This window comes from Deltaproteobacteria bacterium (genome assembly GCA_016210005.1).
Taxonomy (GTDB): Bacteria; Desulfobacterota; Binatia; order HRBIN30; family JACQVA1; genus JACQVA1.
The window spans coordinates 1-57,671 of sequence record JACQVA010000193.1 but is presented as its reverse complement, the minus strand read 5'-3'; the positions used below and the strand labels follow the sequence as shown (position 1 = coordinate 57,671).

42 protein-coding genes (1 of these 42 running past the window's edge) are annotated in these 57,671 nt (G+C 66.2%); 17 read left to right on the top strand and 25 right to left on the bottom strand.

The features are described from left to right. Positions 1 to 163: the 3' portion of a TonB-dependent receptor gene (locus tag HY699_18840; GenBank protein ID MBI4517869.1), read on the top strand. The gene continues 1,796 nt to the left of window position 1, outside the view; only the last 163 of its 1,959 coding nucleotides appear in the window; its start codon lies beyond the left edge, outside the window; its stop codon occupies positions 161 to 163. A gap of 27 nt (positions 164 to 190) precedes the next feature. Here HY699_18840 and HY699_18835 read toward each other — a convergent pair whose 3' ends face one another. From HY699_18835 to HY699_18825, 3 genes are all read right to left on the bottom strand, one after another. Next, entirely contained in the window at positions 191 to 2,560 is a 2,370-nt protein-coding gene (locus HY699_18835) for a hypothetical protein (GenBank protein MBI4517868.1), read from the bottom strand. 93 nt (positions 2,561 to 2,653) lie between these two features. Then, positions 2,654 to 6,103 (bottom strand): hypothetical protein, encoded by a 3,450-nt coding sequence (locus tag HY699_18830; protein MBI4517867.1) that lies wholly within the window; start codon positions 6,101 to 6,103, stop codon positions 2,654 to 2,656. 269 nt (positions 6,104 to 6,372) lie between these two features. Beyond that, a complete protein-coding gene (locus HY699_18825) occupies positions 6,373 to 7,137 on the bottom strand; it encodes a methyltransferase domain-containing protein (GenBank protein MBI4517866.1) in 765 nt (254 codons plus the stop codon). Here HY699_18825 and HY699_18820 point away from each other — a divergent pair. Then, the gene (locus HY699_18820) at positions 7,136 to 8,578 is read left to right on the top strand and encodes a transglycosylase SLT domain-containing protein (protein ID MBI4517865.1); all 1,443 of its coding nucleotides are present in this window, start codon (positions 7,136 to 7,138) and stop codon (positions 8,576 to 8,578) included. The two genes, HY699_18825 and HY699_18820, sit on opposite strands and share 2 nt — an antisense overlap. On the opposite strand, the gene HY699_18815 is transcribed toward HY699_18820, so the two are convergent. From HY699_18815 to HY699_18745, 15 genes are all read right to left on the bottom strand, one after another. Continuing rightward, positions 8,527 to 9,270, bottom strand: coding sequence for a class I SAM-dependent methyltransferase (locus tag HY699_18815; GenBank protein ID MBI4517864.1), 744 nt, complete (start codon positions 9,268 to 9,270; stop codon positions 8,527 to 8,529). The genes HY699_18820 and HY699_18815 overlap by 52 nt on opposite strands. A gap of 68 nt (positions 9,271 to 9,338) precedes the next feature. Continuing rightward, positions 9,339 to 11,012 carry a HAMP domain-containing protein gene (locus tag HY699_18810; protein ID MBI4517863.1) on the bottom strand — a complete coding sequence of 558 codons (1,674 nt, stop codon included), beginning with the start codon at positions 11,010 to 11,012 and terminating at the stop codon, positions 9,339 to 9,341. Beyond that, the gene (locus tag HY699_18805) at positions 11,009 to 11,983 is read right to left on the bottom strand and encodes a hypothetical protein (protein MBI4517862.1); all 975 of its coding nucleotides are present in this window, start codon (positions 11,981 to 11,983) and stop codon (positions 11,009 to 11,011) included. The genes HY699_18810 and HY699_18805 overlap by 4 nt, the downstream gene beginning before the upstream one ends. Next, on the bottom strand, positions 11,973 to 13,940 hold the full coding sequence (locus HY699_18800) for a TonB-dependent receptor (protein ID MBI4517861.1): 1,968 nt from the start codon (positions 13,938 to 13,940) through the stop codon (positions 11,973 to 11,975). Before HY699_18800 ends, HY699_18805 begins: the two co-directional genes overlap by 11 nt. Positions 13,941 to 14,158: 218 nt before the next feature. Continuing rightward, positions 14,159 to 15,031: an amidohydrolase gene (locus tag HY699_18795; protein ID MBI4517860.1), complete on the bottom strand. Its 873-nt coding sequence runs from the start codon at positions 15,029 to 15,031 to the stop codon at positions 14,159 to 14,161. A 558-nt stretch (positions 15,032 to 15,589) separates the two neighbouring features. Further along, on the bottom strand, positions 15,590 to 15,970 hold the full coding sequence (locus tag HY699_18790; protein ID MBI4517859.1) for a hypothetical protein: 381 nt from the start codon (positions 15,968 to 15,970) through the stop codon (positions 15,590 to 15,592). Next, on the bottom strand, positions 15,967 to 16,272 hold the full coding sequence (locus HY699_18785) for a hypothetical protein (GenBank protein MBI4517858.1): 306 nt from the start codon (positions 16,270 to 16,272) through the stop codon (positions 15,967 to 15,969). Before HY699_18785 ends, HY699_18790 begins: the two co-directional genes overlap by 4 nt. Positions 16,273 to 16,356: 84 nt before the next feature. Next, positions 16,357 to 16,575 carry a hypothetical protein gene (locus HY699_18780; protein MBI4517857.1) on the bottom strand — a complete coding sequence of 73 codons (219 nt, stop codon included), beginning with the start codon at positions 16,573 to 16,575 and terminating at the stop codon, positions 16,357 to 16,359. A 21-nt stretch (positions 16,576 to 16,596) separates the two neighbouring features. Then, a complete protein-coding gene (locus HY699_18775) occupies positions 16,597 to 19,668 on the bottom strand; it encodes a DEAD/DEAH box helicase family protein (GenBank protein ID MBI4517856.1) in 3,072 nt (1,023 codons plus the stop codon). Further along, a complete protein-coding gene (locus tag HY699_18770) occupies positions 19,665 to 19,919 on the bottom strand; it encodes a type II toxin-antitoxin system MqsA family antitoxin (GenBank protein ID MBI4517855.1) in 255 nt (84 codons plus the stop codon). The genes HY699_18775 and HY699_18770 overlap by 4 nt, the downstream gene beginning before the upstream one ends. A 64-nt stretch (positions 19,920 to 19,983) precedes the next feature. After that, positions 19,984 to 20,133: a hypothetical protein gene (locus HY699_18765; GenBank protein MBI4517854.1), complete on the bottom strand. Its 150-nt coding sequence runs from the start codon at positions 20,131 to 20,133 to the stop codon at positions 19,984 to 19,986. A gap of 33 nt (positions 20,134 to 20,166) precedes the next feature. Beyond that, complete coding sequence (locus HY699_18760) at positions 20,167 to 22,500, bottom strand: S8 family peptidase (GenBank protein ID MBI4517853.1); 2,334 nt, start codon at positions 22,498 to 22,500, stop codon at positions 20,167 to 20,169. A gap of 3 nt (positions 22,501 to 22,503) precedes the next feature. Then, positions 22,504 to 23,499 (bottom strand): ATP-binding protein, encoded by a 996-nt coding sequence (locus HY699_18755; GenBank protein MBI4517852.1) that lies wholly within the window; start codon positions 23,497 to 23,499, stop codon positions 22,504 to 22,506. Between the two features lie 50 nt (positions 23,500 to 23,549). Further along, positions 23,550 to 26,633 (bottom strand): site-specific DNA-methyltransferase, encoded by a 3,084-nt coding sequence (locus HY699_18750; GenBank protein ID MBI4517851.1) that lies wholly within the window; start codon positions 26,631 to 26,633, stop codon positions 23,550 to 23,552. Positions 26,634 to 26,666: 33 nt separating this feature from the next. Beyond that, positions 26,667 to 26,888 carry a hypothetical protein gene (locus tag HY699_18745; GenBank protein ID MBI4517850.1) on the bottom strand — a complete coding sequence of 74 codons (222 nt, stop codon included), beginning with the start codon at positions 26,886 to 26,888 and terminating at the stop codon, positions 26,667 to 26,669. Positions 26,889 to 27,556: 668 nt separating this feature from the next. On the opposite strand from HY699_18745, the gene HY699_18740 reads away from it, so the two are divergent. The 6 genes from HY699_18740 to HY699_18715 all read left to right on the top strand — a co-directional run bounded on the left by HY699_18740 (position 27,557) and on the right by HY699_18715 (position 36,096). After that, positions 27,557 to 28,591 carry a 4Fe-4S dicluster domain-containing protein gene (locus HY699_18740; GenBank protein ID MBI4517849.1) on the top strand — a complete coding sequence of 345 codons (1,035 nt, stop codon included), beginning with the start codon at positions 27,557 to 27,559 and terminating at the stop codon, positions 28,589 to 28,591. Positions 28,592 to 28,693: 102 nt separating this feature from the next. After that, positions 28,694 to 31,510, top strand: a complete 2,817-nt coding sequence (locus HY699_18735; GenBank protein ID MBI4517848.1) for a molybdopterin-dependent oxidoreductase — start codon at positions 28,694 to 28,696, stop codon at positions 31,508 to 31,510. A 52-nt stretch (positions 31,511 to 31,562) separates the two neighbouring features. Further along, on the top strand, positions 31,563 to 32,555 hold the full coding sequence (locus tag HY699_18730; protein MBI4517847.1) for a BMP family protein: 993 nt from the start codon (positions 31,563 to 31,565) through the stop codon (positions 32,553 to 32,555). An 86-nt stretch (positions 32,556 to 32,641) separates the two neighbouring features. Then, positions 32,642 to 34,150, top strand: coding sequence for an ABC transporter ATP-binding protein (locus tag HY699_18725; GenBank protein MBI4517846.1), 1,509 nt, complete (start codon positions 32,642 to 32,644; stop codon positions 34,148 to 34,150). Further along, positions 34,138 to 35,172, top strand: coding sequence for an ABC transporter permease (locus HY699_18720; GenBank protein MBI4517845.1), 1,035 nt, complete (start codon positions 34,138 to 34,140; stop codon positions 35,170 to 35,172). Before HY699_18725 ends, HY699_18720 begins: the two co-directional genes overlap by 13 nt. A gap of 6 nt (positions 35,173 to 35,178) precedes the next feature. Then, positions 35,179 to 36,096, top strand: a complete 918-nt coding sequence (locus HY699_18715) for an ABC transporter permease (protein ID MBI4517844.1) — start codon at positions 35,179 to 35,181, stop codon at positions 36,094 to 36,096. A 30-nt stretch (positions 36,097 to 36,126) separates the two neighbouring features. Here the strand turns inward: HY699_18715 and HY699_18710 are convergent, their stop codons facing one another. Beyond that, positions 36,127 to 36,405, bottom strand: coding sequence for a hypothetical protein (locus tag HY699_18710; protein MBI4517843.1), 279 nt, complete (start codon positions 36,403 to 36,405; stop codon positions 36,127 to 36,129). 9 nt (positions 36,406 to 36,414) lie between these two features. Next, complete coding sequence (locus tag HY699_18705; GenBank protein ID MBI4517842.1) at positions 36,415 to 37,620, bottom strand: rhomboid family intramembrane serine protease; 1,206 nt, start codon at positions 37,618 to 37,620, stop codon at positions 36,415 to 36,417. A 326-nt stretch (positions 37,621 to 37,946) separates the two neighbouring features. Here HY699_18705 and HY699_18700 point away from each other — a divergent pair, with 326 nt between their 5' ends. The 4 genes from HY699_18700 to HY699_18685 all read left to right on the top strand — a co-directional run bounded on the left by HY699_18700 (position 37,947) and on the right by HY699_18685 (position 45,003). Then, positions 37,947 to 39,173, top strand: a complete 1,227-nt coding sequence (locus HY699_18700; protein ID MBI4517841.1) for an acyl-CoA dehydrogenase family protein — start codon at positions 37,947 to 37,949, stop codon at positions 39,171 to 39,173. A gap of 125 nt (positions 39,174 to 39,298) precedes the next feature. Beyond that, positions 39,299 to 40,387 (top strand): acyl-CoA/acyl-ACP dehydrogenase, encoded by a 1,089-nt coding sequence (locus HY699_18695; protein MBI4517840.1) that lies wholly within the window; start codon positions 39,299 to 39,301, stop codon positions 40,385 to 40,387. Between the two features lie 80 nt (positions 40,388 to 40,467). Beyond that, positions 40,468 to 43,863 carry a S8 family serine peptidase gene (locus HY699_18690; GenBank protein MBI4517839.1) on the top strand — a complete coding sequence of 1,132 codons (3,396 nt, stop codon included), beginning with the start codon at positions 40,468 to 40,470 and terminating at the stop codon, positions 43,861 to 43,863. Positions 43,864 to 43,920: 57 nt separating this feature from the next. Further along, positions 43,921 to 45,003 carry a sulfotransferase gene (locus tag HY699_18685; protein ID MBI4517838.1) on the top strand — a complete coding sequence of 361 codons (1,083 nt, stop codon included), beginning with the start codon at positions 43,921 to 43,923 and terminating at the stop codon, positions 45,001 to 45,003. A 45-nt stretch (positions 45,004 to 45,048) separates the two neighbouring features. Here HY699_18685 and HY699_18680 read toward each other — a convergent pair whose 3' ends face one another. The 3 genes from HY699_18680 to HY699_18670 form a co-directional block, all read right to left on the bottom strand. Then, positions 45,049 to 46,602: a hypothetical protein gene (locus HY699_18680; protein ID MBI4517837.1), complete on the bottom strand. Its 1,554-nt coding sequence runs from the start codon at positions 46,600 to 46,602 to the stop codon at positions 45,049 to 45,051. 328 nt (positions 46,603 to 46,930) lie between these two features. Then, the gene (locus HY699_18675) at positions 46,931 to 47,917 is read right to left on the bottom strand and encodes a zinc-binding dehydrogenase (GenBank protein MBI4517836.1); all 987 of its coding nucleotides are present in this window, start codon (positions 47,915 to 47,917) and stop codon (positions 46,931 to 46,933) included. Between the two features lie 203 nt (positions 47,918 to 48,120). Next, entirely contained in the window at positions 48,121 to 49,473 is a 1,353-nt protein-coding gene (locus tag HY699_18670; protein ID MBI4517835.1) for a B12-binding domain-containing radical SAM protein, read from the bottom strand. A 148-nt stretch (positions 49,474 to 49,621) separates the two neighbouring features. On the opposite strand from HY699_18670, the gene HY699_18665 reads away from it, so the two are divergent. The 4 genes from HY699_18665 (at position 49,622) to HY699_18650 (ending at position 54,326) form a co-directional block, all read left to right on the top strand. Beyond that, positions 49,622 to 51,187 carry a long-chain-fatty-acid--CoA ligase gene (locus HY699_18665; GenBank protein ID MBI4517834.1) on the top strand — a complete coding sequence of 522 codons (1,566 nt, stop codon included), beginning with the start codon at positions 49,622 to 49,624 and terminating at the stop codon, positions 51,185 to 51,187. Then, entirely contained in the window at positions 51,184 to 52,584 is a 1,401-nt protein-coding gene (locus HY699_18660; protein MBI4517833.1) for a phenylacetate--CoA ligase family protein, read from the top strand. Before HY699_18665 ends, HY699_18660 begins: the two co-directional genes overlap by 4 nt. Beyond that, entirely contained in the window at positions 52,581 to 53,456 is an 876-nt protein-coding gene (locus HY699_18655) for a hypothetical protein (GenBank protein MBI4517832.1), read from the top strand. The genes HY699_18660 and HY699_18655 overlap by 4 nt, the downstream gene beginning before the upstream one ends. 135 nt (positions 53,457 to 53,591) lie before the next feature. Next, positions 53,592 to 54,326, top strand: a complete 735-nt coding sequence (locus HY699_18650; GenBank protein MBI4517831.1) for a 1-acyl-sn-glycerol-3-phosphate acyltransferase — start codon at positions 53,592 to 53,594, stop codon at positions 54,324 to 54,326. Between the two features lie 47 nt (positions 54,327 to 54,373). Here the strand turns inward: HY699_18650 and HY699_18645 are convergent, their stop codons facing one another. Both HY699_18645 and HY699_18640 read right to left on the bottom strand, forming a co-directional pair. After that, on the bottom strand, positions 54,374 to 55,351 hold the full coding sequence (locus HY699_18645) for a lysophospholipid acyltransferase family protein (GenBank protein ID MBI4517830.1): 978 nt from the start codon (positions 55,349 to 55,351) through the stop codon (positions 54,374 to 54,376). Positions 55,352 to 55,552: 201 nt separating this feature from the next. Next, positions 55,553 to 56,359, bottom strand: coding sequence for a hypothetical protein (locus tag HY699_18640; GenBank protein ID MBI4517829.1), 807 nt, complete (start codon positions 56,357 to 56,359; stop codon positions 55,553 to 55,555). Between the two features lie 368 nt (positions 56,360 to 56,727). Between HY699_18640 and HY699_18635 the strand changes: the two genes are divergently transcribed. Continuing rightward, the gene (locus HY699_18635; GenBank protein ID MBI4517828.1) at positions 56,728 to 57,441 is read left to right on the top strand and encodes a DUF4350 domain-containing protein; all 714 of its coding nucleotides are present in this window, start codon (positions 56,728 to 56,730) and stop codon (positions 57,439 to 57,441) included. The last annotated feature ends 230 nt before the right edge of the window (positions 57,442 to 57,671 follow it).

The following is a 57,671-nucleotide window of genomic DNA, read 5'->3' as shown; positions in this document are numbered from 1 at the left end:
CGCCCGTGCCGATCTCTCACTCTCGTACCGTTTTGCGGGAAGCCTCGCCCCCCTCACCGTGCACGCCAGCGTCCGCAACCTGCTCAATCGCGACTACGCCGAGTCGATCGCGTTTCCGGCACCGCCGGCGCATTTCCTCATCGGCGTGCGTTACAAATTGTAGGCCGGCGACGTGCCCGCCGGGCTCCCGCTACGAGCCCAGCGGGTCACAGGGCGCGGCGGCGCCGAACGGCAGCTCGCGCGGGCCGCCGGCGTCGCAGGTGCCGTCGCAGAAGTTGACGATTTCGCCGCCCGGTTGCAGGAAGTGCAAGAGCTGCTCGATCGAGGCCGGAATGAATCCGCGCAGGCCGTGCGGGTCGCAAGGATTGGGTTCCGGCTGCAAGTTGGCCAGCGGCGGAACGAACGGGGCGTGCTCGGGATTGCTCAGATCGAATGAGCCGGTATCGTACACCACCAGCGCCGATGGCAGCGGACCCGGGCGGTCCGGAATCTGCGCCAGGTCGTGCATCAGCGACCCTGCCAGATTGGGCAGCGCGAGCGTGCGCGCAGCTACCTCGGTGCCGGCGTTCGACACCTGCTGGTCGAGCCACGCCATCGTCATCAAGATGTTCTTGGCATTGGTGCCGGGCAGCGGGTTGGTGGTGATGTGGGTGGCGTAGGCCGCCGACTCACCCCGCACCCACAGCTCGTGAATCAACCCGATGCCGAGCGCCGTCTGCATCGGGTCGGTGATGCCGGTGAGCTTCAAGGCCAGCTCGAACTCGAGGAACGGCGTCGCCCGTTGCAGCAGGAGGGAAAAATTGATCGCCGGCACGTCGACATTGGCGCTGGTGATATCGGGCGACAGCGCGGCGAACATCAGCCCCATGATCCCGCCCAAGCTGGCCCCGAAATAGTATGCCTCCTGCTCCGGCCCGGCCAAGACGCCCACTCCCGCCGGTGTGCGAAAGGCGGGGTCAACATGGAAGGCGGCCGTCTTCAGCATGCGCGCTAACACCAGGGTATTGAGTTGGCCCTGGCGCAGACGATCGGCGAGCGCGGCGATGTTCTGCAGCTTGAAGACGATCTGGCTGACGATGAAGCTGCTCATCGAGCCTTCGAGGTCGGGCGCCGACAGGCCGCGCCAGTCGGTGGCGCCGGCGATGTAGTCGATGCCGTCGAGGTGCGGGTCGTTGACCAGCCCTTCGATCATACCGCGCCCGTCGCCAAACAGGCCGTGACCGAGAATCAACGGGTGTTTGGGCGTGCCGCCGCCGGCCAGCGCAGCGCACGGGATGGCGATGGTGAACGGCGGCGCGGTGAAGCCGTTGGCCACCGGAGTGCCGCCCGCGGATACGTTCAACACTCCGGGTGTTACCGGATGCGCCACCGGGTCGGAAGTGAGAAACAGCGGTACCTGATAGCTCCCCTCCACCTGGCGCCAGACCCTCGCTCCCGGCTGACTGCAATCGTTCTCGATCAGGTTTTCGACGGTGAAAGTGGCATGGCCAGCGGTGGTCTCGCCGTCGAGCCAGGCGAAGGCCTGATCGCGCATCGCCAGCATCTGGGCGGTGAGGCCGTGCTCGCTTTGCACGACGAAATCGAAGGCCAGCACCAGGCCGGCGCGGTCGATGCCGTTGCTGCCCAGCAGCGCGAACAGCTCCTCGAAGTGATCGCGCCGGGAGGCGACGGCGGCGATATCCGTCGGCCGCCGATCGCGCAGGGCGGCAAACACCGGCTCGGCTTGCACCGGCGAGCCGTCGGGGTGGCGTAGGTTGCGCGCGGCCACAAGGTAACGATGCCCGGGCGTCAAGCTCTTCCCGGGTCGCAGGAAGAGGACTTGCCGGCCGGGATCGTCCGCGGCGCGCGCGTCCGTTTCGGCGAAGTGCAAGATGCGCTCACCGCTGTCGGCGTCGAGCAGCACCGTCGGGCTGTCGAGGTCGAGTGAGCGCAGGTCGTAGGTGCGGGTGCCGGAATGTAAGCGGGCGGCGTTGGAGGCAACCACGTCAACGCCGCCCGGGAAGTGCATTAGAATCTGCACGGTGGGGCTGAAGCCGTCGAGCACGCTGTAGGCCTCGGGCGGCAGGCGCCGGCCGTTTTGCATCGGCATGCCGGCGGCCGGGAAATCTATACGGTAGCCGGTAGGGGTGTCGGCGGGCGCGAGAAAGCGTGCCGAAGGGTAGGGCAGCAGGCACTCGGCGTCGTTGAGCACCTCGCACTGGTCGGGGTGGTTGAGCGAGATGGTTTCGAACGACACCTGGGCGTGCAGCATTGCACCGCCGGCGCGCATCTGGGCGCTGAGCTGGTGATGGCCGGGGGCGACATTGACCAGGTTGGCGTGGGCCTCGCCGTTCTCGACGTGGACCCCGCTGACGAGAACGCCGTCTACGCTGAGTTGCAGGCTGCCGGCGGTTGCATTCGCCGGGAGCCTGAGCACCACCGACACCGCCCCGGCCAGTGACAGCTGCTGGTCGGCCGGCGCGGTGAAACTCAGCGCTGCGGGCGCGCCACTTGGCACCGTGCCGCCGCAGCCGCTCGCCAGCGCCAGCGCTGCCAGCAGCGCCGACCGCCTCAGCCACATAGAGCGCAACACCGACTTACACCGCACGTGCTGTACCTCCCGTGGCGCGGTTCTACGTGCTTGCCGCCCGCTTGCCAAGGGCGTACCGGGGCCTCAGCGGAAGATGCGCAGCAGCGGCTGGAGTACTCCGAAGAGGCCGCCCATGCCGGGAAAGTTGGCCGCCAGCAGACCGAGGATGGGCACCACCGCGTAGGTCACGATGCGGCCGACGAAAGTGGCGTCAAAGGTCACCTGATTAACATCGGTGTGGCTGAGGCGGCTGAGCAGCTCGTTGCGATCGACTTGCACCACCACTACCACCACCGCGAGCACGAAGGCGAGGATGACGACCCAAGTGAACACCATCAGCAGCCGTTGAGGCTCGAACGGGTAGGAGCTGACGGTTGCCAGCATGAGCAGCACGCCGGCCATGAGGAAGAGCACGAGCATGCGCAGGTGGGAGAAGACGTAGCCGATGAACACCACCACTTGCAGCACCACGAAGTCCTCAGCCACCAGTAGCCAAGCCGCCTGGCGCCGCCGAAAGGCGTCCTCTGCCTTGGTACTCGCCGCGGCCGCGGCGCTTGACGGGGTTCGCGCCGGCTTTCTCAGCGGCCCGTTCCGCCAGAACTCGTTGAGCAGCCAGGTCGCGATCTGCGCCGCCCGCGACAGGCCGCGCTGGGTATCGCTCCCCCCGGCCGCCACCGCTGTCCCGCACGCCGCGCTGCGCTCGAGCTCGCCGGCGAAGCGGGTCGCCACAACGGCAGCATCGCCGCCGTCGCCGAAGAGGCGCATGTCGTCGTCGCGCTGGCCGGTGGCGACGGTCTTGAACTGCTCGACCAGTTGCAGCCAGCGCTCGACCGCCAACTCGCGCTCGACCGCCGTCGGCAAGTAGGCATAGAAGCGCCCGCGTAGCTTGGTCGCCAGGCGTTTCGGCAAGCGGTTGTAAGCGTCCACCATCGGATGCCAGGCCAAGCGGCGCAGGCAGCGCCGCGTCTGGTGCCACAACATCAGGAAGCGCATAAACGCCCACACCACCAGCAGTTGGCCTATGACAAAAGCGGCGCCGAACAGGCCATCGAACAGCGGCCCCTCGAACGACGGGAGAAAACGCAGCCACAGCCACGACGCCGGCAAGACGCTTGCGACCAGTAGTATCACCGCCATGGCCCGGCCGATGCCGGTGATCGGGTGGTCGATCAGCCGCATCACCCGCTCTTCCAACGTTGCCATCCCGGCGCCCGCCAGGCCATCGCCACCCGCCAGCGGGTTGGGTGCCCGGTGCGCCTGCGACAGGCGCAACCGGCGCAAATTACACACGCTCCAGAGGTAGAACAGTGCGCCGAGGAACAGCACCGGGGGTAGCGGGGAAAGACCCGCGGCCAGGTTCGTTACTCGCGCATAGCGCAGAATCAACGCGCTCGGTTCCCCTGCGAGACTAAGCGGCCACCATTGCCACGCGCCCAGCAGGACGACCAACGGCCAGCCCCACACGGCCACGACCGCGGCCTGCGCGGTGAAACACACGATGACAAACAACCGCTGGCGCCACGCCCAGGGCCGGCCGCCGGCCGGCTGAAAGATCTCGAAAAGCTGCCACGGATTGCTCAGCTCGGCGGCGGGAGTGGCCCATAATCTCACCTTCAGCCAGCCCGCCACATGGGCGGCGCAGAACAAGCAAAGGAGAGTGAGCATGAACAGCCACAGGCCCGAGTATCCCAGCTCGGTGCTCAAGCTGCGCTCAGCGCCGCCGTCTTCGTCGGCCGGTACCGGCGCCGCAAAGACGAAGTCGGCAGCGCACTGCTTATCCCCCTCCGGGCACTTATCCGGCTTCACCGCGAGCGGCCACATCCCGCCGCGGCCCACCGCGCTCAGCCAAATCGGTGGCCGGCTCTGGCGCACCGCGCTGCGATCGGCAAACGGCATGGCGTAGTCGATCAGGCGCTTGGCCAGCTTACTCTCGCCCTCCTTCAGCTCGTTAGCTCGGGCGGCGGCCTGCTCGTCCAGCTGCGTCCGCGCGCCTCGTTGGAGGAGCTGTTGCCGTTCTTGGTGCAGCACTTGCCACTCGCGTTCGTCTTTGGCCAGCAGCGCCACGGTGGCGTTGTACGCCCCCTCGGCGGCATCGCTGCCGAATTGCAGGCGCCGGCGGTTCTTGGCCAGCAGGCGGCTCCAGCGCTGATTGTCGCCTAACAGCGGATAAGTCGACACCACGATCATGCCCTCGAGGTCGTGATTGTGGATCGGGTGAGTGTAGAGCAGATCGCTAGCGAAGGTGAACAGTCTGACATCCGGGCAGTACTTGCGCACTTGACCGGCGAGAAAGAGGGTGTCGCGCACGTCGGTGGCGAACAGGCCGACGTAGCTGATGCCTTCGCGCGCGATGCTGGCCAGCACATTGGCGAGCAGCATCTCGTCGGTGCGGCTGCTCAGCTTCGGGGCCAACGCCGGCACCAGGTCGCGCGCCTGATCGCTGTCTTGCATTGACAGCTCCAGCGCCGGGCGCTGCCCGTCTTCGATGGTTTGCGGAGCCTTCTTGGTAGCTGCGCGTACGCGCTCGGCTTCACTGCGCACGTGCGAGATGTGCATCGGGAAATTGATCACCAGCCATTCCCGCCCCGCGCTTTGACCGACGTTGCCGATCACCGTACGCCCGTAAACGGTGTTGCCTTCGGTAAGCACCGCGATCGGTTCGGATGGCGGCACCCCGATTTCCTCCAAGTAGTCCTCCAAAGCCGCGCGCATCATCGTCTTCGACGCCACCGTGGTCTGGAAGGTCAGGAGCGGACCAAAGCCGTCATCGCTCGCCAACGCCGTCTCCAGTAGCTGTTTGCTCTCGCCGTTGGTGACCCCGCCCGAGATGATGCGCAGCAACGGCGCCGCGGCGCTGCGGGTGGCCAAGGCCGCTTTGTCGTCACTCCACCAGCGTTGCAACGCCAGCCGCAGCGAGTGCACTGAGCCGTCGAAGGTCGGGCCCAGTATCCGCAGCGGCGGCTTCCAGCCGGCCTCGAGGATGTCGTCGAGCGCACGCCGCAGCGCCGCCTTGTGAATGCCCGAGGTCGGCGTCTCGCCGACCAGGAACAGCACCAGCATCCGTTTGCCGTCTTTGCTGCGGAACAAGACAATGCCCGGTGCTTGCTGGTGCGCCGGCGCGCAGCAGCCGCTGTGGGCGGCGTCGCAGCCCGTCTTGCTGCCTTCTACTTGCCAGGGGATGGCGTAACGATCGATGAAGTAGTCGCCCTCGATTGCGCGCTGAATGGCATCGAGCTGGGCATCGAACAGCCAGCCGGCGTGGGCGTCGAGCGGATCGGGTACCAAGGCGATGAGAAACTCGCGCGTCGTTGCCGTGCCGGCTCCCGCCCGCACCAGCAAGCTATCGAGTTCACCGCAGTCGGGGGCAACAGTGGCGCTAGAGCCCGCTGCCGGCGCCGGGGTTGCCACTGTCGTCAGCGCGGCCGCCGCGCTGGCCGCAGGTTGTTCGGTCGAGTCGGGCGGCGATTGCGTGTAGACCACGCCGCCGAACATCAGTAGCAGCACGACCAACAACACACTGTTGGTGTCTCTCATCTTGCGAGGCCCGCCTCAATCGCCGCAATCACTATCTAGAGTGCCAGCGTTGCCTAGACCGCTTGGCACTGGCTTGTCAACCGCGGCGATTGCCAGCCAGCTGCCGGGGTGTGCGACAAATCTGTGGGTAACGTGCAGCCGACCGGGCAAATCCTCACCAGTCTGACAGTACGGTGTACTGTCAGGCCGAGGCCCATGGCCGAAAGAAACGACCATAACACCGAACCACGTTACCCCCAAATGTGTCGCGCACCCCAGCTGCCGGGGTTTCAAGCTGACTCGGCTGCCAGCAGAACGTACCAATGGGTGAGGTGGGGGGCGCCGTCACGCTCACAGAGATTGAGTTTCGCGCGTTGCTCCTCCGTCAGCCCGTCCAATATGGCATGAATGCGTGACACGTTTTGTGGCGACACGCCGGCCGTGAGCGCCGACAGCGGCCGGTGCTGCTCGTAGGGTTGCACCAGCTCGAGGTTGAAGCCGGCACCCGCCAGTAGCCGCCGCCATTGACTGGGCCGGTACTGCTGCACGTGCGACTCGTCGTGCAGCCAGTCGAGCTGATTCATGCAGCGGTCGACGAAGTCATCCTCCGGCACACTGCGGTCGTCGATCACCAGGCGTCCGCCGGGCGCTAGCACCCGATGCATCTCGCCGAGTGCTTGCGCCAGCTGGGAGAAGTGATGGGCCGCGCGCCGGCAGGTCACGAGCTGAAACGAGCCGCCGGCAAACGGTAGCTGGTGGGCGTTGGCGACGCGAAAGCTGACGTTGGCGATGCCCCGTTGGCGGCGCAGCCGCTCGGCTTCGGCGAGCATTGCCGGAGTCAGGTCGGTGCCGACCACGGCGCGCACGTGGGGCGCCAGTGCCAGGGCGGTGTGGCCGGTGCCGGTGGCCACATCCAGCGCCAACCACTGCGGCTGCGGCGCGCATAGCTCGACCACCCGCGCCAATATCTGCGGATCGCTGTGGGTGGCGCTGGTCGTGTATGTTGCCGCGCGTTCGCTGAAAATGCGGCGGGCGGCGTCTTCGGGTGTACTCATGGGGGCCTCCGTTCGCCGTACTCTGCCATACGTACAGCTGAAACGGATACAGTCGCCAGCGGGGCGTCCTAATGAATGGAAAGCGGGTAGGCCGGGTGAACCACAGAGGCACCGAGGACACCGTGGCGGAGCCTGGCGCGCAGGTGCAGGCAGGGGCCGCGCGTTCGTCGACGGGTCGAACGTCCCAGCATCGAGGGGCGAAGCCGGCGCTGAGAGTCTCTTCTGGGTGCTAGGGGCCTCGGAGGTTCCCTTTCCAAAGGCCTGCGCTAAGCACCGTACGATTGCGCTTTTTCTCGCGACCGGCGAAGGCTACGATGGCCGGGCGGATTGGGATGGGTTGGTGGCGGATATTGCTGTCAAGAAGCGGCGCAAGCGGCGCCGGCGCCAAGCGGTGTGGCAGGTATGGCTGCGTACCGGCATCGAGGCCGCGGCGTTGTTGGTTGCCGGCCTCATCGGCGTCATTGCGGCCCTCGGCTTTGCCGCGGAACACTTTGCCGGCGCTGACTTGTGGGAGAGCCTGCTGCCGTTTGCGGCCACCGTGCTCGGGCTGGTGCTGGCCGCCGCGCTGTTTCTGCGCCTGTGGCGGGCTTGGCGGCGCTGGATCAGCCGGTATCTGGCGTGGGCTCCGGCCGCCGTGGCCGCGCTGCTGATGCTGGGTGCTGCCTGGTGTGCCGGCCAGCCCTTTTTCCACACCGAGGTGACGCGGCTGCGGACATTGATGGGCGGCAGCGCAGAGGCCGAGCGGCAGGCGATCGCGCATCAGGTGTATGCCGCCTACCGGCGTGCGGATCACGCCGAGCTGCAACGCCTCCTCGAACGGGCGCGGGTGTACCAGGCCACCGTGCACGAAGCCGCGGCCGCCTTCGGTGTCGATGCCGAAGTGCTGATGGGGGTGGGCGCCGCCGAGTCGTCCTTCTACCCGCGTGACAGCGCCGACGGCGGGCGCGGGCTGTTCCAGATCACGGCGCCGCCGGCGCCGGCACTGAACGCCGCCCGCCGGCAATTGCAGGTATCGACCCTCGATCCGCTCAACCAGCGTCACAACGCTTTCGTGGCGGCCGCGACCTTGCAGCGGTATCTGGAACAGATGAACGGCGACCTGTTTCTCGGCTTGCTGGCGTACAACATCGGGCCGCGCAACGGCGGCCTGCGCTCGATCATGGAGCAGTACGGTGCGCGCGACTTCGTGACGATTCAGCCGTACCTGCAACACCTGCCCCGTGACTACCCGATTCGCGTGCTCGCCGCCGCGCTCGCATACCGGCTCTGGCGGGCTGACGGTAAGCTACCGCGCTACGAAGAAGGCACTAACGCCACCCACATCCAACGCCTGGGTATCCCAGGCTTCAGCCCGCAATCTGTCCCTGAGCCGGACGGTGCCGGGCAGGCTCAGGCGGGGCGGCGGCCGCCGAACACTGCCAGCTCGAACGCCTTGAAGTAGCAGTCGACGTCGGCGAAGCCGGCGGCACGTAGCCACTCGCACTGTCGTTCCACTGCCACCAGGATGTTGGCGGCTTTGTCGGGGCGATGGACGAATTCAGCGGCCACCTGAGCCCGGGTCTTGTCGCTGCCCTGGCGCTGATGGAAGGCGTGTAGCGAGTCGATCATCAGCTCGTCGGAGACCTGCCCGACCCACGGCGTGCTGGAGGCGACGTGCTCGACGTTGACGAACATCCCGCCCGGCGCCAGCAGGTCGAAGATCTCGCCGTAGAGCGTGCGCTTGCGCTCATCCGGCAGGTGGTGGATGGCGTAGCCCGAGACAACCGCGTCGAAGGGCGCGTCGGTTGCCAGCGCGTGCCGCCACTCGCTCGCGGCCAAGTCGGCCAGAACAAAACTGGGTGCGGGGTCGCAGTGAGCCAAGGCGCTGCGGGCCTCGGCGAGCATCGGCTCGGAGAAGTCGACCAACGTCGGCCGCGCGCCGCGATGGCGCGCCAGCAGGGCGCGGGTGAGCGTGCCGCCGCCACAGCCGAGATCGGCGAAGCGGCGTAGCGGCACGCCGCCCGCGGCGATGACGCGCAGCATGATATCGATCTGCTCGGCGGCAAAGGGAATGCCGCCGCGCACCCCTTGGAGGAAGATCCGCACCAGCGCGTCACTCTTCCAGACCTTGTCCGCACGTTGCGCCGTTGCCATGGCGAGCACGATTGCGTCTTAACCGGCGCTGGTCAAGGCGAGTGATGTTACAATCGTATGACGCGCTGCTAGAGCGCAGCGAGGTCGCTGGCGGCCGGCGGAGAGGGTGCGGGTACAGGACTGTCGCGGTCGCTCGGGCCATCGAGGCGGGCGGGTATTTCGACGCTGAAGGCGGAGCCCTCGCCGAGGCGGCTTTCGACCGCGACCGTGCCGCCGAGTACGTTCACCAGATGTTTGACGATGCTCAGCCCCAGGCCGACGCCGCCGGCGGCGCTGCCGCTGTTGCGCACCGCTTGGTGGAAGGGCTCGAAGATGCCGGGCAAAGCCTCGGCGGGAATACCCGGGCCGGTATCGCGAACCTCGATCAGCAGCATTGCGCTCGCGGCACTGACGCGGGCGTCAACGGCAATGCGGCCGGCGGCGGTGTGTTTGACGGCGTTATCCACCAGGTTGCGGATGACCTCTTGCAGCTTGATACGGTCGGTGCGCAGCTCGGGCACGCCGGCGGCCACGCTGGTGCTGAACTGGATGCCGGCTTGCGCCAGGCGCGCCTGGTAAGGGGTGGCGATGTCGGCCAGCAGCGGTGCTAGGGCGAAGCGCTCGACGTGCAGCGACACTTTGCCCGAAGCCAGGCGCGAGAAGTCCAAAACGTTGGTCACCAGCTCGAGTTGCTGCTGCGAGTAACGTTCGATCGTAGTCAGCATGGTGCGCTGCTCGTCGCTGATGCGGCCGCCGGCCCCCGACATCAGCATCTCGCAGTAGCCCATGATCACGTTCAACGGCGTGCGCAGCTCGTGTGAGACAGTGGCCACGAACTCGGATTTCAGCCGGTTAGCTTCTTGCAGCTCGCGGTTGAGCACCTCCAGACGTTCGGTGCGGGCTTGCACCTTTTCCTCCAAGGTGCGGCTGTAGTCCTCCAGCGCGGCGCGGCTGCTGGCCACACTGTGCACCATGGTGTTGAACGAAGCCGCCAGCGCGCCGACCTCGTCGCGGGTATGGATAGCGACGCTGCTGTTCCACTCGCCGCGGGCGATGGCGTCGGCGGCTTTGGCTAGGGTTTGCAGCGGGTGGGTGATCGCCCGCGCCATCACTACCGCCCCGATGACGGCGAGCACCGTCACCAGGGCGGCGAAGAAGGCGGCGGTAACGAAAACTCGCTGCCGCAGCGCGTGCAACGGTACCAATGAGATCCCGATCACGACGGTGCCGATGCGTTGCTGGGCCGCCAGCTGCGGCCGCTGTAGTGCAGGCGGCTCCTCCCCGAACTCGAGCTCCTCGCGTTGGCGGCGGCTATCGGCCGTCAGAACCGGGGCTTGGAATTCCCACACCTGCGGCGTGCGCGCCAGCGGTCCCACCGCCCCCAGCCCTTCGTTGCTAGTGGCCGCGGCGGCGATGTCGCCGGTGTCGCCGTCCGAGCTCAACAGGCGGCCGCCGCGATCGAAGAACCGGCAGTACACGACATCGTGTTGGACGTGCGCACTGTGGGCGAGTTGTTCGAGCGCCTGTGTGTCGCCGGTGAGGATGCTGAGCTCGGCATCGCGGGCCAAGTACAAGCTGATGGTGCGGCCGCGCTCGACTAGGCTGCGGCTGATTTCCTCGAGGTCGCGCCGCACGATGATCCAGCCCAGGGTCAAGCAGGCCACGACTATGAGCAGCGAGTTCGCCAGTGCCAACCTGGTCGCGAAGCCCCAGCGGCGGCGGGCGCGTCCCGATACCGGTTCGGGCCGGGCCGGCGGTGTCATTGCACCAGCTCCCGCGCCTCACGCTGGAGGTCGGCGGCGATGCTCAAGCCGAGATGCGCCGCGGTTTGCAGGTTGAGTGCGAGGGTCACTTTACGCGGCGCTGCCGGGGGTAGGGCCGAGATCGAGGCACCGCGCAACACCGCCAGAGCCATCTCGCCGGTCTGTACTCCGACGTCGGCGTAATCGACCGAGAGCGCCGCCACCGCCCCGGCGCGTACATGCGCGGTCGACAAGCCGATCAGCGGTATGCGGCGCCGCAGCGCCGCCAGCATCAGCGCGGGGGTGGTGCGCGGGCTGAAGACGTGACTGTCGGCCACCGCCCAGATCACTTCGACCCGCTCCATTAGCGGGCCCAGGGCGCTCACTGCTTGTGCCGGCTCGCTTACCGCTGAGGCCACCAACTCCAGCCCGTGAGCGGCGGCGGCGGTTCGGGCCGCCTCGATGATCGCTCCGGTTTCCGCCGCGTTGTAAAGCACCCCGACCCGGCGTGCGGCGGGCACCAGCCGCCGCAGGTAGGAGAACTGAAGTTCGAGCGGGATGTCGAGCGAGACCCCGGAGATTTGCCGTGCGGGGCGGTCGAGGAAGCCGCTCGGGCGCGGATAAAGCACCATCGAGAACAGCGCCGGCAGCGGCTCGGGGTCATCGAGCACCGCCGCCGTCGCCAGCGAGCCGACGGCGATAACCAGGCGGGGAGCGGCGCGGTGTACGGCCGCGAGCACGGCGACAGCGTTGCTGCGCTCACCCTCGAGATCGAAGGTGAGCAGTTCGGGCTGCAGCGGATCAGCCGTCAGAATCGCCATAATCGCATCGCTGGCTTGGTCGAACGGAGTCAGCGAGTTGCTCTTCACGATCGCCACCCGTGCCGGCACCGCGCCGGCGGCCAGATGCGCGGCCAGCAAGCCAACCAGGAATATCGCGCCGGGCCAGAGCTGCCGGCCGCGGGCGGCGCTGCGAGGTAATTCAGAAGCCATAGTGCAGCTGCACGCGGAAGCTGAAGCCGTCTTGCGGAATGCGGTCCTGCACATGCTCGACCCCGCCGGGATCGGCGTAGATGTTGTCGAACAGGTTATAACAGTCGGCTGTCAGGCCCAGCCGCGGAATCGGCGTGGCATAGCTCACATGCGCGTTGGCCACCACGGCGGGCTCGAGTCGCTGCCCTTGCAGCGTGTCCCGGGGCCCGACCACGTTGATGTCGGCGGCGCCCGACAATCCCGCCGGTAAGGGAAAAGCAACGCCGGCATTGCCGAGGTGTTTGGGAGAATTGCTCAGCAGCCGGCCGCCGGCGGCGCGGGTCTCCTGGAGGCTGTAGCTGGCGCGGCCCATCACCCCGAGCGGCAACGGTACTCGCAGCTCGAACTCCGCCCCGGTGGCCCGGGCCGCACTGACGTTCTGGTACTGGATCACCACCGTATCCGGATCGGTGCTGGGAACCTGAACTTGGTCGATGAGATCCTTGACGGTGTAATGATACACGGCGAGCACGCCGCGCACGCGCCCCCACAGCTCCTGCTCGAGCACGCCCTCATAGGTCGCAATCTGCTCGGGCTCCAACTTGGCGTTGGCGAGGCTGATGGTGCCGGTGCTGGCGTAGGCGTAGTACTGCTCGAACAAGTTGGGCGGACGGAAGGCGCGGCCGTAAAGCAGTTTAAGCGTGGTGGCGGGGCTGGGATGCCAGATCGCGGCGGCGCGCGGGCTGATGTTATCGACGCGGTTGTAGTGGCGATCGTAGCGCAAGCCGCCCACCAGGGTGAGATTCGAGAGCACGGCGAACTCTTCCTGCGCGTACACGCCCCAGGTGTTGAAGGCGCGGTTGTCGTCAAGAATACGGCCGGCGCCGGGAAGGTCGTAGTTCTCCTGCATCGCGCCGGGGTGGTAGGTGTACTCGGCGCCGACGGTGAGCCGAGCCGAGCGCAGCCCGGTCCATTCGGCGCGAGTTTCGCTGCCGAGCCAGTGACTCAGGGCCAGATCCTGGTTCTTGGTCCGATCGGTGCCGGAGCCGTAAATGTAAGTGCCCTGGTAGCGATAGCGGTCGTAGAAGACCCGCGTGGTGAGCGCGAGTTCGGGCGCCAGCGCGGCGGTGTAGAGCAAATCGGCAAACGAGCGCTCGTCGACGCTCTTGGTGTCCGGGTCGTTGAAGTTGGCGCCGAAGGCGCCGGTGGGGATGTGCTTGTCGCGCCAGTTGCTGCCGCCCTGTAGGGAGAGGTTGTGGAGGCGGGCACTGGCGTAGAAGTTAAGCGCGCGATCGGCGTCGCTGTCTCTGGCCACGCCGTTATTGGTGCTGGGGTCAGCGAACTCGGGGTAGAAAAGGTGGCGCTGCCCGTCGAGGTCGAGCACCGAGCCGCTGGCCAGTAGCTCGAGACCGTTGTCGAACACGTGCCCGGCCGTCACTTGGCCGCGCTTGCGCCCAAAGCTGCCGGCCTCGACCAGCGGAAACACACCGCGGCGATCGCCTGCGCCGGCTGTCACCACGTTGATGACGGCAAACAGCGCGTTGCCGCCATAGAGTGCCGAGCCCGGCCCGCGCACAACCTCGATGCGCTCCACCGCTTCGAGATCGATGCCGAACTCGGTGCCGACCTGCGCCGTTTGGTAGATGTCATCCTTGTAGGTGTGGCCGTTGATCAAGAGCAGAATACGATCGTTGTAATCGCTCGGCCGCAAGAAACCGCGCACGCCGATGTAGTCGTAGTTGCGGTCGGAACTGCCGTAAAATCCGCGCACCGAACGCAGCGCCTCGGCGAGCGTGCGATAACCGAAGCGCCGGATGTCGTCCTTGGTAATAACCGTGACCGCCGCCGGGGCCTCGCGCACGGGCTGGGTGTGCTTGGCCGCAGCGCTGACCTGCGGCTCGTCGAAGAGCAGCAGCTCACGCTCGGTCACGTCGTCAGCGGCGGCCCGGCCCGGCCCGACCAGGGCGACCGCGGCCATACTGACCAAGCTCAGCAGGAAACCCGTTCGTGTTCGTACGCACCTCACCAAATGGTTCCGCCTGAGCACGCCCCATGCCAGATGGCGTGCGCAAAGTGGGCTCAGCGCCGAGCTTACAGCAAGGTGGGCCGGAGCCACAAACGGCCGACGCTCAGGCATTTGAGCAACGGTGGCAGCGCAGAGCTATTGCCGGGACCGCGAACCGGGGGCGAAGCGCTTCAGCTCAGCCCCAGAATCCGCTGGGCGTTCTTGTAGTAGACCTTCTCCAGAATCGCGGGCGGGTAGCCTTCCTGTTCGTAGTCCTGGAACAGCCGTGCGTGCGGGATGAGCGGATAGTCGGAGCCGAACATCACACGGTCCTGGAGCCGGCCGCGGATCTCGCGCTTGAGCGAGTCGGTGAAGTATTTCGGAGACCAGCCGGACAGCTCGATGTTGACGTTGCCCTTGTGCAGCACGACGGCGATCGTGTCTTCCTGCCAGGGCCACGACGGGTGACAGCAGATGATCTGCAGTCTTGGAAAGTCGGCGGCGACGTCGTCGATGTACGGGATCCCCCGCGTGTACTTCAGATGAATGCCCATGCCGCCGGGTAAGCCGGCGCCGAGGCCGGTGGTGCCGGTGTGGAACTGGACCACCGCGCCCAGCGAAGCGCACAGGTCCCACATCGGACGGAAGCGGGGTTCGTTGGGATAGAACGCCTGCGCGGCTTGCTGGAACTTCACGCCCATCATGCCGAGGTCGCGGATGCAGTGCTCGATTTCTTGCAGCGCCATCTCCCCCTTCCACGGGTCGACGCAGGCAAAGGCGCCGATGAAGGCTTGCGGGAACCGGTTGACGACATCGGCGAGGTAGTCGTTGCTGACGCGCGGGTGGCCGGTGTTGGCCTCGGCGTCCCAGCCGACCAGGATGCCCCTCACGTCGGCGTCGATGAAGTCCTGAGCCATCTGCTCGTCGGTCTTGGCGAAACTCATCGCCTGGTCGTCGGAGACCTCCATCTTCATGTAATATTGCATGATGCCCTTCTGGTACTTGAGCATGCTGACCGTGCCTTCGCGGGTCGAGATGTGGGCATGAACGTCGATGGCTTTCATGTGGGAGGCTCCAATGCGTGTGGGCACGGCTCGGGACTGCCCGATCTCTGCCGGGGTCCACGTACTGGGGGAACAGGTCATAGCCGTTGCGTCATGGGGTCCACTCGATTGAGGCGGGCGTCCGCGTTGGTGCTCACTAGCGGGCAAGCTTGCGCTGGCGTGCAGGCTGGGGGGCCTTCCCTCGAAGGAGTTCCTGCCAGATCGGGTTGCGTGCGGCCCCCGTCGAGCGACGTCGGTCGCCTGTTCCAGAGATTGGCTCCGGCAACAACCCGGATGTCGCGAGCCTTGGTTCTCTTCGACCGCGCCGGGTGAGGTCTCTGTTCGTCACGAGTACCGGCCGCGAGGTCGCCAGCGCGTGGAAGGCCCGAAGCCGGCGAGCGCGGTAACGGTCGAAGGGATGGATCACTTCCGCGATCACGTCGGCGTCCACGCTTGCATCCCAGAGCGTGTGCTTGCACTGGATCAGTCTGACCTCGCGCGCGCGTATTGCGATGACGTCGTCGCCGCTGAGGGGGGTCAAGATGACACGCAGACGGATTACTGCTCCACTGCTGACTCCTACAGCGAAATCCGCAGCTCGATCCGGTCGCAGGCGACCCGCGGAGCTCTGCGACCTTTGGTGCCGGCGCCCGTTTCCTTGCCCAGCTCCACCAAACCGAGCCGCGACAGGTAGTGCACCTCAGCGCTGACGTTCTTGAAGTCCCGGCCGACGCACTCAGCCAGAGCCTTGATCGACCGTGGCCGGTGCTCCCGGATCGCGCGCAGCAGCTCCAGGCGTTTGTCGGAGAAGAAATGGCGCAGCGCCGCGGCGTTCTCGAAGGTGAGCGACTCGGTCGCTCTGACGCGCCGCCCGGCCGCCGCACGTTTCACCTCGCGTTTCACCGCCGCGCGCCAGTCGTCAACGCTGCGAATGCCCATCACTACTCTCCGCACTTTCATGGTTCGTCCTCCCGACGGATGCCCTCCACGTCGTTCAGGAAGTCGTCAACGAGCTGATCGATCCCGACAAAACGATACGGTTCTCGCGTTCCCTTGATGTGCCGGTGCGGGGCATGCCCGCCTTGGTTGTCATAGAGAATCAGCACGGTGCCATCGCTGGCGAGATAGACCAGGCGGTAGTCGAAACCGATGGGCTGGGACGGCGCAAACTGCGTGATGGTTCCTTCGAGAAACGACCCGTCAGCGAAAACCAAGCGCTCAATGCGCTGAGTGCGTAAAGGTACCCCACTGCGTCTCGCCATTCGTTATGGTCTCTCCTACCATACCGATGCCGGGCCCACAAACCGCGTTACCACCTCGTCGTCTCGCCCGACTGCGGGCGAACATCACGATACTCTCCCCGCCGCGGCGTCGATGGCCGCCTGCACGTCGCGCATGCTCGCCAGGCGGCGCGCTGCCGTGGCTTCCACTTCAGCCGCGGTGCAGGGGGTGGCGTCGAGTAACTTCCAGAGATCGGCGCCGTCAACGACCTGGATGTCGCGTGTCCTGGCTTCTCTTCGGGCACCCCGCGTGAGGTCGCCATTCGTCACCAGTACCGGCCGCAACGTCGCCCGCCGCCTGCGACGTCACTTATGCTCGCGGACCGGCGTGCGGCAGAGGTACTCCAGCTCCCGCCCGAGCATCTGCGGGTCGCGGCACACATGGAAATTCCACTGCCCCTCGCAGCCCCAATTGTTGACCGCCGCCACCCAGCGGCGCGCCGCTTGATGCTTCGCACGATCTTGGTTGTCCTCGTAGCCCTTGATCTCCAACAGCAGCGTCACGCCGTTGGTGAGCCGCACAAGAAAGTCCGGCAGGTAGGCATGACTGACTCCCAGATACTCGTACGGGATCACGCACTCCAAGTGATCGTTCCGCGCGTAGAACGCCACGTGGCGTGACTGCTCCAATCGGAACGCGGCGGACTGCTCCCACGTCGCGGTGTCCGACACGACTTGGTTGATGTGGCTCTTGCTCGTTGGATCGCAGCGTCGCGTCGTCTTGAAGTCGACATCCGCCGTCGAGCCGACCGGTTTGTAGCGATTCAAGATCGGGAGGAGCGGCGGCTCGCCCTGGTCATCGTCGGGTTCGATCTCGTCGATGAGTCGTTCGACGATGCGCTTTACATACGTCTCCAGCCCCAGTTCGCGGGCATCGCAGCCGTGCCAATCGACCTTGCGGGTCACGTACTCGTCGACCAGCCGCAACACCTGCGGGAACAGCTGATGCCGCGAGCGCAGGCGAAGCTTCGGCTTGCCGTTGCCGGCACCTTCGCTCAGCGCCCACACGATCTGGCGCGCGATCTCGAACTTGATCGTCTGCAGGTGCGTGCTGGCGTAGAACGCTTCGCGATCTTGTTCGACGAACTCAAATCCGCCGCCGACCGACGGACGCCCCACTTGGTAGCCGACCTGCGGCTTCACGAACACCGCGGTCGGGTTGCGGTTTGGCTCCAACTGGAGGGTCTCCATATCGCCGATGTCGGCCTTGATCAGGTTTTGCCGCAACGCAAACGCGTAGCCCTCGACGACCGGAAAGCGAATCTCGAAGTGCCTGCGCTCTTCCAGCGCGCGCACGTGATTCTTGGGCTTATCCTCAGGCGCCGGCTTCTTCGTCTCGCGGCCCTTGAACGGGATGATGGAGAACGGAATCCCGTACACGTCGACGTACTCGGGCGCGAGCAAACCCGTCTGCGGGTCGGGCGTGTAATCCATCCGCCGCAAGCCGCGACCGACCACCTGCTCGCACAGGAGCTGACTGCCGAACGCCCGCAGACCCAAGATGTGGGTGACGTTGTTGGCGTCCCACCCCTCGGTCAGCATCTGCACGGACACGACACAACGCACCTGCTCGCCGGGTTGACCGGCCTTGCCCACGGTCGCGACGATCTCGCGCAGCGCTTCAGCCGCCTCGCGCCGGTTGGCGTTCGGATCTTCGCTCTCGGCTTCCGCCAGGAGCTTCGAGTCGATGCGCAGCGTCGCGCGGAATCCCTCGCGATTGGAGAATAGCTCCGGGAACAGCTTGCCGTTCCCGTACACAGTTTTGGTCTTCGCTTTCTTCTTGCGACGACCGCCGCCGTTGGCCGCGGTGGCCTCGTCTTCTTCGTCATCGTCGTTGATGACCTCAACGCTCTCTTCGCCCGAGATGTTGCGGTAGAAGAGCTCGGCGATGTCGGTGTTGTCACACACGATGATCAGCACGGGCGGCGTGTGCTCCTGCTCGGGCGCGGCGTCGCGGATGTACTCGAAGCGCTCCTTCCACTGGCTGGCGAGCGTGATGAGCGCGTCCTCCGCGTCACGCCAGACGACCTCGGGCTTCGGCTTGCCGCCGGGTAGCCGCTCCCCCGGTTCGAGCCCCTTGTTGATCGTCTCCCACAAGCGGAAATACTTCGGCTCGGGGCGGCCGGTCGTGTCGCTGACGGGCAAGCGCGGGATTTTCACGATGCCCGACTCGATCGCATCGACCAAACCAAAGTCGCTCACCACCCACGGAAAGGGCGAGCCTTCGATGTAGCCGCTTCCCTGGATGTAGAACGGCGTGGCCGACAGGTCGGCGCAGAATTTGATCCCGCATGCGCGGTTGATCCGGTCGAGCCCGGAAATCCACACCGTGGCTTCTTCGCGCTCCGCCTTCTCGGCGGCCGACAGCCGGGCGGCCTCTTCCACCGGCGCTGGCCGATACGCATGATGCGCCTCGTCGTTCAGCACCATGATCGGCGCGCGTTCGTACAGATCGCCCAGCACCCGGCGCGCAAAGGCTTCCGGGCTCTCCTCGCCTTTGTTTACCACCGTGTAGGTCTTGCCGCCTTCGCTGTGTGGCGACTCGGGGGCAAACAGGTGCCAGTTGGTCACCAGCACCTTGCCCTTCTTGATCTCGGGCATCAGCTGCGACGGCACGAGGTCGAAGGCCGCGTAAAAGTTGTTGTCGTTCTCCGGCCGCAACACCTGCAAGCGTTCCTTGATCGTCAGGTTCGGGCAGACCACCAGCACGGCTGAGGGGAAGCGCTCATCGCCGGGTACTCGCCCGCGGTTGCAGAACGCCCACGCCACCAACATGCCCATCACCACCGTCTTGCCGCTACCGGTGGCCATCTTGCAGCCGTAACGCGTGAGGCGCGGCAGCCCGGGTTCGTTCGGCGTGTCGACCAAGCTCGGGAAGACGCCGAGTGCGGTATGCGTCATGATGGAGGGCCGCTCGTTGCCGCAGAGCCGCTGGTAGTCCTCGACACTCAGGGCCGGCCGCCAGCGCGGGCGCTTGCTCGAGGCGAGAATCTCGGCGAGGTACACGAAGGTCTCCACCGCTTCGCGCTGGCAGAAGAACAAGCGTCGCGGCCGATCCGCGCGCGTCCAGTGCGCGAGCAACTGTTTCGTCACCGGCGTGGCGCCTTCGTAGTTGGCCTGCCGCCAGCGCTTCACGTCCTCGCGCAGGGCGTTCACCAGCGGCAAGTCATCGCGTTCTTCTTCGGCGAACAGGTCGCGTTGCGCGCTGCCAGTGCGCTGCGTCTTGTACCAATAGCTCGCCGGCCGGCGCCCCGACATCCGCTGCGCCTCTCCCGTCGCCGTCGAGTACACCCAGTGCGCCGTCGGCTCTTCGTACGGATTGCAGATGATCGGTTCGTTGACCGGTTGAACCGGAAGCGGTTGTTGTTGCGGCTTCATGCTGGCGCGGGGCCTTGTGCCAGGTTGAAGACGTCGAGCGCGACTGTCCGAGCCGGGCGGCCTGCGCCATGCACCAGTTGCCGGATACGCTCGGTGGTCTCGCGCGAGAAGGCTGGTTTTCCGCAACGGGCGCAGATGTCCGCCGGGATGTGTTCTACCAGCACCCGCCGGCCACCAACATCCAACACTTCGCTGACGAGCTGGCTCCTGGCGGTTTCGCCACCGCAGACCTGGCACTTGAACGCAGCCATCGGTTACCTCCGTTGTCGAAACTCAAGCCACTCGGCCGGGTGCCCCCTAGAGGTTGAGTACACGTCAACCCTTGCGCGCCCGAACAGCAGCAACGAAATCGTCCTTCCGAGGGTCGAACCCGCGCATCCGCTTCAGCGGTTCCTGAGCCGAGAGCCTCGCGCGCGGCGGCGGCTCTATTCGTAGATCGGCCAGCTTCGTTGCTTTCTTGGTCATGCACCGACCCCCTCCTCGCTGTCAGGGTGGTAGTCAGGCGCGCACACGAGCCTGCGCACGAGCGCGCAACCGTGCCTGGATTTGTGCATACAGCCTCGCCTCGACGTTCTCGCGGTCACGCAGCACCACGTCGATCGCGTACGGTTCCTCGCTTAGGGTAAACTCGCGACCCCAGCTTTCGTCAACGCGCGTGACCACCAGAAACAGTCGCTGCGCTCGCCGTTGAGTGGTCACGCGCCGCACGGTCCACGTATCCGCCTGGACAGTGCCCGCACCACGCCTCCGAGAGCCGACACGTGCCCCGTGGGCCTCCGCGATGCGCTGATACTCCTCTCGCGAGGTAGCTGCGTTAAACATACGGGTGACGGCGGTAAGGTCTTCGGCCCACACGAGGCGAAACTCGATATCGCAGCTCTTGTATGCCATCCGAGTCGTGCGCACCGCCGGGCTGTGCGCCAGCGCAACCGTGATTTCCCGGCTGCGTTGTCGGCCTTCGAAGAAGGCATCCGGCAATGGCACCTCATAGAAGTGGTGGCAGCGGTCGGGAATCGTATCGTTGGCAATCAGGGTTACTTCCTGTTCCGTCGAGCGCTCAAGCGCCGATTCCCCCACCTTGCCGTAGCCGCACACGCGTATGCGCTCGTCCTTGTCGGGCAACAGCCCGTCGCATGGCTCGGGCCAGCGCGCGTGTGCGACGAGCAGGGCGCGCAGCAGGTTGTGGTCTGCATCGAGGTGCTCAGCGAGGATACGCGCAGCGAGGTGGGCAACGTGCGGCGCAGCGAAGCTCGTCCCCGCTTCCTCGGCGAGCAAACGGCCGAGAGCGAAGTCCTTGCACGTTGATAGCTCACCCAGCCCCTGCCGCACCATCCAGCGGTTGGCCGTCCGCAGGTTTACAGCCCAGTTCCCACCATAAGCGACGAGATCCGGTTTGATCGCATTCTTCACGGAGGGTCCTGAACGCGTGAAGGGAGACGGTTGATCGTGCCTGGCGATCGGCTGTTCCGTGGGATCGCCCTGATACCGCTGGGCGTTGAAGGTCGCGTCCCAACGCGCGATGCTGCCCACGGTCAGGACGTTGAGCGCTGGCGCTGGGTCGAGAAGCCTCGCATCGTCCCTGAGTAGGTAGCGCGGGTAGTCCTCGCGCCAGTCCGCAGGAACGGTGTCGGTACCCTCGAAATTCCCGGTCGGAACCACGAACAGGACGCGCATCTCTCGCGCGAGTCGGTCCAGTGTCACCGCAAGGCCACGCACATGTTGCCCGAGATACGGCTTGCGCAGGTCTCCGTACGAGAGGTTGAAGACCCGGCAGCCATACTCGCGGTGGAAGTAGCGGACTGCTTCATCCACCTGGTTTTCGATCAGTTTCGACTCGTTGGCATTGTCCGCATCGAGGATGCGCCCGCTGAACAAACGCAACGCTGGCGCCAGCGCACCCGTGCGCAACGCGCCTTCTATGTCGCCATAGAGCGCGAGGCCGGCGACATGGGTGCCATGACCATGCTGATCATCAGATCCGAAGCCCGCCACAAAGCTCTGCGCATCGCCCACTGCTGGGGCGAGTAGCGGATGTCCCGTCGCCAGACCGCTGTCGAGCACGACAACGCCTGGGGCGTTCGCCGCCGGTGCGGGAACGGGCGGCAGCTGTTTGATGTCCGTTTGCAACAGGGCAACCCCCAGACCGTAACGTGGCGGCAGATCAACTGTGCGCACATCACGGTGGCGCAGCAGCAGCGTGGCCTGGTCGCGGTTGATCCGGAGCCTGTATAACACCAGCTCCGCCTGCTTCACGGCATCCAGCTTTTCGATGCCTTGCTCTCGCATCCATGACTCGAAGGCCTGCCAACTCTGGTCGCGTCCCGTCGCTCGCGACACCGGCCAGAGTTCGGCATCGAGGAGGAAGAGGCTCGCATCGGGAAAGCCTTCCTGCCTCAAAGCCCAGCCCGTGCGGTCGTCCTCCGTCCAATGATCGAACCCCTTAAGTGCGAACAACAGATTGCGATAGGTGGGCATCTCACCACGGACGAGCGTGGCAAGCCTCGCCTCGAACGCCGCAAGCGCCGCATCCGTCGCAAAAGCAAGGACAACGGCCTGGTCCTCCTGGCTGACGATCTCGATTTCGCGTGAGAGCTTCTGGAACTCGGCCGGGTCGATTGGCGCGCTCAGCTCTAGCTTGATGAGTCGCCGGTCGTCGAATCCGCCGACATCCTGTGCTGTGCGCTCACGAGCCGATTGAAGGCTTCGTTGGAGATTGGCGCCGAATTGCCTGGAGTCCTCAGGTGGCGCGACCCGAATGGGCGCCAGCCTAGGCCGTCGCGGATTGACCGGCTGCTCGCGGAGGAGTCGCAAATGGGGGTAGGTCTCGGGCACGCCTTACTTCCCTGCGGTGCGCGCCTGCCGCGGCCGCTCGCGGCACGCCGCGGTCTCCAGATGCCGCAGCGTGAGGAACTCATGCCCCGCCAGCACCATGTCCTTGATAGCCCGGCGGAGCACCCGCTCCACATCCGCATGCGCCATGCCGGTAAAGAGAGCCGTCGCCGCCGCATCCTCGACCTCAAACTCGCGCCGTACCCCACGCAGTTTCAAGGCCAGCAGCCGCCGCAGTTGCTCAAGGTTTGGCGGCTCGAACAACAGCACCTCTTCGAACCGCCGCCAGACGGCCACATCCAACATGCGTTCGTGGTTGGTGGCGGCAATCAACACGCTACGGCCGGTGTAGGCATCCATCATCTGGAGCACGGCGTTAACCACGCGCCGTAGTTCGCCGTGTTCCGCTTCGTCCGCGCGTTCCTTGGCCAGGGCGTCGAACTCATCGAAGAGCACGACGGCGGCGCTTGCCGCCGCGAAATCGAAAACCTTGCGCAGGTTGGCTGCCGTCTCGCCGAGATAGGACGACACCACGGCGTCCACCCGCACGATTGCGAGGGGCAGCCCCAGCTCAGAGGCGATCACCTCGGCCGTGAGGGTCTTGCCGCAACCCGGCGGACCGTAGAACAGCAGGCGATCGGCGGCGCGCAGGCCATAGCTCGCGAGCCGCTCTTGGTGATGTTGCTCCTGAAGCACCTCTTCGACGGCGGAGCTTGTCTCGTCCGAGAGCACGACATCATCCCGCCGCCGCACAGGTTCACGGAGGTCGATCAGCGCCAGATTGCGCTCTCGATCGACGGGTACCTTGTCCATCGCACCCCCGAGCGAGTGACCGATCTGCTTTGGCCGGCCGTACAGGAGCCGCTCCAAATCGTTGGCGAGCAGATGATGCTGTTTCTGCCGCTCTTCTTTGATCACTTCCTCCGAGGCGGAGCGAAAGCCCTCCAGGTTGCCCTCCACTCCTGATTTGATGAGCTGGCGAAGGAGCTTACCGGTAGCCATGGGTTCCCTCCCCTCGCCCCGAGCCGACTTGCGCCCTCTCGTCCATGGCTTCACTCCCCCACATAGCGCGCCTCTCCCTTTCCGCCCGGCAGCCGATGCACGCGCATCACTTCGTTGCCGCGCGGGTCGATCACCTTTACCGCGACGCGCCGATGCTCGCCGGCCGGGAATGGCAGCGATACCGTCCCGCTGAGCGCGGCGAAACGCTCTTCATCGATGACGCCTTTGAGCGCACGCGCCAGCTTGTCCCAGGCGCTCTTGTCGGGGAAGAACGCCTGCGTGATGCAGAACGTGCGCCCGTCGTAGTCGGTGTCGAGGAACCACGCGGCGACCTTGTCGGCATTGGTGGGCAGCAGCGTGTTCTCCACCGGGTTGTAGATGTCGACGCCCTGCATCTCGATTTCGAACATGCCGTCCTTCAGCTTGCGCAAATCGGTGCGCGGCATGCCGAAGACGGTGAAGAGCTGGCTGTTCGGCGTCTCCTTGAGCAGATCGCCCATGTTCACGTCGGGGCGGATGTGCGCGAGGTGACAGCGCACCTTCAGATCCGGATCGTCTTGGATCGCGCCCTGCGCCGAGCCGTCGAAGCTGAAGCCGGCGAAGACGAGGTCATCGAAGCCGCGGCGGTGTGCTTGCCGCAACGCGTTCTCGACCTGGTAGGCGGTCACCGGCCCGAACTGCGGGCCGATCGACACCGCCACACGACGCTCGCCGTTTCCTGCGCTCCAGTCGCCTTCGCCGTGCAGGAACTCGCCCTGAAACGGTTCGAGGCGGCTGAACTTGGCAACCTTGTTGTTCGGGAAGCGCACGCCGTCGGCGCGCAGTAGGCGTAACATCTTGTCGAGGTACGCTTCGGCGTTCGCCGGTTCGTTGGCGGGTGCCGCGCCGCCGGAGTCAGCCGCTCCGAACGTCTGCAGCACTTCCGGTTCGCCGCCGATGGGAGTCGGCTCGTCGAGCGACTCCTCGGCCGGCATCACGGCTTCCATCGTGAACGGACCGGCGACGCGCACGACGCCGCGCTCGATCTGCGGCTGATCGACCAACTCCTCCTGCTCGGCGTTGGCGGCGATGCAGGCGTTCACCTCGTCCATCTTCGCGCGCCACGCCGCGCGGTACTCGGCGAGCGCCGTCTTCAGCTCCGCCGGCCACGCCTCGTCGACATCGAACGGAACCTCCCATTCGCGCCACTCGGTCTTCGGCAACAGCCAGCGGCGGCGATCCGCGTCGCTCACCGCGCGCCGGCCCTCGATCCGTTCTTTCGCCGCCAGCTTCGCGCTCAGCGTCGAGCGCAGCTCAGGCGTTGTCTTCTTCAGCGCGGCGTTGAGCGCATGCAACTTCGCGTCGAGGACCGGTTGATGCCGCTTGAAGATTGCATCGAGCGCAACGTTCTGCGCGATGCTCTTGAGCGTGACGTGCGGAACGGTCTTGCAGTCGAACGTGCACGGGCCGTTGAGGATGCCGGCGTTATCCGTCAGCCACGGGCCATCTTTGTTGCGCCGCAGATCGTCGCCGTTGATCCGCCGCAACTTGTAGTAGTCGAAGCGCGCCGTCAGCAGCCGCTGGCGCGCCAATGCTAGTGCCACCCGGCTGGTGTCGATCGTCACCCAGCGTCTCGCCCATTGTTCTGCGACGTGCGCAGTTGTGCCGCTCCCGCAAGTCGGGTCAAGGACGAGGTCTCCGGGGTCAGTGGTCATCAGCATGCAGCGCTCGATGATTCGGGCGCTGGTTTGTACCGTGTAAATCTTCTCCTCAAAGAAACCACGCGCCGCGGTATCCGTCCATGTGTTGTCGTACTCGCTATACGGGAAATCGGAGAACAACCGCTTGAAGCGAAGGGTGCGGCCTTGCACGATCAGTCTCCCCGCATTACCAAGTCGAAGCATGCCTGCCACGGAGGTTGACCAATACCTCTTGCCTGGCTGGAACGTCTGCCCCTCATAAGGGACTTCGTCTCGGATGTACTCGTGAGAAGATGTGAGGTCGCTTGGGATGCACAGCTCGAAGTCTGTCGGAAGCAGTGAAAGGTCCGCATTTTCTCCTGCGGTCGTTCTCCTGCACTGTCCGTCTTTCAGGGTCACCCAAGAGAATTCCCCAGAGCCCGTTCCTCCCCGGTCTTTTCCCTGAAACAGGCGTCGAAATTTCATGATCAAGATGTCCCTGGCGTACCAAAGCAGGTAGTTCGAAGTCACGGGCAGTTGAGCCGCGGCGCGGCCACCGCTTGTTGCGAATGAAATAAGGCAGACTAGATTCGCGGGCCCGAACACTTCGTCCATCACGCAGCGGACGCGGTGCAGATTCTCGTCCGAGATTTGCACGAAGATGGTGCCCGTATCTGCCAGTAACTCCCGGCACAGAATCATGCGGTCGCGCAAATACGAGAGATAGGAATGTACGCCCAGCGTCCACGTGTCGCGATACGCCTTCACCATCTCGGGCTCGCGCGTGAGGTCGGTGGCTTTGTCCTTCACGTCGCGCTTGCCGATCTCGGGTTGGAAGTTGGACGCGAACTTGATGCCGTAGGGCGGGTCCATGTAGATCATCTGGACCTTGCCGGCGAGGTCTTCGCGGCGGGCGAGGCTGGCCATCACTTGCAGCGAGTCGCCGAGGATCATGCGGTTCGTCCAGTCGACGTCGTGTTGGTAGAACTGAATCGCCTTGCGGTATTCGAGCTGCGGATCGGCGAAGAAATCGCGCTGCACGTCCTGGCGCGCCGCGACGCTCAGGATCGCCTGCGTGGCGACGCGCTCGTGGATGTGGAGGGCGACCGGCTCGACCTCGAAGCCCTTCTTCTCGCGCTTGCCCGCCCACTCCAGCCACGGCTCGTGGTGGCGCAATCCATCGGCGAGCATCCGCGCTTCCTCGGCCGTGCGCGCCCGCGTGCGCGCGACCTCCAGCAGCTCCGGCAACTGATCCGGCACCGCCTCCGGATCGAAGCGCAGCACCGGCGGCAGGTGCGGGTTGTAGCCGAAGTGCAACTTCGGCGCCTCACGCACCACCCCCTGCGCCGCCAACCCCGCGGGTGGAATGTTCTTGCGCTTCGAGTCGTGGCGGTACTCGCGAACCGGCCCGTCCCCCGCCGCGGTCGGCGTCGGGCGCCTGCGGCTGCCACCAACTCTGCGCACCTGCTTGGCCATCGAGCCCCCGTGATCAACCAGGGCCGGTTCAAATCACAGGGCCGGTATCAACTTCAAGCGAGCGAGGTGGAAACCGACGCGGAAGTCGGCCGGCATACTCCGCGATTTCAGCGTCCCGCGCAGCACTCGGAACCACAGCCAGCCCAGAATAAGCAGCGTGACGAGCAGCAAACCGCCGCCACCGGCCCACGCGAAGCGCGGGGCCTTCAGCCCGAAGAAGGTCCACTCCAGTTTAAGCAGATCAAGCAGCGTCACCGTTCGCTCCTCGGCTCACGGTCTTGAACCCACAGTTGCCCCGGACAATCTCTCTCGCGCCAGCCGCCAAGGCGCGAAGCCTCGGAGCTTGAACGGTGGTGGATGTGCAATTCCCGGTGTCGCCCCTCATGCGATTCCTGCTCGGCCGAGTTTCCCGATCCCCCTTCGCGGCTTGGCGCCTTGGCGCGAGCCCTCCGTCGATCACCTTGTTCCCGTCACAGGCCGCGAGCTTCTTCCAACAGACCGCACACCGCGTCAACCTCGACGCTGGCGCCACCAACAACGCCAGCCAGCTTCAGCACTCGTCAACCGCTCGACTTGTCCGCCGTTTCACGGGAGCGAGGATCCATGCGGCGTGCCCGCGTCGCGTGATCGACGTGGTAGGAGCTGCCAATTCTGAAGGAGATCGCCGACGGGCTTCGTCGATCGCGTACTGCTTCCGGATTCTCCGCTCGGATCACGGGCTGCATGACGCAAACTCGTATCGTCCCCTCGAACTAGCGCGCCCGATAGTTCCGCCATCCCCCGCCTCCTTCGTCATCGGTTTCCTTGACCTGCGTCATCGCGCGAGGATGGAGACGGGCGGAGATATGTTACAAGGTCCCAGCGGCTGCGGGCGATCACCGGGCGCCGCGCCCGCCGCTCGTCGCTGGCCGCAGGAGGCAAAGATGAACGCCGCGAATAATGGACAACATCAGCTCGCCTGGGTCGTCGATCTCAACCGCTGCATCGGCTGCCAGACCTGCTCGGTGGCCTGCAAGGTCCTGTGGACGCAGGGCGACGGGACCGACGCGATGTGGTGGTGCTCCGTGAACACCCAACCGGGCCGCGGTACGCCGCGCGACTACGAGCAGATGGGCGGCGGGTACGACGCAGCCGGGCAGCTCACCCTCGGGCGCCTGCCGAGTGCCGAGGAAACCGGCGCCGCGTGGCAGTTCAACTTCGATCAGGTGTACGCCTCGGGCGCGGGCCAGCAGGAGTTCTTGCATCCCAACGGACCACCGCCGAAGTGGGGCATGAACTGGGATGAGGACCAAGGCGCGGGCGAGTACCCCAACGCCTACTTCTTCTATCTGCCGCGCCTCTGCAATCACTGCACGCGGCCGTCGTGCGTCGAAGCCTGTCCGCACGACGCCATGTACAAGCGGCCGGAGGATGGGCTCGTCTTGCGCGACGAAGACAAGTGCCGCGGCTCGCAGCAGTGCATCCGCGCTTGTCCGTACAAGAAGATCTATTTCAACGAGACGCGGCGCGTGAGCCAGCACTGCATCGGCTGCTTCCCGCGCATCGAGAAGGGCGTGGCCCCGGCCTGCGCGCGCCAATGCGCCGGGCGCGCGGTCTTCGTCGGCTTCATCGACGATCAGAACAGCGCCGTGCACAAGCTGGTGCACCGCTGGGGGTTGGCGCTGCCGCTGCATCCGGAATGGAACACCGAGCCCAACGTCTTCTACATCCCGCCCCTGTCGCCGCCGCGAATCCGGCCCGACGGCTCGCTCGATGAATCCCAACGCCGCATCCCGATCGGCTATCTCGAATCACTCTTCGGTGCGGGTGTTGGAACCGCGATGCAGACCCTCGAAGGTGAGATCGCCAAGCGCCGCCGGGGCGAGCCGTCCGAGATCGTCAAGACGCTGATCGCTTACGAGTGGAAGGAAATGCTCGGCCCATTCACCCGCGACCCGGCGGAGATCACCTGGAAGTAATGGAAGAATCCGTAGGGCCGGCGGTGCCGGCCAGCCTTTATCGCGATTGAGACAGAAGCGCGGCAGGCACGGCCCGCCCTACGTTCAACGAGGAGACTCCCTATGGATCAAGCTACTCGTACTGTCGTTCGTGCTTACGAAAAATCGCTGACCGGCACGCCGCGTCCGGCCACGGAAGATCGCTACCGTGATGTCTGGCGCTGGGACAAGGTGGTGTGGGGCACACACACCGTCGATTGCTACCCCGGCAACTGCCCGATGCGCGTCTACGTGCGCGACGGCAAGATCGTGCGCGAGGAGCAGGCCGGAAACTTCCCGACGATCGAGAAGGGCGTCCCCGACATGAACCCGCTCGGCTGCCAGAAAGGCGTGTGCTGGAGCCAGACCATCGACGCCCCCGACCGCGTGCTCTACCCGCTGCGGCGCGCCGGTGAGCGCGGCGAGGGGCGCTGGCAGCGCGTCACTTGGGACGACGCGCTCACCGCCATCGCCGACTCCGTGCTCGACGCGATCCAAGAAAACGGCCCCGAGTCGATCATCGAGCTGCTCGGCGCCGAAGGCGTGCCGTGGAACATGGTCGGCCTCGGCCGCCTGTTCCGCATGATCGGCAGCCTGGTCACCGACGTCAACGCCGAGATCAACGACTTCAGCCCCGGCCTCTACCTCACGTTCGGAAAGTTCAACCTGTGCAGCAGCCTCGATGACTCCTTTCACAGCGAGCTGATCATCGTCTTCCAGGCCAACCCGGTCTACACGGTGATGGCGTCGTACCACTACATGGTGGAGGCGCGTTACAACGGCGCCGAGGTCGTGATCTTCGCGCCGGACAACAGCCCCTCGACGCAACTGGTCGATACTCATCTGCCGGTGCGCCCCGGCACCGACGCGGCCTGGGCGCTCTCGATGTGCAAGGTGATCATCGACGAAGGCATCTACAACGCCGCGTTCGTCAAAGAGCAGACCGATCTGCCGTTCCTCGCACGCACCGACACCGGGCATTTCCTGCGCGAGAGCGATCTGAAAGCGGGCGGGAGCGAGGAGCAGTTTTACGTCTTCGATACGTGCACCGGTAAGGTGGCCGAAGCGCCGCGCGCCTCGCTCACGCTGGGTGACGTCGACCCGGCTCTCTCGGGGCGCTACGAGGTGACGCTGGCCGGCGGCGCGCGCGTCGCCGTGACGCCGGTGTTCGAACTGCTCAAGGCCCACTTGCAAGCGTACGAACCCGAGCGCGCCTCCAAGATCTGCGGCGTGCATCCCGATCAGATTCGCCGGCTCGCCCGCAAGGTGGCGGCCAAGCGGACCGCCGTGTGGGCCGGCGGCACCTCCCTGAAGTATTTCCACGGCGACTTGATGGTGCGCTCGATCACGCTGCTGCTGGGGCTTACCGGCAACTGGGGCCGCAAGGGGACGGGCATCGGCTGCTGGTCGATCGGCATGTTCGACGGCATGATGCTGCTGGCGCAGAAGGAACAGCCGGGCACGGACGCGACGCGCGAGTTCCTCGCCATGCGCGACGGCATGCTGGCGGCCCTGCACGCCGAAGATCCGACCCGAACCGACGAGATGTGCCGCATCGAAATGGTCTGCCGCATGGCCGGGCTGGGCGGGATGATTCCGCCGGCCTTCTTCTGGTACCGCCACTGCGGCTACCGCGACAACTGGAACCGCAAAGAGTGGAACGATCCGACCATGGCGCGCCCGTTCGACGACTACATGCGCGAAGCCATGGAGAAGGGCTGGTGGCAAGACGTGGCGCTGCCGCTCGAAGACACGCCCCCACGTGTGCTGATCCAGGCCGGCGGCAACACGCTGCGCCGCGTGCGCGGCGGCCAGAACATGCTGCTGAAGCACCTCTGGCCGCAGCTCAAGACCATCGTCACCATGGACTTCCGCATGAGCACGACGGCGCTGCAATCCGACTTCGTGCTGCCGGTGGCCAATCACTACGAAGCGCCGCGGTTTCACATCCCGTCACCGCACATGCTGACGCTGATCTACTCCGACAAGGCGACGGAAGCCGCCGGCGAGTCGAAGACGGAATGGGAGATCGCCCGCTTGCTCGCGGCCAAGATCAGCGAGCGGGCGCGTGCCCGCGGCTTCACCGAGTACCAGAGCCGGCGCGGCATGTCGTACAACCTGAGCGACCTCACCCGCCGCTTCACTCTCGACGGCGCGCTCGTTACCGAAGAAGACGCCTCCGAGGAGATGCTGGCCGACACGGTGGTGTGCGGCACCATCCCGGAGGGAACCGACTTGCAGGCGATGCGCGAGAAGGGATACATGCGCTTCACCGACTGGGGCATCTCGCCGTTCGCGATCAACCAAGCCAGCGATCTCAAGGCGGACGAGACCCATGCCCACTCGCGCTGGCACGTCGAGAAGAAGCTACCGTATCCGACGCTGACGCGGCGGGCGCAGTTCTACATCGAGCACGACTGGTTTCTCGAAGCCGGCGAGGCGCTGCCGGCGCACAAAGAGAATCCCAAGATGGGCGGCGATCATCCGTTCGTGCTCACCAGCGGCCACAATCGCTGGAGCATCCATTCGATGAACACCACCAATCCGCTGCTGCTGCGCACCCATCGCGGCCAGCCCCACGCCGTGATCAACAGCGACGACGCGCGCGCCCGCGGCATCACCGATGGTGATGAAGTGCGGGTGTGGAACGACATGGGCGAGTTTTTCGTGCCGGCCAAGGTGGCGCCCAACGTCATGCCCGGTCAGGTGATCGTCTACAACGGCTGGGAGCCGTACATGTTCCGCAACTGGCGCGGGCCGATGGACATCGAGCCGGGCTTGGTGAAGTGGCTGCACCTGGCCGGCGGCTACGGCCACCTACGCTACTGGGCGCTGCAATGGCAGCCGACGCCGGTGGATCGCGCCGTGCGCGTGAACCTCGAAAGGTCTCGCACCACCTGACGGCCGCCGAGCCACCTTGCCGCCGCGGCGCCGCTTGGCTATAGGCGGCGCAATGCGAATTCTGTGCTTTGTTTGGGTGGCCGTGGTTGCCCTCGGGCTCACTGCCTGTTCGCCCTCGGAGACGCCGCCGGGGGCGTCGCCGGCTGCCGGCTTGAAGGTTGCCTTGCTCAGTCCCGGGCCGGTCAGCGACGCCGGTTGGAACGCGCTGGCATACGAGGGGCTGCTGCTGATTCGCGATCAACTCGGCGCCGAGATCAGCCAGATTCAAACCAAGACGCCGGCAGAATTCGAAGAGGGCTTCCGCAGCTACGCCCGCCGCGGCTTCGATCTGGTCATCGGCCACGGCTTCGAGTTTCAAGACGCGGCGGCGGCGGTGGCGCCGGACTTTCCCGATACCGTATTCATTACCACCTCGGGCAACACCGTGCGTAAGAACGTCGCGCCGCTGCGCTTCCTGCTGGAAGAGGCGACCTACCTGGAGGGCATGCTGGCGGCGCTGATGTCACAAACCGGCAAGGCCGGCGCCGTCGGCGGCATCGAGCTGCCGTCGGTGAAGAGCACCATCCTCGCCTTCGAGGCCGGGGCTAAGTCCGTGCGCCCCGACTTCACCGTCGCGGTCACCTACATCGGCAACTGGGAGGACGTTGGAGCGGCGAAGGCGGCAGCGCTGGCGCTGGTGCAGCAAGGGGCCGACTTCTTGTTCCACAACGCCGACGCCGCCGGGCTCGGCGTCTTCCAAGCCGCGCACGAGCGCCAGGTCTACGCCTTCGGCAGCAACAAGAACCAGAACGAGGTGGCGCCGGATGTGGTCATCGCCAGCGCCAGCGCCGATATCCCCCGCGGCTTTCTCAGCGTGGCCAAAGAAGTGCAGCAGAGATCGTTCGTCGGCAAGATCGAACGTCTGGGCATGAAGGACGGCGTGGTGGCGTTCGAGCTCAATCCGCGGCTGGCCGGCCGAATTCCTGGCGCAGCCAAGGAACGGATCGAGCAAGCCCGCGCCGCCGTTCTGGCCGGCACACTGCAAGTGCCGACGGCCGAGTTCTGAGGCGCCGGCTCGCCGCGCCCAGAGCAACGGATTGCTCGCACGGTTGCCGGGCGGCGTGGCATAGGCCATAAGCGGTCCGCCAAGCCATGCTCAGCCTCACCGCCATCAGCAAGCGTTTCGGTCGGGTTCAGGCGCTGGACGCGGTTACGCTCGAATTCCCGCCGGGCGAAATCCACGCCGTGCTGGGCGAGAACGGTGCCGGAAAATCGACCCTCATGCACGTCTTGTCGGGCTTGTATCGGCCCGACGCCGGCGCCATTTATCTCGACCGCCAAGCGGTGCACTTCCGCTCGCCAGTGGCGGCGCGCCGCGCCGGCATCGGCATGGTGCACCAGCACTTCACTCTGGTCGACGCGCTCACGGTGGCGGAGAACCTCGCGCTCAGTCACCCGGACCGGCCGCGCTTACGGCTTTCTGCCGCCACCGCGGTGCAGCAGGCAACCGAGCTGGCGGGTAAACTCGGGCTCGACATCGGTGATCCGCGCGCGCTCACCGGACAGCTGCCGGTGGGCGTGCGCCAACGCCTCGAGATCGTCAAGGCGCTGGCCGGCAACGCGCGCATCCTGATATTGGACGAGCCCACCGCCGTACTCACCCGGGCCGAGATCGTGCAGCTGTTCGGCTTGCTGCGCCGGCTGCGCGCTGGCGGTGCGCTGATCTTGTTCATCACCCACAAGCTGCGCGAAGTCGGCGAACTCGCCGACCGTGTCACCGTGATGCGGCGGGGACGGGTGGTGGCCACGCGCGCAGTGTCGGAGACCAGCGAGGCTGAAATGGCGGTGCTGATGATCGGGGCGCCGGCGCCGCCGCGGCAAGCCTGCCAGGCGCCTTTGGCGCCGGCGGCGGGACAGCTGCGAGTGGCGGGGCTGTCTACCAAGGCCACGGACGGCCGCGCCTTGCACCAGGTCACGTTTGCGGTCCGTGCCGGCGAGATATTCGGCATCGCCGGCGTCGCCGGCAACGGGCAGCAGGAGCTGTTCGAGGCGCTGCTCGGGCTGCGGCCGCTGAGCGCTGGTGCAGTGGAGGTGAACGGCCGGCGGGTGTTGCTGACTTCACCGGCGGCGGCCGCCGCCGGCGGCATCGGCAACATTCCCCCCGATCGCCAGCGCGAGGGGCTGGCCCTCACCATGAGTGTCGCGGATAATGCGCTGCTCAATTGCGCCGTGCTCGGGCGCGTGCGCGACGGGATCTGGCTGCGGCGCCGTACTGCACTGGCATTCGCGCGCGACTTGGTGGAGCGCCAAGCGGTGCAAACCGACGCGCTCACCACGCCGGTAGCCTCGTTGTCGGGCGGCAATCAGCAGCGGCTGATCGTCGGCCGCCAGCTGGCGGCGCAGCCGGAGGTGCTGCTGGCGGTGGATCCGACGCGCGGGCTCGACATCGCCGCCGCCCAGGCGGTGTACGCGGCGCTGGCGGCATTTGTCGCCGGCGGCCGCGCGGTGGTGTTGATCTCCAGCGACCTCGACGAAGTACTCGATCTCAGTCATCGCTTCGCCGTGCTCTACGGCGGCCGCCTCAGTGCGGCGCTGGCACCACCAGTGACCGCCGAAGCGATCGGCCGCCTGATGGCGGGAGCTGAGCCGTGCGCGAGCTGACGGCGCGGCTGCTGCCGTCGCTGGCGGCATTGGCTGCCGCCCTGCTGGTCAGCGCCGGGGTGGTGGCGCTCACCGGCGCCAGCCCGGCGCGTGCACTGGCCGCCCTGTTTGACGGTGCGTGCGGGAGCGCCGACAGCCTGTCCGAGACGCTGGTGAAGACCTGCCCGCTGCTGTTGTGCGGGCTGGCGGTGGCGCTCGCCTTCCAGAGCGGGGTGTGGAACATCGGTGCAGAGGGGCAGCTGCTGATGGGTGCGCTAGTGGCGGCCTGGGCCGGCAGCCGCCTGCCGTTACCGGGCGCGGTTGGTCTGCCGCTGCTCCTGCTGGCGGCGGCCGCCGCCGGCGCGGCCTGGGCGGCAATCGCCGCCGTCTTGAAAGTGACCCGCGACGTGAACGAGGTCATCGGTACGATCATGCTCAACTTCGTCGCGCTCGGGCTGATCGGCTATCTGGTCCAGGGACCGTTGATGGAAGCCGGCGGGCGCTATCCGCAGACCGATGCGCTGTTAGCCGCGCTGCGGCTGCCGCGATTGGCTGCGGGGCTGCGTCTGCACGCGGGGCTGCTCGTTGCTGCACTGGCGGTGTTGTGTCTCCACGTGCTGCTCTACCGCACGGTGCTGGGCTACGAGCTGCGCGCTGCCGGTGCCAATGCCGTGGCCGCGCGGCTGGCCGGCGTTCCGGTTGAACGCCGGCTGGTGGTGGCGATGCTCATCAGCGGGGCGCTGGCGGGCTTGGCCGGCGGCATCGAGGTCTGCGCCGTCACCTTCCGGCTCTACGAGCGCTTTTCTCCGGGCTACGGCTTCACCGCAATCGCGGTCGGTCTGCTCGGGCGGCTGGCGCCTGCCGGCGTGCTGGCGGCGGCGCTGCTCTTCGGTGCGCTCGAGGCCGGCTCGAACGCGATGCAACGGGAAGCCGGTGTCTCGGCGGTTTTGGTTTCGATCATTCAGGCGATCGTAATTCTCTTCTTGGTTGCCGTCGAGCACGGGCGCTGGCTGCCCCAGCGCCCGGCGCCGAGCGCGCAGTGAGCGGCCATGGATCTGGCCACGGCCTTACTAGCATCCACCCTGACCATGGCGGTGCCGCTGTTGCTGGCGGCACTGGGGGAATTGCTGGTGGAGCGTGCGGGCGTCATCAACATCGGGCTCGAGGGAATGATGCTGAGCGGGGCCTTTGCGGCGATGGTGACGACTTACGCCAGCGGCTCGCCCACACTGGGTGTGATTGCCGCGAGCGCCAGCGGGGCGATCCTCGGCGGCTTGTTCGCGCTGGTGGTGGTGTACCGCAACGCCAACCAGGTGGTGACCGGGGTGGCGCTGAATCTGCTGGCTGCCGGCCTCACCGGGGTCGCCTATCGCGCGGTGTTCGGCATCACCGGCGCGGCCCTGACCGTTGCCGGCATCGCCCCGATCGCCATCGGCGGCCTCGCGCGACTGCCGGTCGTCGGCGAGGCGTTGTTCGCGCAGACGCCGCTGGGATATCTCGCCTTGGCCTTGGTGCCGGCGTCTGCCTTCCTGCTTTTCGGCACCGTGCCTGGCCTCGAATTGCGCATGGTGGGCGAGAACCCGCAGGCGGCTGCGGCCCAGGGCGTAGCGGTCGCGCGCGTGCGGACGCTGGCGTTGCTCGCCTGCGGTGCTCTGGCGGGCATGGCGGGCGCTTATCTGGCGGTGGTTTACGCGCGCACGTTCATCGAGGGCATGTCGGCCGGCCGCGGCTTCATCGCGCTGGCCATCGTCATCTTCGGCCGCTGGTCGCCGGTGGGCATCCTCGTCGCCGCCCTGCTCTTCGGCCTCGCCACCGCCTTGCAGTTTCACTTCCAGGCGCTGGGGCTGGCGGTGCCGTATCAGTTCTTTCTCATGCTGCCGTATGTGATGACGCTGCTCGCGCTGTCGGTCTCCGCCGGCAAGAGCCGCGCCCCGGCCGCACTCGGGCAGCCCTATCTGCGGGAATGACAGGCGGTGCCGGTGCGCGGGGCGTTGTGCTTACCGGAACGTCCGCTTCGCCACGAACCAGATCAGGGCACCGGCGCCAGCATAGATGAGGATGCCCTCGATCAGATTACAACCGCCGGCGAAGATGGAAACGCCGAGCACCAAGAGCGTGCTGATGACGGCGATGATTCGCTCGATACGGGTTTCGTGCTTGCGCTCGCCGGCGACGTGCTCGCGCACATCGGCGCCGCAGTGCGGGCAGTGCCCGCCGGGTTTGCGCAGCAAGCGCTCGCCGCACTCGGGGCAGTCGAAATGCTGGGCGAGAGGCATGCCGGCACTTCATTCCCGCGGGCGGCCGGCCAGCCGCCCGAGCTGGCGTTTCTGCAGCCGGGTAATGGCCGCGAGAGCGGCACGCGCTTGCTCCGCTATCTCCGGTGAGGGCTCGAGTTCGAGGGCATCGAGAAAATGTTGGTAGGCCGGTGCCACCTGCCCGAGGTCTTCGAGTTGCACCAGCCCGGCGCCGAGATGGGCGGCGGCGGCGCCGGCGCCGCGCGGATAGTCGCGCAAGTGGCGCCGGTAGACGACTAGCGCCGCCTTGGCGTGGCCGTTGTGACGCAGCCAACCGGCCAGCGCCAGTGAGTGCTGTGGCGCCAGTAACCCACGGGTCGCTTCAGGCGGCAGGGCAAAGTAAGTAGTAGCGGCCTCGGCCAAGCGGCCATCCTCCAAGGCCGCAGCGAGCGGCGCATACGCACCGGCAGCCGCCGGCGTCGCGCGGAACTCCGCCGGCCGGCCGACTACCTCGCGCCGGTCCATGAACCACGCCACCGCCAGCCCACCGGCGAAGCCACCGATGTGCGCACCGTAAGCCACGCCGCCAGCGCCGCTGCCGAACTCCTGCGCGATCAGGAACGGCAGCAGGTTGTCGGCCAGGAGATAAAGCCCGAGCACGATCCGGGCGGGCACAGTGATCACGTTCATCAGCAGCGGAAAGAAGAACACCAGCAGGCGCACCTGATTGCGCGGAAACCAGAGGAAGTAAAAGCCGAGCACACCCGAAATCGCCCCCGACGCCCCCACCAGCGGCAGCGCCGAGCTGAGGGCGAAGACGGTGTGGAAGAGCGTGGCGAGCACGCCGGTGAGTAGGTACGAGAGCAAGAACGGCAACCGCCCCAGGCGATGCTCGACGTTGTCGCCGTAAATCCAGAGAAAGAGCATGTTGCCGAACAAGTGCAGGAAGCCGGCGTGCAAGAACAGCGAGGTGAACAGCGCCACCAGGCTCGGCGCCACCGGCCGAAAGCCGTAGTGAAAGACGAACAGATCGTAGGCCGACACCTGTTCGAGCACTTGCCGCAGCGGCAGCGGACGCGCCAGGTTGCGCGTCACCACCCGCACGTATTCCAGCAGCGCCGGGTCGTTGGGATCGGGAGCGGTGAAGCTCAACGGCAGCGCGATCAAGGCGTACACCGCGACGTTGGCGGCAATCAGCGCGTAGGTCACAAACGGCACCCCGCGCGGGTTGGGCTGATCACCCAGCGGCAGAATCACTGGCGGCGCTCCATGATGTTCTCGTTGCTACCTCAACCGCGGCCACGATACGAGCGCTTTGGCAGGTCACGTGCCCGCCGGCGCCCTTGCGGAATCGCTTACAACCGATTCAACTGATTGAGCGGATTCGGAAACAGCCGGTTGGCACCGGCCGTGGCCGAAATCAGTTGAATCGGTTCAATCCGTTGTAAGACCTCTGCGCTGGGGCCGCCGATCGCCGGGTCGCAGATAGCACTTGCCGTCCGCCACCGGGTCAGTTAACAAGCGTTCGGTGGTGGTGGGGCCTGACGCGGATGACGGCAGAGTGAGGGCAAAGGAATGCAGCCATGGACCTGAGCTACGGCGCCGAGTACGAAAGCTATCGCGATGAAGTGCGGCAGTTCTTGCGGGAGAACTGGACGGCTGAGGACGCCGCCGCCGCCCCGCCGCCCGACAGCGCGGCCGCGCTGCTGGGGGCGGTGGTGCGCACCGATGAGCGCGCCACGCAGTTTCGCCTCAAGGCCATCGCCCGCGGCTATCTCTATCGTCACGTCCCCAAACGTTACGGCGGCAGCGAGCAGCCACCCGACGCGCTCAAAGCGCAGATCGTCGCCGAGGAGTTCCGCAAGGTGCGCGCCCCGCACGAGGTCGTCGGCCAGGGCCCGAGCATGCTGGTGCCGACCTTGGTCGAGCACGGCACCGAGGAACAGAAGCAGTTCTTCATCCGTGACACCCTGCTCGGCAAGATCATGTGGTGCCAGGGCTACAGCGAGCCCAACGCCGGCAGCGATCTGGCCTCGTTGCGTACCCGCGGCGTGCTCGAAGGTGATCATTGGGTGATCAACGGCCAGAAGATCTGGACCTCGAACGCGCGCACCTCGCAGTGGATGTTTTGTCTGGTGCGCACCGAGCCCGAGGCCTCCAAGCACGAGGGCATCAGCTACATCTTGATCGACATGAAGACGCCGGGCATCGAGGCGCGCCCGCTGCGGCAGATGACCGGAGATGCCGATTTCGATGAAGTCTTCTTCGACAACGTGCGGGTTCCGCTCAGCAACCTGGTCGGCAAGCGCGGGCAGGGCTGGCATGTCAGCCGCTCCACCTTGAAGCACGAGCGCGCGTTGATCGGCGGCTCGATGATTCACCGCCGCACCTTCGATGGGCTGCTGATGCTGGCGCAAGCGGTGCCGCTGCGCGGGCAGCCCGCCAGCAAGAACCCGGTGATCCGCAACCGTCTGGTCGAAATCGAGTCGAAACTGCTGGCGCTGGAGTACCACCAGTATCGTATGTTGACGATGGGTATCCGCGATGAGGAGCCCGGCCTCGCCGGCCTGGTGCTCAAGCTCTACGGCACGACCCTCAACTACGAGATCGGCCGCCTAGCAATGGACATTCTAGCCGATCGCGGCTTGCTCGCCCCCGGCGAGGGCAGCGCGCCGGCAATGGGCATGTTCCTCACTGCCTACATGTGGTCGCTCGGCATGCTGATCGCCGGCGGCGCCGCCAACATCCAGCGCAACGTCATCGGCGAGCGCGGCCTCGGCCTGCCGCGCGATGCGGCCACGAAGAGATAGCAGAGGGCTTACCACGGATTACTCGGATTAGGCAGATTTCGGACGCGGATGGCGGGAGCGGCTCCTTTTGCGAATCCGTCTAAGCTGTTTAATTTCTTGTAACTAGCCTCGGGAAAGGTTCTCGCATGGATTTCGGACTCTCGGCGGATCAAGTTCTGCTCAAGGACACCGTCAAGCGCTTTCTCGAAGAGCAGTGCCCAACCCCACGGGTGCGGGCGATCATGGAGAGCGACAGCGGGCACGACCCCAAGCTGTGGCAAGGGCTGGTCGACCTGGGGCTGACCGGCTTGATCGTGCCGGTCGAGCACGGCGGCTCGGGGCTGGAGCTGCTCGATCTGGCGCTGGTGGCTGAAGAGCTTGGCTACGCCGCCTGTCCCGGGCCGTTTCTGGGCTCGGCGTTGGCCACGGTCGCCTTGATCGAGAGCGGCGCGGCGGCGCCGGCAGGTGCTTGGCTGCCGCGCATGGCCTCGGGTGAGGCACTGGCCACGGTCGCATTCGGCGAGGAGGAGAGTCGCTGGAGCCCGGTGGAGATGACGGCGCAGGTGAAAGCGGGAAAGTTGTCGGGGGTTAAGCCGCTGGTGCCGTACGCCGGCACTGCCGACCTCATGGTGGTCGCCGCGCGTGGAGAGCAGGGGCCGGGTTTGTGGCTGATTGAGCGCGGTGCGCCGGGCCTCGAGATCAGTTCGCTGAAGGTGATCGACATGACCCGTCGGGTCGAGTCGGTCACCTTTCGTGACACACCGGCAAAGCCCTTGGGCGGCGCGGCCACGGCGCTGCAGCGCGTGATTGATGCCGGGTGCATCTTGATTGCCGCCGACGCTTACGGCGGCTGCCGGCGCTGCCTCAACATGACGGTCGAGTACGCCATGCAGCGGGAGCAGTTCGGCCAGAAGATCGGCGCCTTCCAGGCGGTCAAGCATCAGCTCGCCAATCTCGCCACCGAGATCGAGCCGTCGCTGTCGCTCTACTGGTACGCCGCGCACGCCTTCGACCACATCAAGGACCAGTGCGAGCGGCACGCCGCCCTGGCCAAGGCGCACCTGAGCGAGCTCTACGACCGTGTCATGCGCGACACCACCGAGCTCCACGGCGGCATCGGCTTCACCTGGGAGTTCGACTTGCACCTGTGGTTTCGCCGCGCCGTCTTCGACCGCGGCTTTCTCGGCGAGGCCAACTATCACCGCCAACGCGCGGCCGACTTGGCGGGCTGGTAGCCCAAACAGGGGCAGCGCTTTCGCACACCGTAACCTCGCCCATGCCCCCGCCACGGCACGCCCGCTTTGCAGGAGTAGGGATGCTGACTCGGTCGTGCTTGCTGGGCCTGCCGCTGTTGTGGCTGGCGGCTACGGCCAACGCCCAGACGCCGCTGCGCGCCGCTCAGGGCGCAACCCACACCGTCGCCCTCAACGGCGGTCCGCCGCGCGTGCGTGCGGCGGCCGCAGTTAAGCCCGCCACACCGGAAAGCCTGACGGACGCGGGCGACTTCTACTGGGCCGACGGTCGCAAGGTGCCGCTGTTGCGTGTTGGCGGCGAACTGGTGGTGGGCGTTGCGCCGTCAGTTGACGCCGAGAGCACCTCGCAACAGTTGACCGGCCCTGCGGGCGCGTTGTCAGGTTTCAAGCAGTCGGCAGCGCTGGGGCGGCGAGTTGTGAGCCTGGCGGGCCCGGCGGGTGTCGATACCGAAGCCATGATCAAGGGTGCGGCGTCGGCCGCCGGGGTGGCTTGGAGTGGGCCCGTCTTCTTCAACGCCCGGGTGGGAGCGCGCCTGTGGGTCACGGACGAGATCGTGGTGGCGCTGGCACCGGGTAGCAATCCGGACGCCTTCTTCACGCCCGACTTCGTCGGCTACCGACGCTTGCCGGGTACGCCGGACCAGTACGTAGCGACCCTGGCACAAGGCGGCGTGGCGGCGATCGAGACCGCCAACCGCCTGCACGACGCGCCCGGGGTGTGGTGGGCTTCGCCCAACTTCTTTCACGACTTTCGCGTCACCACTAACGATCCACTCTACGGCGATCAGTGGCACCTGCACAACAGCGGACAAACCGGCGCCTTGAGCGATGCCGACGCCGACGTGCCAGAGGCCTGGACCACGACGAGCGGCAGCAGCGCGGTGGTGATCGCCGTGCTTGATAACGGGGTGCAAACCGCTCACCCAGATCTGGCCGCGAACATGTTTGTCAACAGCGGTGAGGTGGCCGGTAACTTGATCGACGACGACGGCAACGGGTGGGTCGATGACCGCAGCGGCTGGGACTTCGCCGACGGCGATAACGACCCCAACCCGGCAACTATCTACGACGACCACGGCACGGCTGTAGCGGGCGTGAGCGCAGCGGTGGGCAGCAACGCCCTCGGCGTCACCGGCGTGTGCCAAGGCTGCAAGATCCTGCCGCTCAAGATCGCGAAGGACACTGTTGGTGATGGCGGTGGCTTTGCCAGCTCCGCCGCCATTGCCTCAGCGGTCTACTACGCCGCCGGTCGCACCGCTGATGGCCTGGGTAGCTGGCGCGGCGCCGATGTGCTGAACAACAGCTGGGGTGGCGGCTCGCCCGACTCGACGCTGACGACCGCATTCGACTGGGCCAGCAGCAGTGGCCGCGGCGGCTTGGGCGCTGCGGCCTTCGTCGCTTCCGGCAACGGCGCTTCCGGATACCAGGGCTTTGTGCTGACCGGGTTTCCCGCGGGTAGCTGGATCATCGAGTGGCGCTACACCAAGGATGCTTCCGTCAGTTCGGGCGACGACACGGTCTGGCTGTCAACGGTGGTGCTCCCCGATGGCGCCATCGAACGCTTCGACACGCCGGGTTTGCCCGGCGGGTGGAGCAGTTCCGGTGCGGCGCCTTGGAGTGTGGTCGACGACCCGAGCCATGCCTACGGTACCGGGCGCTACCAGGCCAAGGCCGGTACGATCGGCAACAGTCAAACGACAACCTTGCGCTCGCGTACCGTCACGGTCTCGGGCTCAGGCGATATGATCTTCTACGCCTGGGTGTCGAGTGAAGCCAATTGGGACAAGCTCGACGTATTCGTCTCTAACAATGGCGGCTCCAGCTTCAGTGGTCCATACTTCGGGGCCAGCGGTGTCCCGGAGACGGAAAGCGCCGTGGGCTATCCGGCCAATCTCTCGAGCACGATCGCAGTTGGCGCCAGCACGGATTGGGACTATCGCTCGAATTACAGCCAGTACGGCAGCCCGCTCGATTTCGTCGCTCCCAGCAACGGCGGCTTTGCGGGCATTACCACCACCGACCGCACCGGCGTCTTCGGCTACAACGCCAGCGTCGGCGCCGCCGGCGACTACACCGCGAGCTTCGGCGGTACCTCGTCCGCCACGCCGCTGGCGGCGGGCATCGCCGGACTGTTGCTGTCCAAGAACGCCGGCCTCACCGCCGCCCAGATCCGCACCGCCATCCGCAATACCGCCGACAAGATCGGTGGCGTGAGCTACGGCGGCGGCTTCAATCAGTATTACGGCTACGGGCGGGTCAACGCCAATGCCGCACTCGCAGCGGTGGCCGAGCCTGGAACACCTACTTCCACGGCGACCGCGACCGCTACCGCGACGTCAACGCAGACCCCCACGCACAGTGCGACCTCGACACCAACCTTCAGCCCGAGCACTACCGCCACGAGCACTACAACGGCCTCGGCCAGTGCCACGCCCACGCTCACCGCCACAACAACACCGAGTCAGACGCCGGCAGACACAGCCACGGCGACCACAACGCCGTCGGCCAGCCCAACGGCAACAGCGACCGACACCGCGACCTCGACTGCCACGACCACACCAACAGTGACGGCAACCGCAACTCAGACCTTCACCGCCACCGCAACCACGACACCGAGCAGCACTCCGACCGCGACGCCGACCGACACCGCGACCACCACGCCGACGGCGACACCAACCGCCAGCCCAACCGCAACGGTGATCGACACCGCGACCTCGACTGCCACCATCACACCGAGCAGCACTCCGACCGCGACGCCGACCGCCACCGCGACCACCACACCGACGGCGACAGCAACCGCAAGCTTTACGAATACCGCCACCAGCACTCCTTCGCTAACCCCGACTGCGACACCAACCGCAACAGCGACCGACACCGCGACCTCGACTGCCACCACCACACCAACAGTGACGCCAACCGCAACGGCGACGTCTACCCCGACTCATACCTACACCACCACCGCTACCGCGACGCCGACCAGCACTCCGAGTGCGACGGCGACGATCACGGCTGCCGACACCCCCACTGCCACTGCCACTGCGACGGCCACATCGGCAGCAACCAGCTCACCCACCGCCTTACCGACGCTTGCCGCCACGTCCAGCGCGACCGCCACTGCGACTGCCACAGCCACCGCCACCGAGACGGCGGCGGGGTCGCATACTCCCGCGCCCACCGCGACGTTCACGGCCACGCTCACCGCCATCCACACGCCCGGTGAGACGCCGTCGCCGACACCCACACCCACGCCCACCATCCCCACGGGCAGCGGCTGCGTCGGCGACTGCACCAACGACGGCGAGGTCACCATCGACGAACTGGTACGGGGGGTGAATATCGCGCTCGGGATCATGGCGTTGGACGACTGCCCGCCGTTCGACAGCAGTAACGATGGGGCGGTCACCGTGGACGAGCTAGTGCAGGCCGTGAACAGCGCCCTCGCCGGCTGTCTGCCGTGAACCGCCCGAGGCCGGCGTGCACTTGCCCGCGCGCTTCGGCTATAGTGCCGCCTGCGTATGGAACCGCGTGACAGTTCATCCCCGATTGTTTCACCGCGGATTGCGCCGCGCGCGATCGAGCCGATGGAGCAGCGCCTGCTCTTCGTGATCGGCCCGCCGCGCTCGGGCTCGACCTTGCTGATGCGCATGCTCAGCTCGCACTCGGCGATTTACAGCCGCCCGGAACCGCATTTGCTGACGCCGCTGGCGCATCTGGGTTACTACGACAGCGTCGACGCCGCGCCCTTCGATCACCTGCAAGCGGCGCAGGCGACGCGTGAGTTTGTCGCCGACTTGCCGGGTGGCGAACAGGACTACCTCGACGCCTGCCGCGCTTACGTAGACGTGCTCTACGGCCGCATGCTGGCGGGGCGCGGCCAGGGCAAACCGCTCTTTCTCGACAAGACGCCGGCCAACGGGCTGATCTTGCCGTTTCTGACCAAGCTCTATCCGCGGGCGCGTTACATCGTACTCACCCGCCACCCGGCGGCGGTGTTCAGCTCGTACGCCAACTCGTTCTTCGACGGCGACTTCGAGGCCGCGCGGAGGTTCAACCCGATCTTGAACCGTTACGTGCCGGCGATGGCGCGGTTCATCCGCGAGCGGGCGGTGCCGCTGATCCAGGTCGGTTACGAACAACTAGTGCAGAACCCGGAAGCCGAGATGGAGCGCGTGTGCGACTTCCTCGGCTTGCAGTTCGAGCCCGGCATGATCGACTACGGCGCCCATGAGCACGACTCCAAAGGCCTCGGCGACCCGGTCAATGTCAACCGGCACACCCGGCCGGTGACCGAGTCGGTGGAGAAGTGGGCGGCGGAGCTGGCCGGCGATGCGCGTAAGCTGAACATCGTGCGCGACATGGTGGCGGCCATCGACGATGCCGATTTGGCGACCTGGGCCTTTCCCCGCGCCACGTTGTTCGCGCCGGTGGAAGCAGCCGGCCGTAGCGGCGGCTTACGCCCGTCACGGCGCCCGCCGCTCGACCGCTTTCAACTCCAGCGCAAGCTGCTGCTGCGGCTGCGCCGCAACATCCAGCACAACGCCTTCGGCCGCGCCGTCAAGCGTGTGCGCTTCTTCTGCGACGTGTTGCTGCGCGGCTAGGTGCCGCTCTTCAAGAATACGGCAACGTAGGCAAAGGGTTCCTGCTCACACCGGGTGAGATCGCCGCCACAGCGCGAGCCAGGCCAGGCCGCCCAGTATTGCCGCCAGGGCCCATAAGCCCCACGGGGATGTAACGGGGGCTGCCACCGGAGGCCGGGGAATCGCGGGGCCCCCTTCGTCCACGATCATGCCGTTCACCGTCAGATCATCGTCGCCCAGAATGCCGTCGGTGAGCATGAACATGGCCATGTTCCCGGTCATGATCGTGTTGTACGGCGGACTGGTAGGCAGATTGTAGTAGATCGATGGCCCGTGTCTGCGGTAAACGAACCTGCTGAGATCCTGAGCCCCGTGGAAGATCACGGTCACGTACGCCGTGGAGCAGGAGCCCGAGCAGGTCGGCCCGCCGTTGCATAGCTCGAAGCTCAGCAGGCCGAACGGATAGTTGAACGACAGATCGGGCATACTCGTGCTCTCGCTTCGCGCTTGAACCATCAAGTTCTGATCGCACGAGCTTTTCAACGTGATGTAGCCCCGCGGTCCGGGCAGCGAGGTTACGTCAGCCTGATCCTTGTCCGGCGTCCCATCACCGTCGCCGTCACCGCTGGGCAGACCACCGGCGAACGGCGCACCGTCCTCGGTGCCACCGGACACGCCGTCGCCATCGTCCACCGTTGGCGGCGGCGCCGTTGGAGTGACGGTGGGCGTATACGTGGGCGTCGCGGTGCCGGTGATCGTCGGAGTGCTGGTCGGCGTGCGAGTTGGCGTCGCGGTCGGCGTGTCCGTCGGCGTGTTGGTTGGAGTAACCGTCGGCGTCTCGGTTGGTGTCGCCGTGGGCGTTTCAGTCGGTGTCTCGGTCGGCGTTTGTGTCGGCGTGGCGGTTGGTGTCTCCGTTGGCGTCTCGGTCGGTGTCTCCGTCGGCGTTTCCGTCGGAGTGTCGGTCGGTGTCGTCGTCGGGGTCTCGGTGGGCGTGGGCGTCGGGACGTCGTAACACACTTGCAACCGCGGCTCTTGCTGGCTCACTTCGTCCCAGGCGGCAATGTCCACGAAGTTCAGCCCCGTCGGTTGCCCACCACTGACGGAGACGCGGAGGTAAGTCGTGCCGGTCAGACTAACGTTGGTGAGATTTGCCAACGCAAAGTTATTCACTGCGCTCGTCGTCAGTGACGAAACGCCCGTGCCGCTATGTGCGTCGTTTCCCGGGTCGCGTGTCCAGACCGCCGCGCCACAGCCCGCCGACCAGTCAATCCAGTCTGCCTGGAGATTGAATCCGTCCGTGTTGGCGGCAGCGGACACGTAGAGATCGAGCTGTGCGCTGGTCACCGTCGCGTCATCCGGTAGCGACGCGCCGGTGTCGAACTTGAAATAGAGATTGGGCACAGAGAAATTAGTGCCGCCAATCAGCGAGCGGGCCGCTGTGATAGTCGTGAACGCGGTGCTGCACGAGGCGAAGGCCACGCTGCCGTACGAACTCTGCAGATTGGATGCTGCCCGTGCGTCGTCCCCGCTCGCCGTCGTAGCAATCGTGACACAGGTGTCAGCCGCAGCCGGCCCAGCGAAGACCAGCCCACAGGCGACCGCCAATGCAGCAAGGGGCATAGCGAGCCGCCGCCGCCTTCCGAGCAGGCGTTCGGCTCCGACTCCGTCCTGACGCACCTTTGTATACATACGTCCTGGCTCCATTCGTGCCCCCTATTATGGGTTGTGTGCTGATCACCCGAGCCTAGTAACGACGCCTCGCATAATGATGCATAGCGCTAGCGCTATTTCGCGCGTAATGTCAAGGGATTTTGGCCTTGGCGGGCAGCGGTGGGCGCCGGGGATTGATGCGCGACGGAGTGCCGGAGGAAATGGCCGGCCACTACTTCCCGAAGCCGCAGATGTGCCGAGGCTTAGCGGCCGGGCGGGCGAGCCGGCTCGCGGCGGGCTACGGCGTCAAGATGATCTTCCCGAACGTCTGCTGCGACTCGATGCGGGCGTGCGCCTTGGCGGCATCGCGCAGCGCCATTGTCTCGATCGGCAGCGCGATCGCCCCGGACATCAAGCCGTCGAAGAGCGCGCCGTATACGCCCGCAATTTGCTCCATGTGCGCCTGGATCGTGGTACCGAGGAAGTAGGTGCGCAGCGCCAGGTTGCGCCCCGAGTGCAGCCAGTAGTTGATCGCCGCCGCCGGCGGATCACCGGCGGCGTGACCGAAGAGCACGATCGTGCCCTCGGTCGCGGTCATATCTACCGTGCGCTGGAAGTTCGGGCCGGCCACCGAGTCGTACACGACATCGGCGCCGCGGCCGTCGGTGAGTTGGCGCACCCGCGCCAGCGGATCTTCGCGCCGGTAGTTGATCACGTGGGTATGCCCGGCGCGCAGCGCCACCGCGGCCTTCTCATCGCTACTCACCAGCCCGATACCGGTGGCGCCGATCTGCCGCAGCAAACCCCCGAGAAAGCAACCCACGCTGCCGGCGGCGGCGTGGGTCAGTACGACGGTGTCGGGCGTGACCTGACAGATCTGTTTGGCGAGGAAGTACGCCGTTAGCCCGGCCACCGGGCAGGCCGCGGCTTGGGCAAACGACAGCCCGTCCGGAATCGGCACGGCGATCGCGCTGAAAGCGAGCGCGAACTCGGCATAGGCGCCGTCGGTGTTTATGCACAGCACACGGTCGCCGACTTTGAGATGTTCGACGCCCTCGCCGACCGCGTCGACCACGCCGGCAAAGTCCGTCCCCGGGGTAACCGGCAGGGCCACATCCGGCTCATCGCCGCGACGGGTGTTGATGTCGTGGAAGTTGACTGCGATGGCGTGGTTACGCACGCGCACGAAGCCCGGCAGCGGCTCCGGCACCGGCAGCTCCACCACCCGCATCACTTCCGGCCCGCCTAATCGGTCATATTGAATCGCCTGCATCGTCGTCGTCATGCGCGCCACCGTAGCAAACCCGCCGCGCCGACACTACTGGTTAGCGCTGGGTCGTTGACACGCCAGGTAGTTGAGGGAGAGCCGCCGCCGCGATGACGCCAGTCCGCCCCCCCCGAGCAGTCTAGCGGCCAGCCATCCGTGCTGGTCGCACTAAAGGCGGGCTTGCACCCTTGCCGGTCGAGAAGCGGTGGGACGCGCGCCGGTTACGAGATCGTCGCCCAGGCGTTCTCGTGCGTGTGCAGGTAACGGTTGACCTTCAAATTGGCAACCAAGTAGGCGAGGGTTTCGAGGTAACTGCCGCGCGGCGGCGGTAGCAGGCGCTTGGCGATCGAGCGCACGGAATAGAAGCCCTCGTAGACGTACTTAAAGCCATCCATCATCTGCGCCGGCGTCATGTGCGCGGGTCTGATCAGCGGGCTACCGTAGTCGTAACGGCCCCAGTCGTGCACCAGAATTCGCCCGGCGGCGGACATCTCGTCGTAAAACTTTGTGCCCGGATACGGGCAGGGCGTGAACAGCTTTAGAAACGAGACCTTGTTGTCAAGCAAGAAATCGAGCGAACGCGAAAAGCTGTCGGCCTTGTCGCCGTCGAGGCCCACCATCAGCAGCGCGATGACCTGAATGCCCCGGCGCCGAATCGCCGCCAGGTCCTGGGCGAAGCGGTGCGGCAGGTTGAAGCCTTTGTTGACCGACTCCAGGCTTTCAGCGCTGATGCTCTCCAAGCCGATGGACAGGCTCACGCAGCCGCTACGAGCGGCGAGATCGAGCAGCTCGGGGTCACGTGCGATGTTGATCGTCGCCTGGCTGGCCCACTTGAGCTTGAGCGGGAGCATCGCTCGAAACAGCTCCTTGGCCTTGTCCGGATGCCCGATCGGGTTGTCGTCGAGAAACAAGATGCGGCTGGCGCCGAGCGCCTTGATCGCGCGCAGATCCTCGATGACCTCGGCCACCGGCCGGGTGCGAAAACCACGCTGGTAGTAAGTCTGCACCGCGCAGTACTCACACGGGTGCGGGCAGCCGCGCGAAAATACCACCGGCCAGTGGAAGTACATGCGGTAGAGCCAGCTGGTCTTGAACGCCTCGTACTTGAGCAGCGGCAGGCTGGTGTAGTCGATGCGCGGCAGGTTGACGAGGCTGTGCCAGCGCTCGCTGCGGTAGATACGGCGATTGCGCCCCTCGCAGAAATCGGCGAGCAGCTGCGGCCACACCTCTTCGGCTTCGCCGGCGACGACGGCGTCGGCGTGCTTCAGCGACTCTGCCACCGTCAAGCTTACCCAGGTGCCGCCGAGCACCACCCGCACGCCGCGGCCACGGAAGTGGTCGGCAAGATCGTAGGCCCGTTTGATCTGCGGTCCCATGGCGGTGATGCCGACCAGGTCGGTGTCGCAGTTCAGGTCTACGTCATAGAACAGCTCGTCAACCAGCGACACCTCATGCCCGGGTGGGGTCAGGGCCTTGAGATAGGGCAGGGTGAGTCCGCTGGTCCAGTAACGGGTGGTTTTGTGGAGCGAGCCGCCGGCGGTGTAGTGAGTCGGTGAAATCAGCAGGACGCGCACGGCGCGGATTATCGAGCATTGCTCCTCCAAGTCAACGCTGGGAGGAGGGCACCTGCCTGAGTGAAGCGGCGATGCGCGCGACGATGCCGGCGTTCGGTTTTGACTTTTGGTTGTCGATCTTGTTTTGTCACCGCCGGCTAAGGTGAACATGACTTCGTTGTTGGTGGGGGATTTGCTGGAGCACGCCGTCGCGATTCACGGCTCGCGGGTCGCGCTTGCCGACGGCGACACGCGCTACACCTACCGTGAGGCCAGCGAGCGGGTGCGGCGGCTTGCAGCCGGTTTGCTCGGGCTCGGGCTCACCCCCGGCGATCACGTGGCGGTGCTGGCGGGCAACTCGCACCGTTACTGGGAAGCATATTTCGCCTCTCACTACGCCGGCACCGTGCTGGTGCCGTTGAACACCAGACTGGCTGCCGCCGAGATCGCATTTACCCTGCGCGACGCGCGCGCCTCGGCGCTGCTGGTGGCCGCGGATTTCGTGGAAGCGGTTGCCGGCCTGCGTGCCGAATTGCCCGATCTCAGACACGTAATCGCGCTGACCGGCGAGGCGCCGGCAGGAATGCTTGCCTACGAGCGCCTGCTGGCGCCGGCGCCGCCGCTAACCCACGCCGCACGCCATTGGCGCGAAGACGACATGATAAATCTCTTCTACACCTCCGGTACCACCGGGCGCCCGCGCGGTGTCATGCTCAGTCAGCGCAACGTGGTCGCCAACGCCCAGCATGGGCTGATGAACTTTCCCTTCCTCGAGGACGATGTCTGGCTGCACGCGGCCCCCATGTTTCATGTTGCCGACGCCTGGGCATGTTACGCGCTGACCGCGGCCGGTGCCCGGCACACCTTCATGCGCGGGTTCTCGCCCGCCGCCTTCGCCGAAGTCGTGCGGCGCGAAAAGGTGACCCTATCGGCGCTGGTGCCGGCGATGATCGGCTTGCTGGTCGATCACCCTGGGCCTTCGGCGGCGGACTACGCCTCGCTCCGCTTGCTGGTGTTCGGCGGCGCTCCGATGCCGGTGGATCTGCTGCGGGCGGCCCGGCGGTGCTTCGGACCTATCCTGTGCCAGGGCTACGGCATGACCGAGGCGGCGCCGATGCTGGCCTCGCAGAAGTTCGAGTGGTTGGACTACGATTCCCCGGCGGCCAGCTCGCGTCTGGGCTCGGTGGGCCGCGAGGTCGTGGGTGTTCGGCTGCGCGTGTGCGATGCTGCCGGCCGGGAGCTGCCGCCGGGTGAGGTCGGCGAGCTCACCGCCCGGGGCGCGAACGTCATGCTCGGCTACTGGCGCCGCCCGGAAGAGACCCGCCAAACGCTGCGCGACGGCTGGCTGCACACCGGGGACCTCGGCCGCATCGACGACGACGGCTTCGTGCACATCGTCGGCCGCCTCAAGGACCTGATCATCACCGGCGGTGAGAACGTATCTGCGGCTGAGGTCGAGGCCGTGCTCTGCCGGCATCCGGCGGTAGCCCAAGCGGCGGTGATCGGCTTGCCCGACCGGCAGTGGGGCGAAGCGGTGGCGGCGGTGGTCGTGCCGCGCGCCGGCGGCACGCTTAGCGCGCCCGACTTGATCGCGCACTGCCGCCGGCACTTGGCGGGCTACAAATGCCCCCGCCATTTCGCCTTCGTGCACCAGCCGCTACCGCAATCGGGTACCGGCAAGGTGCTCAAGGCCGAGCTGCACCAGCGCTTTGCGCACTTGGAGGTCGAGGGGTGACGATGCATTTAGGCCATGAGCCGGCGGCGCTTCCTAGCGACGATCGCGACCAGCAGTTGTGCCAGGCGGTGGCGCGAGCGCGGCGCAGCACGTTCTACGCTCGCCACCTCGCCGGCCACGATCTGACGCGCGCGGCCGAGCTCAACCGTCTGCCGCTGACGTTCAAGCACCACCTGCGTGACGCCAGCCCGTTCGGGATGCTGGCGGTGGCGCCCGCGGCCGCCTGGCACTACCACGAGTCGAGCGGCACCACCGGCGAGCCGATCTCGACCTGGTGCGGCCTGCTCGAGGTGCGGCTGCTGGCGGAGATGCTGCGCCGCATGGTGCCGGAGCTGTCGGCCGGCGCGATCTTGCTGAACCGCTTCCCGCTGTTTGCACCGGCGGCGTTTATCTTCGAGCAGGCGCTGCAATCCGCCGGGGCTTGCCACATCCCGGCGGGTAACCTGACTTGGGATGTGCCGTTCACCCGCGCGCTCGGCTTCATCCGCCGCCTGGGGGTGACCGCGCTCGCCTGCCTGCCCTTCGAGGCGATGCTGTTGCGCGAGCTGGCGCGCGAGCAGGGGCTGGACCTCGGTCGCGAGGCCGAGTCACTCAAAGTGATCTTCTGCGGCGGCGCGGTGCTGCCGCCGGCGCTGCGGCGCGCTATCGAGCAGGATTGGGGCGTGCGCGTGGTCGAACTCTACGGCTCGAACGAGGCCATGGGCCTGGGGCTGAGCTGCCTGCACGGCCGCCTCCATCTGTGCTCGGATTTGGTCGAGATCGAAGTGCTCGACCGCCACACTCACGCCCCGGTGCCGGCCGGTGATGCCGGTGTGCTCACCGTCACCAGCCTGGTGCACGAGGTCATGCCGCTGGTGCGCTATTACACCGAAGACCTGGTGCGGCTGGACCAGGAGCCGTGCCCTTGCGGGGACCCGCGCCCGACCGCGACGGTACTGGGGCGGCTCGAGGAGCTGCTCGAGTTCGGCGGGCGCGAGGCCTCCGCCTGTGAGGTGCTCGATGCTGCCTACGAGGTGAGCGACCGGATCGGCACGCGAACATTCTTCATCGTCGTGCGCCAGCGCGGGCTACACTTCCTGATCGAAGCGCCGCAGCCGGCCCGGCTGGACCAAGCCGCGGCGGAGCGGGCACTGGGCGAGCGCTTGCACCTCCCGATCACGGTCGAGTACCTGCGCCATGGTGAGGTGTTGGACCGCAGCGCTTTGCTGCGCTCGCCGCGCATCTACAAACCGAGCCTGGTCTGCGACTGGCGCCGGCAATCCAAGAAGAGCATCACCATCATGGAGGCCTTGCTCGAGTGGCCGCGCTTCGACCTGCCTACCGTGCTCGGGATCGCTGGCCGGCAGCTGCGCAACGCCCGGCGCCGCCGCCGCCTGCTGCGCCAGGAGCGCGAGTGACAGTCGTGGCGGGACTGTCGTTGATAGGCCCCGCGACCACCGGGGCGACAGTCGATGCCGCCGGACCTGTGCTCTGGCAGTTCGGCCGGAGCGAGTACCGCAGCGCGGTGCGCCGGGGGAGGTTTCGACCCGGAATCGTTCATGAATCGCCGTTGATCAACGGCCGGGCCACGGTCGTCTTCATTCACGGCGGCGGTGGCGCCCCCGGACAATTCGCTCATTTGGCAGGCGCGCTGCGCCAGCGGGCGAATCTGGCGGCATTCCTCTACGACGACACCGCGCACCTGGCTCCCGCCTCCTGCTGCTTGCGCCAAGGGCTGTTGGCGCTACCCGCGCCGATCATTCTGGTTGCCTACAGCATCGGCGCTCTCCTGCCGGCTTACGCCGGTGCAAGCGATCCGCAGGGCCAACTACGCGGGCTGACGGCCGTCTACGTTAACCCGTTGATCGGCGGCAGCTGCTATGCGGATGCCGACCGCTTGCTGCTGCTGTTGGGGGACGTGCCCGGGCTGCGCTGGCTGCACCGGGTCAAGCGCGTCATCCAACGGGCGCTGTTGCCGGCGGTGGTTCAGGACCTCGCTCCCGAAGGCGATTTCCAGCAGGCGATCTTCGGAGCCAGCAGCCTGGCATCGTCGTTTGCGTCCGGCACCGTCATGTTGTTCACGGAACGGCCGGGAGAAGAGCCCGACATTCGGGAGGACCGGGTAGTGAAGTTCTTCGGTCGTTCGCGGCGCGAACTGATCGAGCGCATGGGAGCGGTGGCGCCGGTGAGTCCGGCGCAGCGCAACGGTCATGCGGCCCCCCTGGCTGATCCGGAACTCGTCCTGCCGCTGATCGCAACGGCGCTAGAGGGTGTACCTCCCGAAGGGTGAGCGGGGCTCCGACACGCCTCGCGGGATAGAGAGCTACGGGTCTGACCTATCGCGCCTCACTCACATTACATGTCGCCTACCCAGCGGCGCGCGTTTGGTTTTGCCTTTTGCTTGTTTTTGTGATGCCTCTTACCCATGCAGACTCAGGCTCAGACCGTATCGCCGCCGGCACTCTCGCCGGTGCGCACGGTCATCAATCGCTTCATCTTCCGCGCCATGTTGTTTACCATGGGCGCGATCGCCGTGGTCATGTATCGCCTCATCCGCGACAAGAACGTCACCTGGGCGTTCGCCAAGGCCCAGGCGCGCAACCTGACCCGGCTGTGCGGCGTGCGCGTGAAGGTGCGGGGCTTGCAACATCTTGCCGGCGGGCCGTACATGTTCACCCCCAATCACCAGAGCCACTTCGACATCGCCGCACTGCTCGGCTACCTGCCCGGCAACAACCGCTTCGCGGCCAAGCAGGAGATGTTCAACGAGCCGATTCTCGGCCTGGTGTTGCGCACCATGGGCATGATCCCGATCGATCGCAATAATCCGCTCGAAGCCATCGACCGGCTCAACCGCCTCAACCTCGATCGGTTCTCCACCATCATCTTTCCCGAAGGCACGCGCAGCCGTGACGGCAACCTGCTGCCGTTCAAGAAGGGGCCGTTCGTCGCCGCCATTCATCTCGGCATTCCGGTCGTGCCCGTGGTCTGCAAGGGCACCCAGGCGATCATGCCGAAGGGGGGCTACCTCTCGATCGTTCCGGGAGAGGCCGAACTGGTGGTGCTCGAACCGATTCCCACCGCCGGCATGACCTACGAAGACCGCGATCGCTTGCGTGAGTTGGTGCGCTCGCGCATCGCCGCTGAGCTGTCTGCTTAAGCCCACCGGATACTCGCCGGATCAGGGCGAGCAACCGGCCGGCATTGCTATCGCCGCAGGCGGCGCTGCGGGCGAGCTTCGATTTCGTCGACCGCCGGCAGCGCCGCCGCTGCCGCCGCCGGCCAGAACGGCGCGAATTGAAACCACTGGGTCGGAAACTCGCGGATCATGGCCTCGAACTCACGCACCACCTCGCCCATGACGCGATCGAGCGCGTGAGCATCGCGAGCTTCGCGGGCCAGAAAAAAACGGCCAGTGACACGAATGGCGTAATGGCGCGGCCCCAGGCGCGGAATGAAGACCGGGATTACCGGCGCTCCGGCCAAGCGCGCGAGCACGAACGGGCCGGACGGAAACGGGGCGAGGGCGCCGAAAAACGGCAACTGCCGCGCGCCGCCGGGCCCGAGCATGCGATCGAGCTGGATCGCTACCACCTCGTTTTGACGTAACGCGCGAATCATGTTGAGCGACGAGAATACCGAACTGTCCGAGAAGATGACCCGCACCCCGGCCTGCTCGCGGGCACTGCGCACGTACTCCTGGGTGGTGGCATTGACCTCGCGGGCCATAACCACGTTGATCGGGCGCCCGTAGTCGCACAGCGCCTTAGCCGCAATGTCCCAGTTGCCGAAGTGGCCGGTGACCACCACCGCGCCGCGGCCAGCGCGCAGCGCCTCGGCCAGTGGATCGTGTTGGGGAGTATCCAGGCGGATCGCTCGCGGGCGCGGCCCGTAGTACTGCGTCGTCTCGGTCAAGCAGTGCGCGAACTCGGCGAACATACGCAAGCCCGTCAGCCCGGCGCGCCGCCGGTCGGGTTGGTCCAGTATGCGCTGCAAGTTGGTGATGGCGCCGCGGCGGTTGCGACCGACGATGGCGAAGATGATTGCCGCGATGACCGGGGGCGAATAGTGCGTCCACCAATCCGGCCCGTAGACGCAGCCGAGGTAAGCGAATCTTCGCCACCACAGCCCGTCGAAGCGTACGGCTTGGGCGAGTCGGGCGCGCAACGGGGCCGTGGGCGGCATGGCTCTCAGCTAACACGCGCCCGGCAGTGCCGCAATCGGCCGCCAATTCTTACAACGGATTAAACGGATCGAACGGATTTCACGGATGGGAGAAAGCCGAGGCTTCGACGTCGGCATTGCTGGTGGCCGCTCATTCGATTCCGAATCCGCCCAATCGGTTTAATTCGTTCAGTTCGTTGTAATCCTGCGTTGTTCGCCGACCTACGGCGCGGCGTAGCGGCCTTTGTCGTGGCAGGTGAGGCAGAGCCGGCTGCGCGCGTCGCTGCGCCAGAGCAGGCTTTCGCCGCTGTTGCCGGTGTTGTGCACCGAGTGGCAGGTGCCGCACTCCATGCGCTCGTTGCCCGGACCATAGAGATGGTCTCTAACGGTGGTTGTCGGCGTTAGGCTGGCGGCATCCGCCGACCTGATCTCTTTGTCCCCCGACCGCACCGCGTCGTAGTCGAAGCCGATCGGGTGGTGGTTTCCCAGGTAATTGTCCTTGCCGATGATGTAGGCCTCGGCGATCGTGGCACCCCCGCCGAGCTGCGAGCCATTGCCGTAGGTGTTGATGGCCACGCTGCCGTCATGACAGCTGAGGCAGAGCAGAGAGGTGCTGCCCGGAGTTCGGCCAGAGGCAATCGCTTGCGACGCCTTGGCGCCGGCCTGTGGTGCGCCGAGACCGTTCTGGTAGGTCGTGTAGGAAGCGAAGTTGCCGGTGAGTTCATGGTTCCACAGGGGCAGGTAGTCGAAGGTCGCCGAAGCCTGTGGGCCACTGGTTCCGTTGTCGGCGCTAGTTGCCATCTGATCCCATTGTGACCGGCCGGCCGCGCCCTTACCGTTGTGGGGTACGTGGCAGAAGATGCACATGTCGGATTTGCGATCGCCCTGGTACGCGCTATTGCTCGGCTTGGTGAAATCGTGGGGGCTGCCAGCCAAGCCGGAGCCCGAGGCGGCAAGTGCCCAGGCAGGTGATGTCGTCGCCACCAACCAGAAGAGTGCAGCCAGCAGGCGCACCACTACGGCGCTCATTGTTTCACCTCCCATGCGGTGTCCTTTGCTTCGTGCTAAGGGCAACCGCTGTGCCAAGGAGATGAACGGGCCAAACGCCTGAGCGATCACGCCAACTGGTGAGCAGCCGGCGCATCACGTTTTTGCCGAAAACCGAGCCAACGCCCGGAACATGCCGAGCGCGGGTGGTTCGCCCGTGACCAGTGGCGTTGGGTCAGAACGAGGCGGCACCGCCTCGCCAGCCTCGACAAGAGCGGTGCTCCCGGCGCTGCACCGCAGCGTGAGGAGGCCTTGCAATTGGCCGGGCAACAGGCTCTGGTCGGCGCATGCGAACCAAGCTGACCGGCGGGGCCACCATAGTGGCCTGGTGCGGTTTCTTCCTCGCCGTTGTGCAAGCCGCTGACGCGACCAACCGGCTCGTCGCGCTATTCGACGAATCGCACGGGCAACGTTTCCTGGCCGGGAGAGACGGCCCGCTCGATTTATCCCGCTTCGCGCAGGTGCTCGCGGATCAGCGCTTCGAGATCACGACCACCGGCCGGGAGCTCACCGATCAAGAGCTGGCAGGCGCCGGCGGGCTGGTGATCTCGGGTGCGTTCAAGCCGCTGACGGAACGCGAGGTCGAGGCGGTCACGCGCTTCGTCGAGCGGGGCGGGCGGCTCTGCATCATGCTTCACATCGGCCCGCCGGTTGCCGGCTTGCTGCACCGCTTGCACACGTCCATATCCAACGCCGTGATCTTCGAGCAGGACAACATCGTCGAAAACACGCCCGCTAACTTCCGGGTCACTCGACTCAGGCCGCACGAGTTAACCAGGGGCATGAAGGGGTTCAGCATCTTCGGCGGCTGGGCCTTGCTAAATACGCGCGACACCATCGTCGCCGAGACCAGCCCAGGCGCCTGGATCGACTTGAACGGCGACGCGAAGCGTACTGAAGGTGACGCAGTTCAGTCGTTCGCGGTGGTGGTAACCGGAAACCTCGGTCGCGGACGCTTCGTCGTCTTCGGAGACGACGCCATCTTCCAGAACCAGTTCCTCAAAGAGGGCAATCTGCTTCTGGCCAAGAATCTCGCGGCCTGGCTAAGCGCGATCAGCAGCTGAAGTCGTCGGGAACTCAGCCGGCGGTAAGGCGCAGGCTGAGGTCCGGCGGATGCAAGTTTGGGGATAGGTTCGGAAGAGCCAAGCAAGCAGGGGGGGAAGGCGCGAGGGGAACGGGCGCATTCCCCTCGCGCCGAAGCCGGGCAACGGTTGGCGTTACGGTGCGGTGTAGGTGCCCTTGTCGTGGCAGGTCAGGCAGAGCTGGCTGGCAGTATCGCTACGCCACAGCAGGG

What these genes read in the sequence shown, in the direction of transcription:
- HY699_18730 (MBI4517847.1), top strand. Translation starts at nt 31,563, where the DNA reads ATGCGAATTCTGTGCTTTGTTTGGGTGGCCGTGGTTGCCCTCGGGCTC.
- HY699_18725 (MBI4517846.1), top strand. Translation starts at nt 32,642, where the DNA reads ATGCTCAGCCTCACCGCCATCAGCAAGCGTTTCGGTCGGGTTCAGGCG.
- HY699_18815 (MBI4517864.1), bottom strand. Translation starts at nt 9,270, where the DNA reads ATGGCAACGGCGCAACGTGCGGACAAGGTCTGGAAGAGTGACGCGCTG.
- HY699_18830 (MBI4517867.1), bottom strand. Translation starts at nt 6,103, where the DNA reads ATGAGAGACACCAACAGTGTGTTGTTGGTCGTGCTGCTACTGATGTTC.
- HY699_18800 (MBI4517861.1), bottom strand. Translation starts at nt 13,940, where the DNA reads ATGGCCGCGGTCGCCCTGGTCGGGCCGGGCCGGGCCGCCGCTGACGAC.
- HY699_18775 (MBI4517856.1), bottom strand. Translation starts at nt 19,668, where the DNA reads ATGAAGCCGCAACAACAACCGCTTCCGGTTCAACCGGTCAACGAACCG.
- HY699_18710 (MBI4517843.1), bottom strand. Translation starts at nt 36,405, where the DNA reads ATGCCTCTCGCCCAGCATTTCGACTGCCCCGAGTGCGGCGAGCGCTTG.
- HY699_18740 (MBI4517849.1), top strand. Translation starts at nt 27,557, where the DNA reads ATGAACGCCGCGAATAATGGACAACATCAGCTCGCCTGGGTCGTCGAT.
- HY699_18715 (MBI4517844.1), top strand. Translation starts at nt 35,179, where the DNA reads ATGGATCTGGCCACGGCCTTACTAGCATCCACCCTGACCATGGCGGTG.
- HY699_18690 (MBI4517839.1), top strand. Translation starts at nt 40,468, where the DNA reads ATGCTGACTCGGTCGTGCTTGCTGGGCCTGCCGCTGTTGTGGCTGGCG.
- HY699_18735 (MBI4517848.1), top strand. Translation starts at nt 28,694, where the DNA reads ATGGATCAAGCTACTCGTACTGTCGTTCGTGCTTACGAAAAATCGCTG.
- HY699_18695 (MBI4517840.1), top strand. Translation starts at nt 39,299, where the DNA reads ATGGATTTCGGACTCTCGGCGGATCAAGTTCTGCTCAAGGACACCGTC.
- HY699_18795 (MBI4517860.1), bottom strand. Translation starts at nt 15,031, where the DNA reads ATGAAAGCCATCGACGTTCATGCCCACATCTCGACCCGCGAAGGCACG.
- HY699_18665 (MBI4517834.1), top strand. Translation starts at nt 49,622, where the DNA reads ATGACTTCGTTGTTGGTGGGGGATTTGCTGGAGCACGCCGTCGCGATT.
- HY699_18790 (MBI4517859.1), bottom strand. Translation starts at nt 15,970, where the DNA reads ATGAAAGTGCGGAGAGTAGTGATGGGCATTCGCAGCGTTGACGACTGG.
- HY699_18680 (MBI4517837.1), bottom strand. Translation starts at nt 46,602, where the DNA reads ATGCCCCTTGCTGCATTGGCGGTCGCCTGTGGGCTGGTCTTCGCTGGG.
- HY699_18805 (MBI4517862.1), bottom strand. Translation starts at nt 11,983, where the DNA reads ATGGCTTCTGAATTACCTCGCAGCGCCGCCCGCGGCCGGCAGCTCTGG.
- HY699_18685 (MBI4517838.1), top strand. Translation starts at nt 43,921, where the DNA reads ATGGAACCGCGTGACAGTTCATCCCCGATTGTTTCACCGCGGATTGCG.
- HY699_18650 (MBI4517831.1), top strand. Translation starts at nt 53,592, where the DNA reads ATGCAGACTCAGGCTCAGACCGTATCGCCGCCGGCACTCTCGCCGGTG.
- HY699_18835 (MBI4517868.1), bottom strand. Translation starts at nt 2,560, where the DNA reads ATGTGGCTGAGGCGGTCGGCGCTGCTGGCAGCGCTGGCGCTGGCGAGC.
- HY699_18770 (MBI4517855.1), bottom strand. Translation starts at nt 19,919, where the DNA reads ATGGCTGCGTTCAAGTGCCAGGTCTGCGGTGGCGAAACCGCCAGGAGC.
- HY699_18785 (MBI4517858.1), bottom strand. Translation starts at nt 16,272, where the DNA reads ATGGCGAGACGCAGTGGGGTACCTTTACGCACTCAGCGCATTGAGCGC.
- HY699_18640 (MBI4517829.1), bottom strand. Translation starts at nt 56,359, where the DNA reads ATGAGCGCCGTAGTGGTGCGCCTGCTGGCTGCACTCTTCTGGTTGGTG.
- HY699_18675 (MBI4517836.1), bottom strand. Translation starts at nt 47,917, where the DNA reads ATGACGACGACGATGCAGGCGATTCAATATGACCGATTAGGCGGGCCG.
- HY699_18700 (MBI4517841.1), top strand. Translation starts at nt 37,947, where the DNA reads ATGGACCTGAGCTACGGCGCCGAGTACGAAAGCTATCGCGATGAAGTG.
- HY699_18765 (MBI4517854.1), bottom strand. Translation starts at nt 20,133, where the DNA reads ATGACCAAGAAAGCAACGAAGCTGGCCGATCTACGAATAGAGCCGCCG.
- HY699_18810 (MBI4517863.1), bottom strand. Translation starts at nt 11,012, where the DNA reads ATGACACCGCCGGCCCGGCCCGAACCGGTATCGGGACGCGCCCGCCGC.
- HY699_18645 (MBI4517830.1), bottom strand. Translation starts at nt 55,351, where the DNA reads ATGCCGCCCACGGCCCCGTTGCGCGCCCGACTCGCCCAAGCCGTACGC.
- HY699_18750 (MBI4517851.1), bottom strand. Translation starts at nt 26,633, where the DNA reads ATGGCCAAGCAGGTGCGCAGAGTTGGTGGCAGCCGCAGGCGCCCGACG.
- HY699_18820 (MBI4517865.1), top strand. Translation starts at nt 7,136, where the DNA reads ATGGGGGCCTCCGTTCGCCGTACTCTGCCATACGTACAGCTGAAACGG.
- HY699_18755 (MBI4517852.1), bottom strand. Translation starts at nt 23,499, where the DNA reads ATGGCTACCGGTAAGCTCCTTCGCCAGCTCATCAAATCAGGAGTGGAG.
- HY699_18825 (MBI4517866.1), bottom strand. Translation starts at nt 7,137, where the DNA reads ATGAGTACACCCGAAGACGCCGCCCGCCGCATTTTCAGCGAACGCGCG.